The sequence below is a fragment of the Burkholderia sp. MSMB1459WGS genome (assembly GCF_001534535.1).
Taxonomy (GTDB): Bacteria; Pseudomonadota; Gammaproteobacteria; order Burkholderiales; family Burkholderiaceae; genus Burkholderia.
This window is the reverse complement of the sequence record NZ_LPMU01000034.1, coordinates 1-56,492: the sequence shown is the minus strand read 5'-3', so window position 1 is coordinate 56,492 and position 56,492 is coordinate 1. Positions and strand designations below refer to the sequence as shown.

General features: G+C 68.8%; 51 protein-coding genes and 1 pseudogene. 15 read left to right on the top strand and 37 right to left on the bottom strand.

Features of this window, described 5'->3' with window-relative positions; translation table 11 throughout:
- Positions 1-40: 40 nt before the first annotated feature.
- Together grxC and WT97_RS13555 are read right to left on the bottom strand one after the other, a co-directional pair.
- Positions 41-301: a glutaredoxin 3 gene (gene grxC, locus WT97_RS13560; RefSeq protein WP_006477722.1), complete on the bottom strand. Its 261-nt coding sequence runs from the start codon at positions 299-301 to the stop codon at positions 41-43.
- On the bottom strand, positions 298-720 hold the full coding sequence (locus tag WT97_RS13555) for a rhodanese-like domain-containing protein (protein WP_059506565.1): 423 nt from the start codon (positions 718-720) through the stop codon (positions 298-300). The genes grxC and WT97_RS13555 overlap by 4 nt, the downstream gene beginning before the upstream one ends.
- 134 nt (positions 721-854) lie before the next feature.
- Between WT97_RS13555 and gpmA the strand changes: the two genes are divergently transcribed.
- The 3 genes from gpmA to WT97_RS13540 all read left to right on the top strand — a co-directional run bounded on the left by gpmA (position 855) and on the right by WT97_RS13540 (position 4,316).
- Complete coding sequence (gpmA, locus tag WT97_RS13550; RefSeq protein WP_059506563.1) at positions 855-1,601, top strand: 2,3-diphosphoglycerate-dependent phosphoglycerate mutase; 747 nt, start codon at positions 855-857, stop codon at positions 1,599-1,601.
- Between the two features lie 268 nt (positions 1,602-1,869).
- Positions 1,870-3,459: a S41 family peptidase gene (locus WT97_RS13545; RefSeq protein WP_060353618.1), complete on the top strand. Its 1,590-nt coding sequence runs from the start codon at positions 1,870-1,872 to the stop codon at positions 3,457-3,459.
- Between the two features lie 104 nt (positions 3,460-3,563).
- Complete coding sequence (locus tag WT97_RS13540) at positions 3,564-4,316, top strand: molybdopterin-synthase adenylyltransferase MoeB (RefSeq protein WP_059795482.1); 753 nt, start codon at positions 3,564-3,566, stop codon at positions 4,314-4,316.
- Positions 4,317-4,384: 68 nt separating this feature from the next.
- Here the strand turns inward: WT97_RS13540 and ptsP are convergent, their stop codons facing one another.
- The 7 genes from ptsP to WT97_RS13505 all read right to left on the bottom strand — a co-directional run bounded on the left by ptsP (position 4,385) and on the right by WT97_RS13505 (position 11,813).
- Positions 4,385-6,157, bottom strand: a complete 1,773-nt coding sequence (gene ptsP, locus WT97_RS13535) for a phosphoenolpyruvate--protein phosphotransferase (RefSeq protein WP_059506695.1) — start codon at positions 6,155-6,157, stop codon at positions 4,385-4,387.
- Positions 6,158-6,358: 201 nt separating this feature from the next.
- On the bottom strand, positions 6,359-6,628 hold the full coding sequence (locus WT97_RS13530) for an HPr family phosphocarrier protein (RefSeq protein WP_059506557.1): 270 nt from the start codon (positions 6,626-6,628) through the stop codon (positions 6,359-6,361).
- Positions 6,629-6,701: 73 nt separating this feature from the next.
- On the bottom strand, positions 6,702-7,172 hold the full coding sequence (locus WT97_RS13525; protein WP_034208464.1) for a PTS sugar transporter subunit IIA: 471 nt from the start codon (positions 7,170-7,172) through the stop codon (positions 6,702-6,704).
- Positions 7,173-7,403: 231 nt separating this feature from the next.
- Positions 7,404-8,360 (bottom strand): glutathione synthase, encoded by a 957-nt coding sequence (gene gshB, locus WT97_RS13520; RefSeq protein WP_059795481.1) that lies wholly within the window; start codon positions 8,358-8,360, stop codon positions 7,404-7,406.
- Between the two features lie 27 nt (positions 8,361-8,387).
- Complete coding sequence (gene gshA / locus WT97_RS13515) at positions 8,388-9,677, bottom strand: glutamate--cysteine ligase (RefSeq protein ID WP_034208466.1); 1,290 nt, start codon at positions 9,675-9,677, stop codon at positions 8,388-8,390.
- A 242-nt stretch (positions 9,678-9,919) separates the two neighbouring features.
- The gene (locus WT97_RS13510; protein ID WP_059795479.1) at positions 9,920-11,437 is read right to left on the bottom strand and encodes an ammonium transporter; all 1,518 of its coding nucleotides are present in this window, start codon (positions 11,435-11,437) and stop codon (positions 9,920-9,922) included.
- Between the two features lie 37 nt (positions 11,438-11,474).
- The gene (locus WT97_RS13505) at positions 11,475-11,813 is read right to left on the bottom strand and encodes a P-II family nitrogen regulator (RefSeq protein WP_006398175.1); all 339 of its coding nucleotides are present in this window, start codon (positions 11,811-11,813) and stop codon (positions 11,475-11,477) included.
- A gap of 355 nt (positions 11,814-12,168) precedes the next feature.
- On the opposite strand from WT97_RS13505, the gene WT97_RS13500 reads away from it, so the two are divergent.
- Together WT97_RS13500 and WT97_RS13495 are read left to right on the top strand one after the other, a co-directional pair.
- Positions 12,169-12,420, top strand: coding sequence for an accessory factor UbiK family protein (locus WT97_RS13500; RefSeq protein WP_006489451.1), 252 nt, complete (start codon positions 12,169-12,171; stop codon positions 12,418-12,420).
- A gap of 310 nt (positions 12,421-12,730) precedes the next feature.
- Positions 12,731-14,329 (top strand): YifB family Mg chelatase-like AAA ATPase, encoded by a 1,599-nt coding sequence (locus tag WT97_RS13495; RefSeq protein WP_060353617.1) that lies wholly within the window; start codon positions 12,731-12,733, stop codon positions 14,327-14,329.
- A gap of 333 nt (positions 14,330-14,662) precedes the next feature.
- Here WT97_RS13495 and WT97_RS13490 read toward each other — a convergent pair whose 3' ends face one another.
- Positions 14,663-15,235 carry a hypothetical protein gene (locus WT97_RS13490; protein ID WP_059506550.1) on the bottom strand — a complete coding sequence of 191 codons (573 nt, stop codon included), beginning with the start codon at positions 15,233-15,235 and terminating at the stop codon, positions 14,663-14,665.
- A gap of 157 nt (positions 15,236-15,392) precedes the next feature.
- Between WT97_RS13490 and WT97_RS13485 the strand changes: the two genes are divergently transcribed.
- Positions 15,393-15,929 carry a peroxiredoxin gene (locus WT97_RS13485; protein ID WP_034208469.1) on the top strand — a complete coding sequence of 179 codons (537 nt, stop codon included), beginning with the start codon at positions 15,393-15,395 and terminating at the stop codon, positions 15,927-15,929.
- Between the two features lie 98 nt (positions 15,930-16,027).
- On the opposite strand, the gene WT97_RS13480 is transcribed toward WT97_RS13485, so the two are convergent.
- The 9 genes from WT97_RS13480 to WT97_RS13440 form a co-directional block, all read right to left on the bottom strand.
- Complete coding sequence (locus WT97_RS13480) at positions 16,028-17,380, bottom strand: sigma-54 dependent transcriptional regulator (protein ID WP_059506693.1); 1,353 nt, start codon at positions 17,378-17,380, stop codon at positions 16,028-16,030.
- A 75-nt stretch (positions 17,381-17,455) separates the two neighbouring features.
- Positions 17,456-19,489, bottom strand: coding sequence for an ATP-binding protein (locus WT97_RS13475; RefSeq protein ID WP_060353616.1), 2,034 nt, complete (start codon positions 19,487-19,489; stop codon positions 17,456-17,458).
- Between the two features lie 4 nt (positions 19,490-19,493).
- Entirely contained in the window at positions 19,494-20,783 is a 1,290-nt protein-coding gene (locus WT97_RS13470) for a dicarboxylate/amino acid:cation symporter (RefSeq protein ID WP_059506547.1), read from the bottom strand.
- A gap of 356 nt (positions 20,784-21,139) precedes the next feature.
- Positions 21,140-22,825, bottom strand: coding sequence for a cation acetate symporter (locus tag WT97_RS13465; RefSeq protein ID WP_060353615.1), 1,686 nt, complete (start codon positions 22,823-22,825; stop codon positions 21,140-21,142).
- An 11-nt stretch (positions 22,826-22,836) separates the two neighbouring features.
- The gene (locus WT97_RS13460; protein WP_034208474.1) at positions 22,837-23,142 is read right to left on the bottom strand and encodes a DUF485 domain-containing protein; all 306 of its coding nucleotides are present in this window, start codon (positions 23,140-23,142) and stop codon (positions 22,837-22,839) included.
- A 103-nt stretch (positions 23,143-23,245) separates the two neighbouring features.
- Positions 23,246-24,451 (bottom strand): CaiB/BaiF CoA-transferase family protein, encoded by a 1,206-nt coding sequence (locus WT97_RS13455; RefSeq protein WP_060035711.1) that lies wholly within the window; start codon positions 24,449-24,451, stop codon positions 23,246-23,248.
- Between the two features lie 29 nt (positions 24,452-24,480).
- The gene (locus WT97_RS13450) at positions 24,481-25,617 is read right to left on the bottom strand and encodes an acyl-CoA dehydrogenase family protein (protein WP_059795402.1); all 1,137 of its coding nucleotides are present in this window, start codon (positions 25,615-25,617) and stop codon (positions 24,481-24,483) included.
- A 14-nt stretch (positions 25,618-25,631) separates the two neighbouring features.
- A complete protein-coding gene (locus WT97_RS13445) occupies positions 25,632-26,828 on the bottom strand; it encodes an acyl-CoA dehydrogenase family protein (protein WP_059506540.1) in 1,197 nt (398 codons plus the stop codon).
- A gap of 29 nt (positions 26,829-26,857) precedes the next feature.
- Positions 26,858-28,984: a 3-hydroxyacyl-CoA dehydrogenase NAD-binding domain-containing protein gene (locus WT97_RS13440; RefSeq protein ID WP_060353614.1), complete on the bottom strand. Its 2,127-nt coding sequence runs from the start codon at positions 28,982-28,984 to the stop codon at positions 26,858-26,860.
- Between the two features lie 158 nt (positions 28,985-29,142).
- Here WT97_RS13440 and WT97_RS13435 point away from each other — a divergent pair, with 158 nt between their 5' ends.
- The 3 genes from WT97_RS13435 (at position 29,143) to WT97_RS13425 (ending at position 34,304) form a co-directional block, all read left to right on the top strand.
- Positions 29,143-30,105 (top strand): LysR family transcriptional regulator, encoded by a 963-nt coding sequence (locus tag WT97_RS13435; protein WP_060353613.1) that lies wholly within the window; start codon positions 29,143-29,145, stop codon positions 30,103-30,105.
- An 82-nt stretch (positions 30,106-30,187) separates the two neighbouring features.
- On the top strand, positions 30,188-32,062 hold the full coding sequence (gene ggt, locus WT97_RS13430; protein WP_060353612.1) for a gamma-glutamyltransferase: 1,875 nt from the start codon (positions 30,188-30,190) through the stop codon (positions 32,060-32,062).
- A 394-nt stretch (positions 32,063-32,456) separates the two neighbouring features.
- Positions 32,457-34,304, top strand: coding sequence for a YadA family autotransporter adhesin (locus tag WT97_RS13425; RefSeq protein WP_060353611.1), 1,848 nt, complete (start codon positions 32,457-32,459; stop codon positions 34,302-34,304).
- A 120-nt stretch (positions 34,305-34,424) separates the two neighbouring features.
- Here WT97_RS13425 and WT97_RS13420 read toward each other — a convergent pair whose 3' ends face one another.
- From WT97_RS13420 to WT97_RS13395, 6 genes are all read right to left on the bottom strand, one after another.
- Entirely contained in the window at positions 34,425-35,402 is a 978-nt protein-coding gene (locus WT97_RS13420) for an ABC transporter permease subunit (protein WP_060353610.1), read from the bottom strand.
- Complete coding sequence (locus tag WT97_RS13415) at positions 35,402-36,202, bottom strand: taurine ABC transporter ATP-binding protein (protein ID WP_060353609.1); 801 nt, start codon at positions 36,200-36,202, stop codon at positions 35,402-35,404. Before WT97_RS13415 ends, WT97_RS13420 begins: the two co-directional genes overlap by 1 nt.
- A 40-nt stretch (positions 36,203-36,242) precedes the next feature.
- Complete coding sequence (tauA, locus tag WT97_RS13410; protein WP_060353608.1) at positions 36,243-37,259, bottom strand: taurine ABC transporter substrate-binding protein; 1,017 nt, start codon at positions 37,257-37,259, stop codon at positions 36,243-36,245.
- Between the two features lie 257 nt (positions 37,260-37,516).
- Positions 37,517-38,509 carry a lipoyl synthase gene (gene lipA / locus WT97_RS13405; RefSeq protein ID WP_006499067.1) on the bottom strand — a complete coding sequence of 331 codons (993 nt, stop codon included), beginning with the start codon at positions 38,507-38,509 and terminating at the stop codon, positions 37,517-37,519.
- The gene (gene lipB, locus WT97_RS13400; protein ID WP_059795377.1) at positions 38,502-39,248 is read right to left on the bottom strand and encodes a lipoyl(octanoyl) transferase LipB; all 747 of its coding nucleotides are present in this window, start codon (positions 39,246-39,248) and stop codon (positions 38,502-38,504) included. Before lipB ends, lipA begins: the two co-directional genes overlap by 8 nt.
- 84 nt (positions 39,249-39,332) lie before the next feature.
- A complete protein-coding gene (locus tag WT97_RS13395; RefSeq protein WP_059506690.1) occupies positions 39,333-39,659 on the bottom strand; it encodes a DUF2917 domain-containing protein in 327 nt (108 codons plus the stop codon).
- Between the two features lie 102 nt (positions 39,660-39,761).
- Here WT97_RS13395 and WT97_RS13390 point away from each other — a divergent pair, with 102 nt between their 5' ends.
- Positions 39,762-40,751 carry a transcriptional regulator GcvA gene (locus WT97_RS13390; protein WP_059506522.1) on the top strand — a complete coding sequence of 330 codons (990 nt, stop codon included), beginning with the start codon at positions 39,762-39,764 and terminating at the stop codon, positions 40,749-40,751.
- 21 nt (positions 40,752-40,772) lie between these two features.
- Here WT97_RS13390 and WT97_RS13385 read toward each other — a convergent pair whose 3' ends face one another.
- From WT97_RS13385 to WT97_RS13340, 10 genes are all read right to left on the bottom strand, one after another.
- A complete protein-coding gene (locus tag WT97_RS13385; RefSeq protein ID WP_011546305.1) occupies positions 40,773-41,081 on the bottom strand; it encodes a YbeD family protein in 309 nt (102 codons plus the stop codon).
- Complete coding sequence (locus tag WT97_RS13380) at positions 41,081-42,007, bottom strand: D-amino acid aminotransferase (protein ID WP_059506520.1); 927 nt, start codon at positions 42,005-42,007, stop codon at positions 41,081-41,083. Before WT97_RS13380 ends, WT97_RS13385 begins: the two co-directional genes overlap by 1 nt.
- Before the next feature lie 48 nt (positions 42,008-42,055).
- Positions 42,056-43,366, bottom strand: coding sequence for a D-alanyl-D-alanine carboxypeptidase family protein (locus WT97_RS13375; protein ID WP_059506518.1), 1,311 nt, complete (start codon positions 43,364-43,366; stop codon positions 42,056-42,058).
- Positions 43,367-43,903: 537 nt separating this feature from the next.
- Positions 43,904-44,548, bottom strand: a complete 645-nt coding sequence (locus tag WT97_RS13370; RefSeq protein ID WP_059506516.1) for an alpha/beta hydrolase — start codon at positions 44,546-44,548, stop codon at positions 43,904-43,906.
- A 13-nt stretch (positions 44,549-44,561) separates the two neighbouring features.
- Positions 44,562-44,879: a ferredoxin gene (locus WT97_RS13365; RefSeq protein WP_034208488.1), complete on the bottom strand. Its 318-nt coding sequence runs from the start codon at positions 44,877-44,879 to the stop codon at positions 44,562-44,564.
- 155 nt (positions 44,880-45,034) lie between these two features.
- Positions 45,035-46,186, bottom strand: a complete 1,152-nt coding sequence (locus WT97_RS13360; protein WP_059506513.1) for a VanZ family protein — start codon at positions 46,184-46,186, stop codon at positions 45,035-45,037.
- Between the two features lie 19 nt (positions 46,187-46,205).
- Positions 46,206-46,829, bottom strand: coding sequence for an ABC-type transport auxiliary lipoprotein family protein (locus WT97_RS13355; RefSeq protein WP_060035712.1), 624 nt, complete (start codon positions 46,827-46,829; stop codon positions 46,206-46,208).
- 38 nt (positions 46,830-46,867) lie between these two features.
- Entirely contained in the window at positions 46,868-47,797 is a 930-nt protein-coding gene (locus tag WT97_RS13350) for an MlaD family protein (RefSeq protein ID WP_059506512.1), read from the bottom strand.
- Positions 47,798-47,814: 17 nt separating this feature from the next.
- Positions 47,815-48,729 (bottom strand): ABC transporter ATP-binding protein, encoded by a 915-nt coding sequence (locus tag WT97_RS13345; RefSeq protein WP_060353607.1) that lies wholly within the window; start codon positions 48,727-48,729, stop codon positions 47,815-47,817.
- The gene (locus WT97_RS13340; protein ID WP_059795530.1) at positions 48,726-49,850 is read right to left on the bottom strand and encodes an ABC transporter permease; all 1,125 of its coding nucleotides are present in this window, start codon (positions 49,848-49,850) and stop codon (positions 48,726-48,728) included. The genes WT97_RS13345 and WT97_RS13340 overlap by 4 nt, the downstream gene beginning before the upstream one ends.
- A gap of 298 nt (positions 49,851-50,148) precedes the next feature.
- Here WT97_RS13340 and WT97_RS13335 point away from each other — a divergent pair, with 298 nt between their 5' ends.
- From WT97_RS13335 to WT97_RS13315, 5 genes are all read left to right on the top strand, one after another.
- Positions 50,149-52,218: a bifunctional 2',3'-cyclic-nucleotide 2'-phosphodiesterase/3'-nucleotidase gene (locus tag WT97_RS13335; protein WP_059506508.1), complete on the top strand. Its 2,070-nt coding sequence runs from the start codon at positions 50,149-50,151 to the stop codon at positions 52,216-52,218.
- 8 nt (positions 52,219-52,226) lie between these two features.
- A complete protein-coding gene (locus tag WT97_RS13330; RefSeq protein ID WP_060353606.1) occupies positions 52,227-53,072 on the top strand; it encodes a tetratricopeptide repeat protein in 846 nt (281 codons plus the stop codon).
- 321 nt (positions 53,073-53,393) lie between these two features.
- Positions 53,394-54,314 carry a biotin--[acetyl-CoA-carboxylase] ligase gene (locus WT97_RS13325; protein ID WP_059506503.1) on the top strand — a complete coding sequence of 307 codons (921 nt, stop codon included), beginning with the start codon at positions 53,394-53,396 and terminating at the stop codon, positions 54,312-54,314.
- Entirely contained in the window at positions 54,311-55,111 is an 801-nt protein-coding gene (locus WT97_RS13320) for a type III pantothenate kinase (RefSeq protein WP_060353605.1), read from the top strand. Before WT97_RS13325 ends, WT97_RS13320 begins: the two co-directional genes overlap by 4 nt.
- A 202-nt stretch (positions 55,112-55,313) precedes the next feature.
- The gene (locus tag WT97_RS13315) at positions 55,314-55,556 is read left to right on the top strand and encodes a hypothetical protein (protein ID WP_059506497.1); all 243 of its coding nucleotides are present in this window, start codon (positions 55,314-55,316) and stop codon (positions 55,554-55,556) included.
- Positions 55,557-55,572: 16 nt separating this feature from the next.
- On the opposite strand, the gene rfaE2 is transcribed toward WT97_RS13315, so the two are convergent.
- The gene (rfaE2, locus tag WT97_RS13310) at positions 55,573-56,058 is read right to left on the bottom strand and encodes a D-glycero-beta-D-manno-heptose 1-phosphate adenylyltransferase (protein ID WP_060353604.1); all 486 of its coding nucleotides are present in this window, start codon (positions 56,056-56,058) and stop codon (positions 55,573-55,575) included.
- 161 nt (positions 56,059-56,219) lie between these two features.
- A pseudogene (locus WT97_RS13305) lies at positions 56,220-56,492 on the bottom strand (ferritin-like domain-containing protein); the annotation flags it as partial.

The window sequence follows — 56,492 nt, the reverse complement described above, 5'->3', positions numbered from 1 at the left end:
CGCCCAAGCCGCGGCGCGGCCGGCGGCCATTCTGCCCTAATCAGGCCGCTTGCAGAAGCGGCACGAGGCCGCCTTCGCGGTCGAGCTTCGACAGATCGTCGTAGCCGCCGACGTGCGTGTCGCCGATATAGATCTGCGGCACCGTGCGGCGCCCCGTGCGCGTCATCATTTCCTCGCGGCGGGCCGGATCGCGGTCGATCAGCACCTTTTCGATCTGCTCGACACCGCGCAGCTTCAGCAGGCGCTCGGCCTGCATGCAATACGGACACACCTGCGTGCTGTACATCAAAACCTTGTTCACTTCGCCACTCCTTGTTTGACGACCGGCATCCCGGCCTGCTGCCAGGCGGCCACGCCGCCTTCGAGCACGTGCACCTCGGCGTAACCCGCCGCCTCGACCTCGCGCGCCGCCTTCTGCGACTGCTGGCCGTTCTGGCAGACGAGCAGCACCGGGGTGCTCTTGTTCTTCGCGACCTGCGCAATTTTCGCGCCGATCTCGCCCGCCGCGACCTGACGCGCCGACGGCAGGTGGCCGGCGGCGAAATCGGACGCGGCGCGCAGGTCGATCACGACCGCGTTGCGACGGTTGATGAGCTGCGTCGCCTCCGCGGCGGACAGGCCGCCGCGACCGCGGCGCAGGGCGGGCCATGCGAGCAGGCCACCGGAAACCACCAGGATCGCGATCAGGGCCAGGTTGGTGTAATTGGTAAAGAACGTCACGGAATTCCGCCGAAAGAAGAGAAATCGGATGAGGACAATCCCGCCATTATAAAATAACCGCCTTGCGCGATGGCGGGCCCGGTCCGGGCGCCGCGCGACGCGCCCCGCTTCCCTTCACTACCGACCGCAGATCCATGTACAAACTCGTTCTCATCCGCCACGGCGAATCGACGTGGAACAAGGAAAACCGCTTCACCGGCTGGGTCGACGTCGACCTGACCGAACAGGGTCGCAACGAGGCCTACCAGGCCGGCGAATTGCTCAAGGAGGCCGGCTACACGTTCGACATCGCGTATACGTCGGTGCTCAAGCGCGCGATCCGCACGCTGTGGCACGTGCAGGACAAGATGGATCTGATGTACCTGCCGGTCGTCCACTCGTGGCGCCTGAACGAGCGCCACTACGGCGCGCTGTCGGGCCTGAACAAGGCGGAAACGGCCGCGAAGTTCGGCGACGAGCAGGTGCTCGTGTGGCGCCGCAGCTACGACACGCCGCCGCCCGCGCTCGAGCCGACCGACGAGCGCGCGCCGTTCGACGATCCGCGCTATGCGAAGGTGCCGCGCGAGCAATTGCCGCTCACCGAGTGCCTGAAGGACACGGTCGCGCGCGTGCTGCCGCTGTGGAACGAATCGATCGCGCCGGCGGTGCGCGCCGGCAAGCAGGTGCTGATCGCCGCGCACGGCAATTCGCTGCGCGCGCTGATCAAGTATCTCGACGGCATCTCGGACAGCGACATCGTCGGCCTGAACATCCCGAACGGCGTGCCGCTCGTCTACGAACTCGACGAGAACCTGAAGCCGATCACGCACTATTACCTCGGCGACCAGGAAGCGATCGCGCAGGCGCAGGCCGCCGTCGCGAAGCAGGGCAAGGCGGGCTGACGCCCGGCGCGGCGGGCAAGCCGCGTTCCGCCGCGGCGTGCCGGGCCCGGCCTCGAACCCCTGGGCCGCACGCCGCGCGAACCTTCGCGGCCCTGCCGCGGTCGAATCCGCTTTCGAACCCCGCAGCGCGCCCGGCGGTGCCTCGCCGGGCCCTCTGCGGCCTTTTCGACGCTTTTCGCGCCGTTCCACTGAGTTATCGGACGAACAGTTATACTTGTCCGCTACATCCCCGCTACCGCCACGCGCTTCCCGACCGCACCAGATCTCTATGCGAATGAATTTGAAGAACATCGGCCTGATTGCCGCGGGCCTCGCCACGGGCGTGTTCGCCACGCTGCAGGTTTCCGCATCGGCCGAGCAGACCGCCACGGCGCCGCTTCCCCTCGACCAGCTCCGCCTGTTCGCGGAAGTATTCGGGCAGATCAAGCGCGAGTACGTCGAACCGGTCGACGACAAGAAGCTGCTGACGGCCGCGATCAAGGGCATGGTGTCGAGCCTCGATCCGCACTCGTCGTTCCTCGACAAGACCGACTATGACGAGCTCCAGGAACAGACGAAGGGCCGCTTCGCCGGCCTCGGCATCGAGATCTCGCAGGAAGACGGCCTCGTCAAGGTGATCTCGCCGATCGAGGATACCCCCGCGTTCCGCGCCGGCATCCGTCCGGGCGACCTGATCACCCGCATCAACGACAAGCCGGTGCGCGGCATGACGCTCGACAAGGCCGTGAAGCAGATGCGCGGCGAGCCGGGTACCAAGGTCACGCTGACGATCTTCCGCAAGAGCGACGACCGCACGTTCCCGGTCACGGTCACGCGCGCGATCATCAAGGTCCAGAGCGTGAAGATGAAGATGCTCGATCCGGGCTACGCGTATGTCCGCATCACGAGCTTCCAGGAGCGCACGACGCCGGATCTCGCGCAGAAGCTGCAGGACATCGCGCGCCAGCAACCGAATCTGAAGGGCCTCATCCTCGACCTGCGCAACAACGGCGGCGGCCTGCTGCAGAGCGCGGTCGGCGTGGCCGGCGCGTTCCTGCCGCCCGACTCGGTCGTCGTGTCGACCAACGGCCAGATCCCCGATTCGAAGCAGGTCTACCGCGATACGTACGACAACTATCGCCTGCCGTCCTTCGACGGCGATCCGCTGAAGAACCTGCCGCCGATCTTCAAGACCGTGCCGATGATCGTGCTGACGAACGCGTATTCGGCGTCCGCGTCGGAAATCGTCGCCGGTGCGCTGCAGGATTCGAAGCGCGCGCAGATCATGGGCAAGACGACGTTCGGCAAGGGCTCGGTGCAGACGGTCCGCCCGATGACGGCCGACACCGCGCTGCGCCTGACCACCGCGTACTACTACACGCCGAGCGGCCGTTCGATCCAGAACAAGGGCATCACGCCGGACGTGCCGGTCGATCAGTACGCGGACGGCGATCCGGACGACGTGCTCGTCACGCGCGAGGTCGACTATTCGAACCACCTCGCGAACACGCAGGACCCGAACGAGAAGAAGGAGCAGGAAGAGCGCGATCAGCGCCGGATGGATCAGCTACGCGTCCTCGAAGAGCAGAACGACAAGAAGACGCCGGAGCAGCGCCAGAAGGATCGCGATCGCAAGCCGATCGAGTTCGGCAGCGCCGACGACTTCATGATGCAGCAGGCGCTCAACAAGCTCGAAGGCAAGCCGGTCCAGGAATCGAAATCGCTGCTCGCCGAGAGCGTGACGAAGAGCCCGGCCGGCAAGGCCGCCGCGGCCGCGAAGGCATCGGGCGCGAGCGCCGCGAAGCCGGCATCCGCACCGAAGCCGGCATCCGCACCGAAGCCGGCATCCGCACCGAAGCCGGCATCCGCGCCGAAGTAAGCGCCGGCCGGCATCCGACGGGCCATCGCGGGAAGACCGCGATGGCCCGTTTTTCATGCGCGCCTAAAATAACGAACGTCCGCCCGCCTCGCTCACGAGCCCCCATGAACGACGATCAACTCCTTCGCTACTCCCGCCACATCCTCGTCGACGAAATCGGCATCGACGCGCAACAGCGCTTTCTCGACGCGCATGCGATCGTCGTCGGCGCGGGCGGCCTCGGCTCGCCGGCCGCGATGTATCTCGCGGCATCGGGGGTCGGCACACTCACGCTCGTCGACGCCGATACGGTCGATCTCACGAACCTGCAGCGGCAGATCCTGCACGTGACGGCATCGGTCGGTCGCAGCAAGGTCGAATCGGGGCGCGACGCGCTCGTGCAACTGAACCCCGAGGTGACGGTGAACGCGGTCGCGGCGCGCGTCGACGATGCGTGGCTCGATGCCCACGTGCCGCATGCGAGCGTCGTGCTCGACTGCACCGACAATTTCGCGACGCGGCACGCGATCAACCGCGCGTGCGTCGCGCACGGCGTGCCGCTCGTGTCGGGCGCCGCGCTGCGCTTCGACGGCCAGATCAGCACGTTCGACTTCCGCGACGCGGCCGCGCCCTGCTATGCGTGCGTGTTCCCGGAAGACCAGCCGTTCGAGGAAGTCGCGTGCGCGACGATGGGCGTGTTCGCGCCGACCGTCGGGATCATCGGCGCGATGCAGGCGGCCGAGGCGCTGCGCGTGATCGGCGGCATCGGCAAGACGCTGAACGGGCGGTTGATGATGCTCGATTCGCTGCGGATGGAATGGACGACGATGAAAATCGCGCGCCAGGCCGATTGCCCGGTATGCAGGGGCCGGCACTGACGCGCGACGGGCATGCGCCAGGCCGCGCATGCGTGACGTTTCGCCATGGTTAGCGGCGGCAAGAACGCCTAGGCAGCCGCATCCGCCCGCGGCTCGGCGACCGACAGCCGCTGCAGCGCCGCCTGCACTTCTTCCGGCTCGAACGCAGCCAGCACGTCGGCCGTCGGCTTCTCGAGCGCCTTCAGGTGTGCGCGCAGGATCTCCTGCTTCACGACGAGCAACTGGCTCGGGTGCATCGAGAATTCGGTGAGCCCCATCCCGAGCAACAGGCGCGTGAGCGCCGGGTCGCCCGCCATCTCCCCGCACACCGACACCGACACGCCCGCGCGCTTCGCTTCGCGCAACGTGTACGCGATCAGGTGCAGCACGGCCGGATGCAGCGGGTCGTACAGGTGCGCGACCGCGTTGTCGGCGCGATCGATCGCGAGCGTGTACTGGATCAGGTCGTTCGTGCCGATCGACAGGAAATCGAAGCGCTTCAGGAACAGCGGCAGCGCGATCGCCGCGGCCGGGATCTCGATCATCGCGCCGAGGCGCACGTTCGGATCGTACGCGAGCCCCGCGTCGTCGAGCTGGCGCTTCGCCTCGCGAATCAGGTCGAGCGTCTGGTCGATCTCCTGCGCGTGCGCGAGCATCGGGATCAGGATCTTCACCTGGCCGAACGCGGACGCGCGCAGGATCGCGCGCAACTGCGTGAGGAACATCTGCGGCTCGGACAGGCTCCAGCGGATCGCGCGCAGGCCGAGCGCCGGGTTCGGCGCCGTTTCGTAGCCTTCGTCGAGCGCCTCGAGCGGCTTGTCCGCGCCGACGTCGATCGTGCGGATCGTCACCGGCATGCCCTTCATCCACTCGACGGCGCGCTTGTACGCGGCGAACTGCTCTTCCTCTTCCGGCATCTCCTTCTGATGCATGAACAGGAACTCGGAGCGGAACAGGCCAACGCCGACCGCGCCGGCCTCGACGGCCGCCTTCGCGTCGTCGGGCAGCTCGATGTTCGCGTACAGGTCGATCTTCGTGCCGCACAGCGTTTGCGTCGGCGAGAACTTCAGGCGCTGCAGCTTGCGTTGCTCCAGCACCTTCTCGGACTGGCGGTACGAATATTCCTCGAGGACGATCGGCGCGGGATCGACGATCACGATGCCCTGGTCGCCGTCGACGATGATCAGGTCGTCCTGGCGGATCAGCGAACTCGCATGCTGCACGCCGACCGCGGCCGGAATGCCGAGGCTGCGAGCGACGATCGCCGTGTGCGACGTGCGGCCGCCGAGATCGGTGACGAACGCCTGGAACGACTGCGTCTTGAACTGCATCATGTCGGCCGGCGCGATGTCGTGCGCGACGACGATCATCTCGTTCGTGCCGTTCCTGGCCGCGCCGTCGAGCGCCTGCGACGCGGACGGCGCACCGGCGAGCGCCTTCAGCACGCGCTCGACCACCTGCTCGATGTCGGCCTTGCGCTCGCGCAGGTATTCGTCCTCGATGTCGTCGAAATGGCGCGTCAGCAGTTCGAGTTGCTCGGTCAGCGCCCATTCGACGTTGTAGCGGCGCGTGCGGATCAGGTCGATGGTTTCCTGCACGAGCATCTCGTCGCTCAGGATCATCGTGTGGACGTCGATGAATGCGCCGACTTCGCTCGGCGTGTCGTCGGTCAGGTCGGCGCGCAGCGCTTCGAGCTCGCGACGCACGACGTCGCGCGCCGTGCGGAATCGCTCCACTTCGGCGTCGGTCTGGTTGGCCTCGATCAGGTAATGGGCGACGTCGAGCGCCGCCGGCGCGATCAGATAGGCTCGCCCGATCGCGATACCTCGTGAGACGGGAATGCCATGCAGCGTGAAGGACACGCGCACCTCCTCTGTACAAGTAAAGCCGCGGCACACTGCTGCGATGCGCTTATGACCCCGGTTAGCGATTATAAATTCCGCGACTCCCCGCTGACTGCATGCAGCGCAGCATTGCGCATTCCGCATCAATGCTTCCGACGAAAAAAATGCCGCGGTATCCGCGGCATTCTGACTGGAAACGGCAATGATTCCGCGTCGCGCTCACTGGCCTTCGCCGAACTTGTCGGCGATCAGCTTCAGCAGCGCGTCCATCGCTTCCCGCTCGTCGGGCCCGTCGGTCTCGATCGTCACGGTGCTGCCGATGCCGGCCGCCAACATCATCACACCCATGATGCTCTTCGCGTTGATCTTGCGCCCGTTGCGTGTCATCCAGACTTCCGACTGGAAGTTGCCGGCCAGTTGCGTAAGCTTGGCCGATGCGCGCGCATGGAGCCCCAATTTATTGACGATGGTGGTTTCTTGTTGAAGCATGATTCTCGGTCGGGTCGGTCGGGACCGCCGGCGGCGCGCGCCGGCGGGTCGGTCTAAAACGGAAAACGGAGGCTCAGTGCGATTCGGTGCGGGGCTGCGGTTCGGGCGGAATCGGCGCGCACTGGCCGCAACCGGTTTCCGACGGCGGCGGCGGCGTGCCGGCCGACACCTCGTGGACGCCCTTCGCGCCGCCGGACAGCGCCTTGTCGACCAGCTTGTCGAGCGGCACGGTGCGGTAGCAGACGGCCCGCACGAGCATCGGCAGGTTCACACCCGCGAGCACGCGCACGTTGTCGAGCTTCGCGAGCTGGCCCGCGATGTTCGCGGGCGTCGCGCCGTACATGTCGGTCAGCACGACCACGCCGTTGTCTTCCCGGAGCCGCGCGAGTTCCGCGTGCGCGAACGCCATCACCTGGGCCGGATCGCTGTCCGCCATCACGTCGATGCAGCCGATGCGGGCGGGCACGCCGCCGTAGATGTGCGCGATGCAGTCCCGCAGCGCGGTGGCGAGCGGCGCGTGCGCGATGATCAGAATCCCGGCCATGTCAGATCGCTCCCGGCCGCCCCTGGCGGGCCGATACCCCGCGGCGGGGCAATGAGCGTAGCGAGTGTGGGGAACGTTTCATGTTCAGCCTTGCAACAGTGTCGGCCCGACCGCCGGGCCTTCGGTGCGCCGATCGCGGCACCGGGCAAGCGGGCATTGTAGCAGGCCGGTCAGGCGGCTCCGGCGACGGGGGGCCTGCGCGGCCGCCGCCGGGGTTGCGCGGAAGGCGGCCTACGCGGCCGCACGCTCCAGCGCGTCGATGAACATCGCGGCGACGTCGAAGCCCGTCTGCTCCATGATCTCGCGGAAGCACGTCGGGCTCGTGACGTTCACCTCGGTCAGCCAGTCGCCGATCGCGTCGAGGCCGACCAGCAGCAGCCCGCGCGACGCAAGCACGGGCCCGAGCGTTGCGGCGATCTCGCGGTCGCGGGCCGTCAACGGCTGCGCGACGCCGAGCCCGCCTGCGGCGAGATTGCCACGCACCTCGCTGCCCTGCGGAATCCGCGCGAGCGAATACGGCACCGGCTCGCCGCCGATCAGCAGGATGCGCTTGTCGCCGGCCTTGATCTCGGGGATGAACTTCTGCGCCATCACCGAGCGCGTGCCGTCGTGGCTCAGCATCTCGACGATCGAGCCGAGATTCATGCCGTCGGGCTTCACGCGGAACACGCCCATCCCGCCCATTCCGTCGAGCGGCTTCAGGATCACGTCGCCGTGCTCGGCATGGAACGCGCGCAGCCGCTTCGCGTCGCGCGTGACGAGCGTCGGCGCGACGAACTGCGGAAATTCGCCGATCGCGAGCTTCTCCGAATGGTCGCGGATCGACTGCGCCCGGTTGAACACGCGCGCGCCGGCGCGCTCGGCCAGCTCGAGCAGCCACGTCGACGTCACGTACTCCATGTCGAACGGCGGATCCTTGCGCATCAGCACCGCGCCGAACGATTCGAGACGGCGCGCATCGACCGGACCCGCGTCGAACCAGGTATCGCGATGCAGGTCGTCCAGTTCGCCGACGAACGTGATGCGCCGCACGTCGGCCTCGACGGCCGAGCCCGTCCACGCGAGGTGGCGCGGTTCGCACGCGTACACCGCATGCCCGCGCCGAGCGGCCTCCGCCATCATCGCGTAGGTCGAATCCTTGTAGATCTTGAAATGCTCGAGCGGGTCGGCGATAAAAAGAATGTCCATGCGGGTCCTGTACGTAGCGAAGGTCCGTTACACCTGGATGGCTTCGGGGTCGGTCTTTTCCAGTTCGATCGACGACGCGATCAGCGACAGCCGCGCGACGACGCCGTACATGTAGAAACGGTTCGGCGGCGCGGCGCCCGGCTTCGCGCCGGCATCCGGCAGCGCGGTGTGCTCGAAGCCGAGCGGCACGTAGTGCATGCCGGGCGCGTTCAGGTTCTGGTCGCGCTCGCGGCCGCCGTGCGTGCGGTAGAAGCCGCCGACCACGTAGCGGTCGATCATGTACACGACCGGCTCGGCCACCTCGTCGCCGACGCGCTCGAACGTGTAGACGCCTTCCTGCACGATCACGTCGCGCACCGCGAGGCCGGCCTTCGATTCGGCCATCTGCGCGCGCTCGGCCTTCGTCATGCGGCCGATCTCGGCCGCGTCGTGCACGGTCATCACGCCGCGGCCCGCGGTGCCCGCGTCGGCCTTCACGACGACGTACGGTTTCTCGCTGATCCCGTATTCGCGATACTTGCGCGCGATTTTCTTCAGCACGCCGTCGATCGCGTCGGCGAGCGCCTGCTCGCCTTCATGCGCCTGCCAGTCGACGCCTTCCACGTGCGCGAAATACGGATTCACCATCCACGGATCGACGCCGACCATCTTCGCGAACTTCTTCGCGACGTCGTCGTAGCACGCGAAGTGCGTCGACTTGCGGCGCACGGCCCAGCCCGCGTGCAGCGGCGGCAGCAGGTACTGTTCGTGCAGGTTTTCCAGCACGGCCGGGATGCCGGCCGACAGGTCGTTGTTCAGCAGGATCGAGCACGGATCGAAATTCTTCAGGCCGAGGCGGCGCTGCGAACGCTCGAGCGGTTCGAGCACGATCTTCTGGCCGTCGGCCAGCGTGATCGGCGTCATGTCGGTGATGCTGGGGTCGAGCGAGCCGAAACGCACGTTCAGGCCGGCCTGGCGCATGATCGTCGCGAGGCGCGCGACGTTTTCCAGGTAGAACGCGTTGCGGGTCGGCAGCTCGGGAATCACGAGCAGATTCTTCGCGTCCGGGCAGATCTTCTCGATCGCGGCCATCGCGGCCTGCACGGCAAGCGGCAGCACTTCGGACGGCAAATTGTTGAAAGCGCCGGGAAACAGGTTCGCGTCGACGGGCGCCAGTTTGAAGCCGGCATTGCGCAGGTCCACCGAACAATAGAACGGCGGGGTGTGTTCCTGCCATTCGAGCCTGAACCAGCGTTCGATCGCAGGCGTCGCGTCGAGGATCTTCTGCTCGAGTTCGAGCAGCGGACCGTTCAACGCGGTAACGAGGTGGGGAACCATGAATCACTCGCGAGCGGGAGAATGAAGATTGTAGAGCAATTGCCTTGCCCATTTGGGGATTGTTCCCGGCTTCACAAGGATATGGAGGAAGTTTTCGGCTATTGACCCGATAGAGTGAAGGGTTATCCGCTACGGCAGCACGCGTCAGGAGAAAAAAAGCCCGCCGGGTAGGCGGGCCGAAGTCGCTGCGCTCATTCGGGGCGGGCGCCGTCGTCGCGGCGGCCCGCCGTGGTTCGTGTGACTTATTCCACGTGCTCGCCGTGCAGCACCACGTCGAGGCCTTCGCGCTCTTCCTCTTCGGACACGCGCAAGCCGATCGTCAGATCGATCAGCTTCAGCAGCACGAAGCTCAGCACGCCGCTGTACACGAGCGTGATCAGCACGCCCTTCGCCTGCAGCAGCAGGCTGCCGTCCATGCCGCCGATGTCCTTGACCGCGAATACGCCGGTCAGCAGTGCGCCGAGAATCCCGCCCACGCCGTGCACGCCGAACGCGTCGAGCGAATCGTCGTAGCCGAGCTTCGACTTGAGCCACGTCGCCGACCAGAAGCACACGACGCCCGCCGCGATACCGATCACGAGCGCGCCCGCCACGCCGACGAAGCCGGCCGCCGGCGTGATCGCCACCAGACCCGCGACCGCGCCCGACACGATGCCGAGCACCGACGGCTTGCCCTTCGCGATCCATTCGGCAAACATCCAGCCGAGCGCCGCGCAGGCCGTCGCGACCTGCGTCGTCAGCATCGCGAAGCCGGCACGGCCGTCGGCCGCGACCGCGGAACCCGCGTTGAAGCCGAACCAGCCGACCCACAGCATCGACGCGCCGATCATCGTCAGCACGAGGTTGTGCGGCGCCATCGATTCACGCCCGTAGCCGACGCGCTTGCCGAGCACCAGGCACGACATCAGGCCCGCGATACCGGCGTTGATGTGCACCACGGTGCCGCCCGCGAAGTCGAGCACGCCGTCCGCCGACAGCCAGCCGGTCGGCTCCCACACCATGTGCGCGATCGGCACGTAGACGATCAGCGACCAGAGCGTCATGAACACGAGCATCGCCGAGAACTTCATGCGATCGGCGAATGCACCGCAGATCAGCGCCGGCGTGATGATCGCGAACGTCATCTGGTAGACGAAGTACACCGATTCCGGAATCGTCGACGCGAGATGGCTGACCGTCAGCGTCGTCGCCTTGTCGCCCTTGATGTAGCTCATGCCGTGCAGGAACACGCGCGACAGGCCGCCGATGAAGCCGTTGCCCGGCGTGAACGCGAGGCTGTAGCCGACCACCGTCCACAGCACCGTGATCAGCGCGGTGATCGCGAAGCTTTGCATCACGGTCGCGAGCACGTTCTTCTTGCGGACCATACCCGCGTAGAACAGCGCGAGGCCGGGGATCGTCATGAACAGCACGAGCGCGGTGGACGTGAGCATCCACGCGGTGTCGCCCGCGCTGATCTTCGACGAATCGACCGAGAACGGCGCGGTGGGCGCCGCCGGTGCGGCGGCGGCAGAAGCCGCGGCCGATGCGTCGGCCGCGCCCGAAGCGGGTGCGGCAGCGGCGGCGGCGGATGCGTCGGCGGCCGGCGCCGAAGCGGCCGGTGCGGCGGCAGCCGATGCGTCGGAAGCGGCGGCAGCGGGCGCGGAAGCAGCCGCAGTGGAACCAGCCGCGGCGGACGCCGCGTCGTCGGCGAGCGCGGAGCCGACGCCAGCCGCGATCAGCGAGCCGGCCATCAGCAGGGACATCAGAAGTTTGCGCATCTTGGGTTTCCTCTTGTCGCTTGTCTTGTCTGTTCTGTTACAGCGCGTCCGCGCCTGTCTCCCCGGTGCGAATCCGGATCACTTGTTCGATCGGCGTGACGAAGATCTTGCCGTCGCCGATCTTGCCCGTGCGCGCGGCCCGCTCGATCGCTTCCACCGCCTGGTCGACGAGATCGTCGGACACGGCCGCCTCGATCTTCATCTTCGGCAGGAAATCGACCACGTACTCGGCGCCGCGGTACAGCTCGGTGTGCCCCTTCTGGCGCCCGAACCCTTTGACCTCCGTCACCGTGATGCCCGAGACGCCGAGCGCCGACAGCGCTTCGCGCGTCTCATCGAGCTTGAACGGCTTGATGATTGCGGTAATGAGTTTCATGAAGTCCTCTCGCTGGGTTGTCCCGTCGGATGAGTTGGAATGTTGTGACGGACTCTTCTCAGCAACTCGCATGCCATGTTGGTCCGAGCACCGTCTCGAAGGGCTCCGGAACGGGGTCGCATCCCGCCACGTAAGGCGCGAAAGCCCGGCCGAATGGCCAACATGGCCCGGTTTGCTGGCGCGGCGAAAGGATCGTTGCTAGAGTGCACGCACGTCCCGGATCGCCGGGCCATTCACCCATGCGGGCGCCATGCCCGGAATTCGCGCCCCGCGCGCACCATTTCCGGTCATGCGTGCATCATGGGCACGTATGCAACTGAAGATGCACATTTTTTGTGCAAGGAAGGGGAATCACATGAAGCAACCCAGCGACGTTTTCAACGATCTGCAGTCGCGCGTCAGCGATTTGCTGAAAAACTCGCCGGCCAAGGACGTCGAGCGCAACGTGAAGGCCATGCTGTCGCAAGGCTTCTCGAAGCTCGATCTCGTCACGCGCGAGGAATTCGATACGCAGGCACAGGTGCTCGCCCGCACCCGCGTGCGCCTCGAGGAGCTCGAAAAGCGCGTCGCGGAACTCGAGCAGAAGCTCGCCGCCCCGCAGGCCTGACGCCCCACCCGGCCGCAAGGTCCGGGCGCGGGCCGCCTCGTGCGGCTCGCGCCCGCCACCCCGAAGCCGCTCCGCCGCACTTCATCGTCGGTCGTTCTTCGCAGCCCCTCTTCGTCGTCCATCGCTCTTCGTAGTTCATCGCTCTTCGTAGTTCGTCGCTCTTCGCAGTCCGTCGCTCTTCGCAGTTAGTCGTTCCGCAGCACCTCGTTCTTTCTCCGCGCCACGCCGGCAAGCGCGCATCCGATTCCTCCGCGTCCCGCGGCATGCGGCCCCGAACGGCCGTCGTCCGCCTGTTTACAGGAGCCTCGCCATGTCGCTCGCCGTGGTGCGCAGTCGCGCGCCCGCCTCCGGCCGCGCGCCGGACGTCACCGTCGAAGTCCATCTCGCCAACGGGTTGCCGTCGTTCTCGATCGTCGGGCTGCCCGATCTCGAAGTCCGCGAAAGCCGCGAGCGCGTGCGCGCCGCGCTGCAGAACTGCGGGTTCGAATTCCCGGTGCGCCGCATCACCGTCAATCTCGCGCCGGCCGACCTTCCGAAGGAATCGGGCCGCTTCGATCTGCCGATCGCGCTCGGCATTCTCGCCGCGAACGGCCAGATCCCGGCCGACGCGCTGGCCGGCCGCGAATTCGCGGGCGAGCTGTCGCTGACGGGCGCGCTGCGGCCGATGCGCGGCGCGTTCGCGATGGCGTGCGGCGCCGCGCGGGACCGGCGTGCGGAGGAATCCGGCGCGGGCCTGGCCGGCAGCGTGGATCCCGGCGCCCCGCGCGATTCGAGCGCGACATCGCGCCCGCCCGAGCTGTACCTGCCGCTCGACAGCGCCGCCGAGGCCGCGCTCGTACCGGGCGTGACCGTATTCGGTGCGCGCGACCTGCCGGCGCTGTGCGCGCACCTCGCCGATGCGCCGGACGGGCGGCTCGCGCCGGTCGCCGCGCCCTGTCTCGACGGCCTGCCGGCACCCGCCGCGCCCGATCTCGCGGACGTCATCGGCCAGCGCGGCGCGCGACGCGCGCTGGAAGTCGCCGCCGCGGGCGGCCATCACATGCTGATGGTCGGCCCGCCGGGGGCCGGCAAGTCGATGCTGGCGGCACGGCTGGCCGGCTTGCTGCCGCCGCTGACCGACGACGAGGCGCTGACCTCGGCCGCGCTGCTGTCCGCGAGCCGGCTCGGCTTCTCGCCCGCGCAGTGGCGCCGCCGGCCGTTCCGCGCGCCGCATCACTCGTCGAGCGCCGCCGCGCTGGTCGGCGGCCGCAATCCGCCGCAGCCGGGGGAAATCACGCTCGCGCACCTCGGCGTGCTGTTTCTCGACGAACTGCCGGAATTCGACCGGCACGTACTGGAAATGCTGCGCGAGCCGCTCGAAGCCGGCCGCATCACGATCTCGCGCGCGGCCCAGCAGGCCGACTTCCCCGCCGCGTGCCAGCTGATCGCCGCGATGAACCCGTGCCCGTGCGGCTGGCACGGCGATCCGTCCGGACGCTGCCGCTGCTCGCCGGACGTGGCCGCCCGCTATCTGCGCAAGCTGTCGGGGCCGCTGCTCGACCGCATCGACATCCAGATCGACCTGCCCGCGCTATCGCCGGCCGAACTCGCGACCCGAGCGACGGCGCCCGGCGAACCGAGCGCGGCGGTGGCCGCCCGGGTCGCGCAGGCGCGTGCGCTGCAGCTCGATCGGCAGGGCAAGACGAATCACATGCTGAGCGGCCGCGAAACCGACGACCTGTGCCGGCCGACCGACGAAGGCGAGCGGCTGCTGCGCGAGGCCGGCGAGCGCTTCGGCTGGTCGGCGCGTGCGTATTTCCGCGTGCTGAAAGTCGCGCGGACGATCGCCGATCTGGCCGGCGACCCGCTGCCGACGGCCGCGCAGATCGCCGAGGCGATCCGCTACCGGCGCGCGTTGACGGGGCTGTGAGCGGCCCAGGAGGACAAAATCATGCTGTCAAGACTTGACTTATGCACAATTCCGCGAATCCGGCCCCGGATCGCGGCTCGCCGCGGCCTTTGCCGGACGGAATTCGTATCCCTTTGTTTCGATTGATTTTTCTCAAAAGGAGAACGGGCGGCCAAACAGGCCGGAAGGCCGTCCCGCGCGGCTTCGCGAGAAATACCGGCCACTTTTCAACAAAGTTATCCACATGCGCTGTGGATAGCCGAAAAACCCTCGCAAAATCCGGCGATTAGCGTCGAAAGCTGCGAATGAACTTTCAGTTGTCACGGCGTGTCCGAGCGCCCTCGCCGGCCGTCGTCAATCCAGCTTGAACGAACCAAAAAACTGGTCGAGCTGCTCCTGCGCGAGCGGCCCATCGGCGATCACGACAGCCTGGTACGCGTGCCGGCCGCGCGCGGCGAGCCGCGCGACGATCGTCTTGCGCGCGCGATCGCCGCCGGCGGCGGCACCCGCGATGCGCAGTTCGAGCCCGTTCACGGCGCCGCCGGCCGCGAGGGGCACGGGCACCGTCGCCGTCTGCGGCGCGCCTTCGAGGTTGCGCGACAGCCCTGCGCGCAGGAATTCGAGCGCCGCGCGGCGTGTGTCGTCGCGGTCGTCGGGCAACGTCAGCGTGCCGACCGCGAATACCGCGCCGTCGACGTGCGCGGCCTGCATCCGCATCGGCATCGACCTACCGCCGAGCGCCACCGGCTGCTCCTCGACGGTCGGCTTCGCCGGCAGGTCGATCGTGTAGCCGGCGTCGTTGTGCAACGTGCGCCAGTCGTACGACGGCGAGCACGCGGCCAGCGCGGCGCTCAGGCAGGCCAGCGCGGCGAAGTGTCGCAGCGGGCGAAAAAGGGGGCGCAACGAATCGGTGACTTCCTTCGGCATGGCGTGGATCGCGGCAGGCAAAACCACCATTATCCGTCGAACCGGAAAACCGGAATGCGCGGCCGCCGCCGGTGCGCGCACCGCATTCGCGCTAAAATGAGCGCCGAATTTCGACGTCCTTTGCGTCGATCAGCGTCATCGACTCCGAGAGCACCAGATGAACACCACGCCTTCCGCCCGCCGCAGTGCCGGCCCCGTCCGCTACCTCGCCGCGGCCGCCGTCGTCGCGGCGATCGCCGTCGCCGGCTTCTTCGCGTTCAACGGCAAGTCCAGCGTGCCGGACGCGACCTTCACGCTGCTGTCGGGCCAGAAAGTCTCGACCGCCGGCGACCTGAAGGGCAAGGTCTATCTCGTGAACTTCTGGGCGACGAGCTGCGCGACCTGCATGCAGGAAATGCCGCAGATGGTCGACACCTACAATCGCTTCAAGGGTCAGGGGCTGGAGTTCGTCGCGGTCGCGATGAACTACGATCCGCCGATGTACGTCGCGAATTACGCGCAGACGCGCCAGTTGCCGTTCAAGGTCGCGCTCGACGACGGCAGCGTCGCGAAGCAGTTCGGCAACGTGCAACTCACGCCGACGACCTTCGTCGTCGACAAGGACGGCAAGATCCTGAAGCGCTACGTCGGCGCGCCGCAATTCGCGGAACTCGACGCGCTGCTCAAGAAGGCGCTCGACGGCAACGCGGCCTGAGCACCGCCGGATCCGGCCGGAAAGCGCGCGCACCGCGCCCCGCCGGCAAGAAACGGACCGCATGACCGGGCAACCCGGTTTCGCGGTCCGTTTGCTTTTCAGCGCTCGGTTTCGCCTTTCGCCGACAGCCCGTAGCGCTTCATCTTCTCGTACAGCGTCGCCTTGCCGACATGCAGCCGGTCGGCCGTTGCCGCGACCGCGCCGCCCGTCTGGTTCAGCGCCTGGGCGATCACTGCGCGCTCGAATTGCTCGACGCGCTCCTTCAGCGTCTGGTCGTTGTCGGCGTCGTCGCCCGCACCTGTTTGCTGCGGCACGTCGGCCACGCCGAGCACGAAGCGGTCGGCGGCGTTGCGCAGCTCGCGCACGTTGCCCGGCCAGTCGCGCTGCATCAGGCTCGCGCGCTGCCGGTCGGTCAGCACCGGCGCGGGCCGGCCGTAGCGCACGGCCGCATCGAGCATGAAGTGCTCGAACAGCGGCACGATGTCCTCGCGGCGCTCGGCGAGCGGCGGCAACGCGATCGTCACGACGTTGAGCCGGTACAGCAGGTCGCGCCGGAACGTGCCGGCCGCGACGAGCTCGCTCATGTCGCCCTTCGCGGCCGCGACCACGCGGCAGTTCACGCGGATCGGCTGGTTCGAGCCGAGCCGCTCCAGCACGCCGTCCTGCAGCACGCGCAGCAGCTTCACCTGCAACGCGAGCGGCATGCTTTCGATTTCGTCGAGGAACAGCGTGCCGCCGGACGCGTATTCGAGCTTGCCGACGCGCCGCTTCGCGGCGCCGGTGAACGCACCGGGCTCGTAGCCGAACATCTCCGACTCGAACATCGGCTCGGGCAGCGCGCCGCAGTTCACGGCGATGAACGGCTTGTCGCGGCGCGGCGACAACTCGTGCAGGCTGCGTGCGATCAGCTCCTTGCCGGCGCCCGTGTCGCCGTTGATCAGTACCGACGCGTCGGTCGGCGCGACGTTCGCGATCAGCTTGCGCACCTGCTCGATCGCGGGGCTGCGGCCGATGATGCGCGGCGCGACGACGTTCTGCCCGGCCAGCTCGCGCCGCAGCGCGTGATTCTCGAGCACGAGTTCGCGGCGCTCGAGCGCGCGGCGCACCGTCTCGATCAGGCGCTCGGCCGCGAACGGCTTTTCGATGAAGTCGTAGGCGCCGTCGCGCATCGCCTGCACGGCCATCGAGATGTCGCCGTGCCCGGTGACGAGGATCACCGGCACGTCGGGCACGCGCTCGCGGCACTGCGCGAGCACGTCGAGCCCGCTCGCGCCGGGCAGCCGGATGTCGCTGACGATCACGCCGGCGGTATCCGCGACGATCGCCTTCTCGGCCGCTTCGGCCGACTCGAAGCCGGCGACGTCGAAGCCCGCCAGTTGAAGGCTCTGCACGCTCGCCCGGCGCACGAGCGCATCGTCTTCGATATAGATCACTTGCAGCCGGTTGGCCATCGTACTCACTTGCTCCTGACGAGCCGCGCGCGGCTCTCGTTGATGCCGGTCGTTCGCCGACCGGGCCTGCTCACGCTAATGCGAGCCCGCCGGCTCGGACACGGAGTCCGGATGATGCGTGCGGGCGCGCCGCAGCGTCAAGACGAACAGCGCGCCGCCCGACGGTGCGTTGCGTGCGGTCAGCGCGCCGCCTGCGTCGCTCGCGATCGACGACGAGATCGCGAGGCCGAGCCCGAGCCCGCGCCCCATTTCCTTGGTCGTGAAGAACGGCTCGAACAGGCGCGGCAGCAAATCGGGCGCAATGCCGGAGCCGTTGTCGCGCACCTCGACCGCGAGCGTCGCGGCCGACACCGCGATCGTCACCTCGATGGCCGGCGCCGCGACGCCGGCCACCGCGTCGAGCGCGTTGCCGAGCAGGTTGATCAGCACCTGTTCGAGGCGCAGGTCCTCGCAGCGCGCGACGAGTTCGGGATAGTCGCGCGCCAGATCGAGGGGCGCGTCGCGCGCCAGATCGAGGGGCGCGTCGCGCGCGGGCGAGACGGTCGCATCCTGCAGCGTCAGCGTGAGCGCGACGCCGCGCAGGCGCTCGTCGAGCAGCGACAGCACGCTGCGCAGCGCGCGCACGACGAGCGCCTGCTCGTTGCGCGGCTTCGCGCGGCCGACGAACAGCTTCAGCTGGTTGGTGATCTTGCCCATCCGCTCGGTGAGCGCGGCGATCGCCTCGAGATTCTCGCGCGCGGCGGCCTGCTCGCCGCGATCGAGCAGCACGCGCGTGTTGTCCGAGAAGCTGCGCAGCGCCGCGAGCGGCTGGTTCAGTTCATGCGTGATGCCGGCCGCCATCTGGCCGAGCGCGGCGAGCTTGCTCGCCTGGATCAGTTCGTCGTGCGCGGCGCGCAGTTCCTGCTCCGCGCGGATCCGGTCGCCGACTTCCTTCTGCAATTGCTCGTTCGCCTCCGACAGGTCGGCCGTCCGCTCCTCGACGCGCCGGTTCAGCTCCGCGTACGCCTGCTGCAGCAGCGCGCGGCCGCGGATCATCTCGCGCACGCGGGCGCGGCGCATCCGCCAGTAGAACGCGAGCAGCGCGACCGACACGAAGCCGAAGCCGGTGACGATCGTGGCATTGCGCGCATCGGCATCGATCGGCGCGATCGGCGCGAGCGTGACGAGCAGCCAGTCGGGCTCGCCGATCCGGCGCTTGCTGGCGAGAAAGCGCGGCGCGCGCCGGCCGGCACCGAGGCGCACGATCTCCGCATCGGCGCCGAGCGTCTGCTCGACACGCAGCGGCAGCGGCGTGACCGGCTGCTGCGCGTACTGGCGCGTTTCGTAGATCGACGCGGCGACGGGCCCCGTGAGCGGGCGCAGCGTGTGGTACTTCCAGGCGGGCACGGACGACAGGAACACGACGCCGTGATCGTCCACGACGACGAGCGGCTCGGACGCGTCGGCGCCCTGGAACCATTCGAGATTGAGCTTCACGACGACGACGCCCGCGATCTTGCCGTCGCGCCACACGGGCTGCGAGATGTAGTAGCCGGGATCGCGCGAGATCGTGCCGATCCCGAAGAAGCGGCCGACCCGGCCGTTCATCGCATCGAGGAAATACGGGCGGAAACGGTATTCGATCCCGACGAAGCTGTCGGGTGCGCGCCAGTTGCTGGCGGCGACGCACAGGCCGTCCGCGCCGATCACGTAGGTGACGGTCGCGTGCGCGTGTTCGTTGAGATCTTCGAGATAACGATTGACGCGGGCGGTGTAATCGCCGCGCTTGGGCTCGGCCAGGAGATCCTGCACGTACGGATGGCTGCCGAGCAGATAAGGCAACGATTCGTAGCGGTCGAGCGTGCTCTTGAGCGCGTTGGTGGTGCGCTCGACGCGCACCGCGGCATTGCGCTGCAGCTCGGCGACGCCCCGCTGCCACGTGATCGTCCACGTGAGCGCGCACGCCGCGACGAGCGCGGCGGCGAGCACGACGAGGATGAGCAGGCGGCGCGTCACGGTCGAGGCTTCCTGGCGATGCGGATCGCCTATTGTGTCATAGGCCTCCGCCCCGATGCCCCGACCGCCGCGGGCCGCACGGCCGGCGGGCCGTGCCGCCGCCTGCTCGTTCATCGCGTCAGACGCCGGCCGTCTCGGTCGGCGCGACTTCGGCGCCGCCCTTCAGCGCCTGGCGCAACTTGTTGCGGTCGAGCTCCTTCTCCCACGCCGACACGACGACGGTCGCGACACCGTTGCCGACGATGTTGGTCAGCGCGCGGCATTCGCTCATGAAGCGGTCGATGCCGAGGATCAGCACCATGCCCGACAGCGGGATCGTCGGCACGACGGCCAGCGTCGCGGCGAGCGTGATGAAGCCCGCGCCGGTCACGCCGCTCGCGCCCTTGGACGTCAGCATCGCGACGGCCAGCAGCGTGAGTTGCTGCATCCACGTCAGCTCGATGTTGGTCGCCTGCGCGATGAACAGCACGGCCATCGTCATGTAGATGTTGGTGCCGTCGAGGTTGAACGAATAGCCGGTCGGCACGACGAGGCCGACGACCGAACGCGAGCAGCCCGCCTTCTCGAGCTTTTCCATCAGCTGCGGCAGCGCGGCTTCCGACGAGCTCGTGCCGAGCACGATCAGCAGCTCTTCCTTGATGTACGACACGAAGCGGATGATCGAGAAGCCGGTGAAGCGCGCGATCGCGCCGAGCACGACGAGCACGAACACGACCGACGTCAGGTAGAACGTGCCGATCAGCTTGAGCAGCGGCACCAGCGAGCCGACGCCGTACTTGCCGATCGTGAACGCCATCGCGCCGAACGCGCCGATCGGGGCCAGCTTCGTGACGATGTGCACGATGCCGAACAGCACGCGCGTCAGGCCGTCGATGAAATCGGTGACCACGCGGCCGCGCTCGCCGAGGTGCGCGAGCACGCTGCCGAACAGCAGCGCGATCAGCAGGATCTGCAGGATTTCACCCTGCGCGAACGCGTCGACCATCGTGTTCGGGATGATGTGCATCAGGAAATCGACCGTCGATTGCCCGTGCGCCTTCGCCGCGTACGACGCGACGGCCTTGCCGTCGAGCGTCGCCGGATCGATGTTGAAGCCGACGCCCGGTCGCAGCAGGTGCGTGGCCGCGAGGCCGAGCACCAGCGCGAAGGTCGACACGATCTCGAAGTACAGCAGCGCCTTGCCGCCGACGCGGCCGACCTTCTTCATGTCCTCCATGCCGGCGATGCCGGTGACGACCGTACAGAAGATGATCGGGCCGATCACCATCTTGATCAGCTTGATGAACCCGTCGCCGAGCGGCTTCATGTCGGTGGCGAGCGCCGGGTAGTAGTGGCCGAGGATCACGCCGACGATGATGGCGAAGATCACCTGCACATAGAGCACTTTGTAGAAGGGTTTCTTCTTCACGATGGTTCCTGCTGAAGTAGATGATGAGCCGGTGGAAACGGCGTCACGCGCGCGGGCGAATGTCTCGGGAGAAAGCCAATCGCCCGCGCGGCTGCCGTGCCGCAACAAGCGATGCCTCAGAACATCCGACAGGGGAGGAAGGCGCTGGTCATCGATTGTCTCCTTGATGTAATAGTCAGGCCGAGGGGCGGCCATGCGCTTTATATTGCAAGGTCGATGCCAGGTTTCCGGAAACCCTCAAGCCGTTGTTTTCATTGTATTTCCCACAATGCGGCAGGCAAGGAAATCCGGGATTCCGGATTTCCGGAAAAGATCCGTCCGGCGATCCGGACGGATGGGCACATTGATCCGACGAATCAGTGCTGCACGGCCCGGCTCGCGAGCACGCCGGTCTGCGCGTAGAACTCCTGCCGCGCGAACGCGTCGCGCTCGCGGCGCGCGCGCTCGCCGCGATCCGCGAGCGAGCCGACGACGATCCCGACGAACGCGAGCGGCACCGACACGAGCGCCGGGTTGTCGAGGAACACCGGCGCGTGCGCATGATGCAGCACGTCGACCCACACCGACTTCGACAGCACCGTGAGCGCGACCGCCGACACGAGGCCGAGGCCGCCGCCGAGCACCGCGCCGCGCGTCGTCATCCCGCGCCAGAAGATCGACATCGCGAGCACGGGGAAATTCGCGCTCGCGGCCACCGCCGCGACGAGCCCGACCATGAACGCGACGTTCACGTGCTCGAACAGGATCGACAGCGCGATCGCGACGGCCGACAGCGCGATCGTCGCCGCGCGCGAGATGCGCATTTCCAGCCGCTCGTCGGGCTTGCCGCGCGCCCACATCTGCGCGTACAGGTCGTGCGAGATCGTCGTCGCGCCCGCGAGCGTCAGGCCGGCGACCACCGCGAGGATCGTCGCGAACGTGACGGCCGCGATGAACCCGTAGAACCAGTTGCCGCCGACCGCCTGCGCGAGCTTCACCGCGACCATGTTGGAGCCGCCGAGCAGGTCGTGCGTCAGGTTGAACGTGCCGTTCGCGCCGAGCCGGAAGAATTCCGGATGCTGCGCGAGCAGCACGATCGCCGAGAAGCCGATCACGAAGGTCAGCAGGTAGAAATAGCCGATGAAGCCCGTCGCGTAGAGCACCGACTTGCGCGCCTCCTTCGCGTTCGGCACCGTGAAGAAGCGCATCAGGATGTGCGGGAAGCCGGCCGTGCCGAACATCAGCGCGATGCCGAGCGACAGCGCATTGGCCGGATCGCGGATCAGCTTGCCCGGCCCCATGATCGACAGCGCGCCCGGATGCACGGCCACCGCGCGGCGGAACATCGCGTCGATGTCGAAGCCGAATTCGCCAAGCGCCAGCAACGCGAGCAGCGTCGCGCCGAGCAGCAGCAACACGGCCTTGATCACCTGCACCCAGGTGGTCGCGGTCATCCCGCCGAAGAACACGTAGACCACCATCAACACGCCGACGATCAGCTCGGCCGTGCCGTACGACAGCCCGAACAGCAACTGGATCAGCTTGCCCGCACCGACCATCTGCACGACGAGGTACAGCACGACGATCGTCAGCGCGTTCGCGGACGTCAGCAGCCGGATCGGCCGCTGCGCGAAGCGGTACGCGACGACGTCGACGAACGTGAACTTGCCGAGGTTGCGCAACGGTTCGGCGATCAGGAACATCACGAACGGCCAGCCCACCAGGAAGCCGATCGAATAGATCAGGCCGTCGAAGCCGAACATGAACACCATGCCGGACAGCCCGAGGAACGACGCGGCCGACATGTAGTCGCCCGCGATCGCGAGCCCGTTCTGCAGGCCGGTGATGCCGCCGCCGGCCGTGTAGAAGTCGCGTGTCGAGCGCGTGCGGCGCGCGGCCCAGCGCGTGAGCGCGAGCGTCGCGAACACGAACGCGAAGAACATCCCGATCGCGACCGGGTTCAGCTCGACCTTGTCGGGCATCGGGCCGGCGACGCCGGTCGCATGGGCGGCGGAGGAAACGAGAACGGCCAGCGCGCCGAGCGCGCTCGAAAGGAATCGCATGTCGGCCTCCGTTACGAACGCTGCAGGATCGCGTCGACGCGGCGATCGAACGCGCGGTTCGCGCGCAGCACGTAGCACGCGGTCAGGCCGATCGCGACGAGGATGATCGCGACGCCCGCGGCGATCCCGACCGTCGTCGTCGCGCCGCGGTACAGCGGCGCGGCGAGCACGTGCGGCGCGAGCGCGACGAGCAGGATGAAGCCGTAGTACGTGGCGATCATCAGCGCCGTCAGCATGAAACTGAAGCGGCGCCGTGCCCGCACGAGCTGCTGGTAGTCAGGGCGCGCCGTGACCGATTCGATGACGGAAAGCTCCATGTTGTCTCCAATATCGTCTCGTCGTATCGCGAGAGCTGTCTCGTGGATGGTCGGCGCGTGTCGACTGCTCCGCCCGCGCCGCGGCGGCAATCCCTGCAACGCGTTACACGACGCGATCCGCACGCAGCCGCGCAACCGCGTCGGCCGACATCCCGAGCCAGTCGCCGAGCACCGCGTCGGTATCCGCGCCGAGCACCGGCGGCGCACCGCGCACCGGCAGCCGCGCGCCGTCGAAGCGGTACGGCGGCGCGAGCACGTCGACACCGCCCGCGACCGGATGCGGCTGCCGCGTGACGAGCCCGGCGCGGGTGGCGCGTTCCGACGTCAACGCTTCGTGCAGCCCGAGCACTTCGCCGCACGGAATGCCCGCGGCGGCGAGCGCCGCCAGCAGCGTCGCACGCGAGCGGCGCGCGAGTTCGCGGCGGATCTCGGGCAGCAGGTCGGCGCGATTCTCCGAACGGCCGAGGTTGGTCCTGTAGCGTTCGTCGGCCGCGAGATCGGGCCGCTCGATCGCGTCGCAGAAGCGCGCGAACTGCGTGTTGTTGCCGACCGTGATCACGAGCGGGCCGTCGGCCGCATCGAATACGCCGTACGGCACGATCGACGGATGCGCGTTGCCGTAGCGCGGCGGGTCCTCGCCCATCAGCAGCGCATCGAGCCCGTAGTACGCGGTGATCATCAGCCCGCAGTCGAACAGCGCCATCTCGATGCGGCGACCGCGCCCCGTCGCATGGCGTTCGTACAGCGCGGCGAGGATCGCCTGCGCCGAATACATGCCGGTGAACAGGTCGACCGCCGCGACGCCGAACTTCAGCGGCGGCTGGCCGGCCTCGCCGTTCAGCGCCATCAACCCGGCCTCGCCCTGGACGACGAGGTCGTAGCCGGGCCGCGCGGCCTCGGCGCCCGATCGGTCGTAGCCCGAGATCGCGCAGTGCACGAGCCGCGGATTCAGCTCGGCCAGCGCGTCGTAGCCGAGCCCGAGCTTCTCCGCGCCGCCGAACTTGAAGTTGTGGAGCACCACGTCGGCCCGCGCGGCCAGCTCGCGCGCGATGCGCTGGCCGGCTTCCGTCTGCAGGTCGACGCAGATCGAGCGCTTGCTGCGGTTCACGCTGTTGAAATAGGTGGTTTCGGTGTCGCCGATCCGCAGCCCCCAGTCGCGCGTATCGTCGCCGCGCGCCGGATGCTCGACCTTGATCACTTCCGCGCCGAAATCGGCAAGCACCATCGCGCACCACGGGCCCGCGAGCACGCGCGAGAAATCGAGCACCTTCACGCCGGCCAGCGGCAGCGCGCGCGCTTCGTTCGTCATCGTCGTCTCCTCCATTCGCGTTTGCGCCGTTATCGTTTGGACAGCGCGATGTAGCGCGCGAGATGGTGATCCTCATCGCCGAGCTGGTGATCGATCATCACGAGCCGCTTCGCGTAGTGCGCCAGCGGCAACTCCCACGTCATCCCGATTCCGCCGTGCAGCTGGATGCTTTCCTCGGCGACGAGCGTGCCGATCCGGCCGATGCTGTATTTCGCCGCCGCGAGCGCGCGCTCGCGCACCGCGCGCGGCGCATCGAGCTGCGCGGCCGCGTTGATCACGGCCGAGCGCGCCTGCTCGACTTCGAGCAGCAGATCGGCCATCCGGTGCTGCAGCGCCTGGAAGCTGCCGATCGGCAACCCGAACTGCTTGCGCGTGCGCAGATACTCGAGCGTCGCTTCCTTCGCGACGTCCATCGCGCCGAGCGCTTCCGCCGACAGCGCGAGCAGCCCGTAGCCGAGCACGCGTTCGAGCAGCTCGGCGCCCGCTTCGCCGTCGTGCGCGCCGAGCGCCGCATCGGCCGGCAGCGCGACGCGCTCGAAGCGCACTTCGGCCGCGCGGCCGCCGTCGATCTTCCGGTAGTCGCGCAGCGACACGCCCGGCGCCTCGGCCGGCACGACGAACAGGCCGATGCCGGCCGCGTCGTCGTCGCGCCCCGACACGCGCGCGCTGACGACGAAGAACGCCGCCTGCGCGGCCTGGTCGACGACGCCCTTCGCGCCCGTCAGCACCCAGCCGTCGCCCGCACGTTCGGCGCGCGTGCGCACGGTCGTCAGCTCGTAGTGCGAACCCGGCTCGTCGTGCGCGAACGCGGCGCTCGCGCTGCCGTCGATCAACGCGGCGAGCTTGTCGCGATGCGCATCGCCGCCCGCGAGCGACAGCGCACGGCCGGCCAGCAGCGCGCCGAGGAACGGCTCGACGACGAGCCCGCGCCCGAGGCATTCGAACACCACGGCGATGTCGAAGCCGGCGCCGCCGAAGCCGCCGTCGGCTTCCGGAAACAGCGCGCCGACCGTGCCGAGTTCGGCGAAGCGCCGCCACATCGCGCGGTCGAAGCCTTCGGCCGACTGCGCGATGCGGTCGCGCACCGGGAACGCGTACTGTTCGGCGATGAAGCGGTTCAACGTGTCCGCCAGCATCCGGCGATCTTCTGTGTGCTGAAAATCCATCGTCGCGTCCCTCGTTACAGCCCGAGCATCATCTTCGCGATGATGTTCTTCTGGATCTCGTTCGAGCCGCCGAAGATCGACAGCTTCCGGTTGTTGAAATACTGCTGCGCGGCGCTCGCGGCTTCGTCGGGGCCGACCGGTTCGCCAGCGTAGTCGGCGTCGAGCGCATCTTCGACGAACGGCTGCGCATACGGCCCCATCGCGCGCCGCATCAGCGCGGTGATCTCCTGGCGAATCTGCGTGCCGCGAATCTTCAGCATCGAGCTTTCCGCGCCCGGCACGCCGCCGCCCGCGACCGCGGCCAGCACGCGCAGGTTGGTCGTGCGCATGTTTTCCAGTTCGATCTCGACGCGCGCGACGCGTGCCGCGAAGAACGGATCGTCCGCGAGCGGCCGGCCGTTCTTCGTGACCTTCGCGGCCACCGCGCGCAGCCGGTCGAGGGCAGCGGTCGAGAAGCCGATGCCGGCGATGTTGGTGCGCTCGTACGTGAGCAGGTATTTCGCGCAGGTCCAGCCGCGGTTCTCTTCGCCGACCAGGTTTTCCACGGGCACGCGCACGTCGGTGAAGAACACCTCGTTCACCTCGTGCTCGCCGTCGAGCGTGATGATCGGGCGCACCTCGACGCCCGGCGTGTTCATGTCGATCAGCAGGAAGCTGATGCCTTCCTGCTTGCGCACGTCGGTCGCGGTGCGCACGAGGCAGAAGATCATGTTCGCGTAGTGGCCGAGCGTGGTCCACGTCTTCTGGCCGTTCACGACGTAGTGATCGCCATCGCGCACCGCGCTCGTCTTCACCGCCGCGAGATCGGAGCCGGCGCCCGGTTCCGAATAGCCCTGGCACCACCAGTCGGTGCCGTCGAGAATGCGCGGCAGCCAATGGCGCTTCTGCGCGTCGCTGCCGTACTTGATCAGCACGGGGCCGAGCATGTTCACGCCGAACGGCACGATGCGCGGCGCGCCGGCGAGCGCACATTCGTTGTCGAACAGGAACTTCTGCGCGACGCTCCAGCCGGGGCCGCCGTATTCGCGCGGCCAGTGGCTCGCGAGCCAGCCGCGCGCGTTCAGGATCGCGTGCCATTCGCGCATGTCGTCGCGCGTCAGATGCAGCCCGCCCTTCACCTTGCGCGCGATGCGCTCGGGCAGTTCGGCTTGCAGGAAGCGCTGCACTTCCGCGCGGAAGGCTTCTTCTTCGGGCGTGAAATCGAGGTCCATCTTCGTTCCGTTGCAAATGCGGTTGGCGTTCAGTCGATGCGGTTCAGGCTCGCGAAATCCGCGCCGCGCGCGACGAGATCGACGAGCAGCGGCGACGGCTTCCAGAACAGCGGATCTTCCTTCGCGAACGCGCGGATATCGGCGAGCACGTTCGCGAGGCCGACCGTGTCCGCGTAGTGCATCGGGCCGCCGCGATAGCGCGGGAAGCCGTAGCCGTACAGGAACACCGCGTCGACGTCGAGCGGGCGCAGCGCGATCTTTTCGTGCACGACGTTCGCGCCTTCGTTGATCATCGCGGCGAGGTAGCGGCGCAGGATCTCGCCGTCGGTGAACGTGCGCGGCGTGACGCCCTTCTTCGCGCGTTCCTGCGCGACGATCGCTTCCACTTCCGGGTCGGGCGTGCCGACGCGCGCGCCGTCCGGATACAGGTAGTAGCCGCGGCCGGTCTTCTGCCCGAACCAGCCGCGCTCGCACAGCCGGTCGGAAATCTCCACGTAGCGCGCGTTCGGGTCGCGCGTCGCCGCGCGGCGCTTGCGGGTCGCCCAGCCGATGTCGCCGCCCGCGAGGTCGACCACCTGGAACGGACCCATCGGGAAGCCGAACTCGCGCACCGCGCGATCGATCTGGTACGGCGACGCACCGTCTTCCATCAGGTAGTCGGCCGCCGTCCGGTAGACGGCGAGGATCCGGTTGCCGATGAAGCCATCACATACGCCCGCGCGCACCGGCGTCTTCTTCAATTGCTTCGCGAGCGCGAACGCGGTCGCGACGACGTCCGGGCTCACGCGCGCCGGCACGACGATCTCGAGCAGCTTCATCACGTTGGCCGGCGAGAAGAAATGCAGGCCGATCACGTCGGCCGGCCGGTCGATGCTTGCGGCGAGCGCGTCGATGTCGAGATACGACGTGTTGGTCGCGAGCACCGCGCCCGGCTTGCACACGCGGGCGAGCTCGGCGAACACGGCCTGCTTCACAGCCATGTCCTCGAATACGGCCTCGATCACGACGTCGGCCTGCGCAAGCGCGTCGTACGACGTGCTGCCCTTGAAGCGCGCGAGCCGCGCCGCGTGCGCGGCCGGCGTCATCCGCCCTTTCGCGACGAGGCCGTCGTACACCTTCTCGACGTGCGCGCGGCCGCGCGCGAGCGACGCTTCGTCGCGCTCGATCATCGTCACCGGCAGCCCCGCGTCGAGCGCCGCGACCGCGATGCCCGCACCCATCGTGCCGCCGCCGACCACGCCGATCCGCTCGACCGGCCGTGCGCTCGCGCGCCGCGCCTCGGGTGCCTTCGCCGCCTCGCGCTCCGCGAAGAACGCATGCACGAGGCCCGCACGCTGCGGGCTGTCGAGGCACTGCAGGAACAGGCTCCGTTCGAGCTTCATCCCCGCATCGAACGACTGCGTGAGCGCGGCCTCGACCGCGTCGACGATCTTCGCCGGCGAGAAAAGGCCGCGCGACTTCTTCGGCAGTTCCGCGCGCGCCGCGTCAAGCGCGGCCTGCGCGGCCGCGCGGTCTGCCAGGCCCTGCGCGTCGCGCGTGCGGCGCACGGGCGCGCCGAGCGACACGAGCTCCTGCGCGTACGCGAGCCCTTCGGCGAGCGTATCGTCGCTGTGCGCGATGCGATCGACGAGGCCGAGCGTGAGCGCCTCCTCGGCGCTCGCATGGCGGCCCGTCAGCATCAGGTCGAGGGCGGCTTTCGCGCCGATCAGGCGCGGCGTGCGCTGCGTGCCGCCCGCACCGGGCAGCAGGCCGAGCGTCACTTCGGGCAGCCCGAGCTTCGCGCCCGGCACCGCGAGCCGGTAATGCGCGGCCAGCGCGACCTCGAGGCCGCCGCCGAGCGTCGCACCGTGCAGCGCGACCACGACCGGCTTCGTGCTCGACTCGATGCGTTCGCACACGTCGGGCAGCGACGGCGGCACGGGCGGCTTGCCGAATTCGCGGATGTCGGCGCCCGCGATGAAGTTGCGGCCGGCGCCGACGATCAGCACCGCGTGGATCGTGTCGTCGGCCTGCGCGGCGTCGATCGCGTCGGCGAGGCCGCGCCGTACGTCGGCGGACAGCGCGTTGACGGGCGGATGGTCGATCGTGACGACGAGGATCTTGTCGCGCCGCTCGCGCGTGACGGTGCCGGTTGGAGGGGTAGCGGGGGAATTCATGGCGTCTCCTGTCGAAGCTGTCGATGCAGCAGGCATGACCCGATTCTCGATTGATCGAGATTCGTTGACAATTCCCGCACGCTTTTACAAGCTGTCAAGTCCGACTTGACACCGAATCTTTCCGACCGTTAAACGGGCCGGATCAGGAGACACCCCGCATGGACCTGAACGCGCTGACGCTGCTCGTCGAGATCCTCGATGCCGGCAATCTCAGCAAGGCCGCGCAGCGGCTCAAGATGAGCCGGGCGAACGTCAGCTACCGGCTGAACCAGCTCGAGCGCTCGATCGGCCAGCAGCTCGTGCGGCGCACGACGCGGCGCATGGAGCCGACCGAGATCGGACTGAAGCTGTACGAGCACGGCCGGCGCATCCGCAACGAACTGCTCGCCGCGCAGGAATCGGTGACCACGCTCGGGCAGGATCTGCAGGGCCGCGTGCGGCTGTCGGTGCCGAGCGGCTACGGGCAGATGGTGATGTCCGACTGGCTGCTCGCGTTCAAGCGGCGGCATCCGGGCATCGTGCTCGACGTGGTGTTCGAGAATCGCGTGGAAGACCTGATGCGCGACGAAGTCGACATCGCGATCCGCGTGATGTCCGAGCCGCCGCAGAACCTCGTCGCGCGCGACATGGGCGCGGTGCGCTACGTCGCGTGCGCGTCGCCCGCGTTCGCGGCCGCGCACGGGATGCCGGCGAGCCTCGGCGCGCTGGCCGCCGCGCCGGTCGTCACCGCGACGGTGATGGGCCGGCAACTCCGGATCGCCGCGTATCTCGGCGACGAACGCCACGAGGTGCTGCTCGAACCCACGCTGATTTCGGAGAACTTCCTGTTCCTGCGCCAGGCGATCCTCGCGGGGATCGGCGTCGGCATCGTGCCCGACTACGTGATGCAGGACGACCTGCGCCGCGGCGCCGTCGTCACGTCGCTCGACGCGTACCGGCTCAGCATCTTCGGCACCCACATGTACATGCTCTACATGCCGAACCGCCACCATACGCGCGCGACGTCGACGTTCATAGAGTTCATCCTCGAACAGGCCGGAAAGACCGGCCGCGGCGGGCCCGGCGGGATGCGTCAGGGTTTCCTGTCGGATGACAAGCCGCCGGCCACGCGGCGACAATAGCGCGCCGGGGCGGGCAGCGCCGTTGCGCCAGCGCCAACGTGACGCCGCCGTCTCCTTCGAATTCACTGCTGCCGAGGGTTCAATGTTCGACCGGATTCGTCCGCATTCGCGTCCCTGGACGCTGCTCGCTGCCGTCGCGCTCGTCGCGCTCGACGCCGGCTGCACGTCCCCGTCCGCGCCGTCGGGCGCCGTCGTCCCGGTTGCCGCCGCGTCGGGCGCGGCCGTCCCGCTGCCCGGCGTTCACGCGCCCGAACCGTCGTCCGGCTGGACCGACAAGCCGGGGTGGACCTCGCAGCACTTCATGATCGCGGCCGCGAACCCGCTCGCCACGCAGGCCGGCTACGACATGCTGAAAGCCGGCGGCACCGCGATCGACGCGGCCATCGCGACGCAGATGGTGCTCGCGCTGGTCGAGCCGCAATCGTCGGGCATCGGCGGCGGCGCGTTCATGCTGTACTTCGACGGCAAGACGACGCAGGCGTACGACGGCCGCGAAACCGCGCCGGCCGCCGCGACCGAGCGCCTCTTCTACGGGCCGACCGGCCAGCCGATGGGCTTCTACGAAGGTGTCGTCGGCGGGCGCTCGGTCGGCACGCCGGGCGTGCTGCGCATGCTCGACGCCGCGCACCGCGCGCACGGCAAGCTGCCGTGGCGTCGGCTGTTCCAGCCGGCCATCCGGCTCGCCGAGCGCGGCTTCACGATCAGCCCGCGGCTCGCGATGCTGATCGCGAACGACAAGTACCTGCACGACGACCCGGCCGCCCGCGCGTATTTCTACAATGCGGACGGCACGCCGAAGGCTGCCGGCACGGTGCTGAAGAATCCCGCGCTCGCGACCGTGCTGCGCCAGGTCGCCGACCGCGGCGCGAACGCGTTCTACAGCGGCGCGATCGCGCGCGACATCGTCACGAAAGTGCGCAAGCACCCGACCAACCCGGGGCTGCTGTCGCTGCAGGATCTCGCGCGCTACAAGGCGAAGGTGCGCGCGCCGCTGTGCGCCGACTATCGGCGCTCGGTGGTCTGCGGGATGCCGCCGCCCTCGTCGGGCGGCCTCGCGATCGCGCAGATGCTCGGCATTCTCGAGGCGATGCCCGACTGGCAGCAGATCGGCGCGCAGAAGCCGGTGCGCAACGAGCTCGGCTACGAGCCGACGCCGTTCGCCGCCCATCTGTTCAGCGAAGCCGGGCGTCTCGCGTACGCGGACCGCGCGCGCTACGTGGCCGATCCCGATTTCGTGCCGCTGCCGGGCGGCAACTGGGCGAGCCTCACCGACAAGTCCTATCTCGCGCAGCGCGCGCGGCTGATCGGCGACAACAGCATGGGTGTCGCACAGGCCGGCACGCCCCAGGGCGCGACGCTCGCGACGGCCGACGACCGCAGCGCCGAATTGCCGTCGACGTCCGACATCGCGATCGTCGACCGCTACGGCCAGGCGCTGTCGATGACGACCAGCATCGAGGACGCGTTCGGCTCGCGGCTGATGGTGCGCGGCTTCATGCTGAACAACCAGCTCACCGACTTCTCGTTCGCGTCGACCGACAACGGCCGGCCGATCGCGAACCGCGTGCAGCCCGGCAAGCGGCCGCGCTCGGCGATGTCGCCGGAACTCGTGTTCGACAAGAAGACGAAGCAGGTGACGATGATCGTCGGCTCGGCCGGCGGCCCCGCGATCATCAATCACGTCGCGAAGACGCTGGTCGGCGTGCTCGACTGGGGGATGACGATGCAGCAGGCGATCGCGCTGCCGAACTTCGGGTCGATGAACGGGCCGACGCAACTCGAACGCGGCCGCGTGTCGGACGCGCTCGTCGACGGGCTGAAGGGCCGCGGGCACGACGTGCAGATCGTCGAGATGAACTCGGGGCTGCAGGGAATCCAGCGGCTGAACGTGCAGGGGCAGACGGTGTGGTTCGGCGGGGCGGATCCGCGCAGGGAAGGAGTGGCGATGGGGGAATGAGGCCGGTAACGCGTGCGCGATCGTTGCGCATCGAACTGACGGCCCTCCCCTCCTCCACCGACGCATTGCGCCATGAATGCGACGACGCGCCTTCCGGACGTCGTCGCCGTTTCCCGGCTACGTGCCCCCCAACCCGCGCTCCCCTCATCGCATCGCGACATCGAACCGCCGCGCGATCGCGCACCCATAGCGTGTCCTATCCGCGCTAAATCACTTTCGTAACTGTCTGATCGACGACGCCTGCGTCCGTCCGTATAGTCGCTCGCTCAGTCCGGGCCCACGCGATAGCGGTCCGCCACCCGCGGCAACGACGCTGCGCCCCGCGCCTTTCGACGAAGCCGCACATGGATCCCGGGCTGCATCGAACATCTCATCGATCAGGATTACGAATAATATGTCACGCACATCCGCTGCAGATTCCCGTACCGCTCGGATCCGCTCGCATGCTTGCCCCGAACGGCAACGCGCGCCCTCCGCCCGCCTGCCGGCACTCGCCGTCGCCGTCGCCGTCGCCATCGCCGCGCTCGCACCGTACTACGTCCATGCGACCGAAAACGATCTGGTTCAGCACTACCTGACGATCAAGGACGGTGCCGGCGGCGAGCCAACCGCGTCCGGAGCCGGGTCGATCGCGATCGGACCTGGCGCAAAGGCGAATGGCGAGACGGGCGAGGACTACTCGGCGCTCGCGATCGGCGCACATGCCACCGCCGATGGGCGCGCCACCGTGGCCGTCGGCGAAGCCGCCCATATCCAGGGCGACCGCTCGAGCGCGGTCGGCGTGTCGTCGTACGTCACGGGCGATCGTTCGAGCGCGTTCGGTTCGTCATCGCGAGTCGAAGCCGTGCGCGGCGTGGCGCTCGGCGCGGACTCCAAGGTCACCGCCAACGGTGCGGTCGCGCTCGGCCAAGGTAGTGTCGCCGACCGCACGAATACCGTGTCGATCGGCACGGCGAGCACCCAGCGCCAGCTCGTCAACCTCGGCGCCGGCACCCGCGACACCGACGCTACCAACCTGTCGCAGTTGAAACCCGTCGTCGCCGCGCTCGGCGGCGATGCGACCGTCGACGCGAACGGAACCGTGCGCGGCCCGACCTACACGGTCGACGGACAATCGTTCGACAACGTCGGCGGTGCACTGACCCAGCTCGACGGACGCGTCACGACGATCGACGGACGTGTCGCCACCGTCGAAAACAACGTGACGTCGATCCGCAACGACGTCACCGATCTCGGCACGCGGCTCGACAACGGCACGGCCGGCCTCGTCCGGCAGGATCCGGCGAGTCTCGCGATCTCGATCGGCGCCGGCAAGGGCGGCACGTCGGTGAGCGTCGCCGGCACGGACGGCACACGCACGCTGACCGGCCTGTCGAACGGCATCGGCGACACCGATGCCGTGACGGTCGCGCAGCTCAAGGCGACCGGGCTGATCGATCCGAACGGCAAGGCGCTCGGCGCGATCGTGTACGACGACCTGAAGCTGGATCGCGCCACGCTCGGCGGCGTCGGCGGCACCTTGCTCGACAACGTCAAGGCAGGCGCCATCGCGGCGAACAGCATGCAGGCCGTGAACGGCGGGCAGCTCTTCTCGATGCAGCAGCAATTCGAAACTCGCCTGGAATCGCTCGACACGCGCATCAACAACATCGAGCAGGTCGGCCCCGGCACCAGGCCGCCGATCGGCGAGCAGGGCGGCCAGTTGGCGCAGCTGGGCGACGGCTCCGGCGCGACCGGCTCGAACTCGATGGCGCTCGGCCAGAATTCGAGCGCATCCGGCAACGGCAGTCTCGCGCTCGGCAACAACGCGACCGCATCGGGCCAGAATTCGGTTGCACTCGGCAACGGCTCCGTCGCCGATCGCGACAACACGGTGTCCGTCGGCGCGCCGGGGCAGGAGCGGCAGATCACCCACGTGGCGCCCGGCACTGCCCCGACCGATGCCGTGAACGTCCAGCAACTGAACGACCACATCGGCAGCGTTCGATCCGACATGGATCACTATCGACGTGACGCAAGCGGCGGCATCGCGTCCGCCGTCGCGATCGCGAACCTGCCGCAGGCGTCGCTGGCGGGCGAAAGCATGGTCTCGGTCGCCGGCGGCACCTACAGCGGGCAATCGGCCGTCGCGTTCGGCGTGTCGACCGCCACCCGCAACGGGCGCTGGGTGGTCAAGGCGTCCGGGTCGACCAATACCCGCGGCACGGTCGCGGTCGGCGCCGGCGCCGGCTATCGCTGGTAACGCGCGCCACGGCGGCACCGTCCGCTTCAAACGGCAGGGGGCCGGGTTCGATCGACACGCACCCCGGCCCCTCGTCTTCTCGACGCGGGCGCCAACGGGCGTCCGTGCAGCCTGTACGGCCTACCCTCGCCCCTTCCACGGCACCACCCGCCGCTCGACCCACCGCATCGCCAGATCGAACAGCCACGCGATCGCGCCGATGATCAGAATCCCCATCACGACGATGTCGGTGCGCAGAAAGCTCGATGCGTTGAGCACCATCTGCCCGAGCCCGGCCGTCGCGGCGACCATCTCGGCCGCGACGAGCGTCGTCCACCCGAACCCGATCGCGATCCGCAGCCCGGTGAGAATTTCCGGCAGCGCAGCCGGCAACACGACGTGCCGCACGATCTGCGCGAAGCTGCCGCCGAGCGAGTACGCGGCGTTGATCTGCTCGACCGTCGCCGCGCGCACGCCGGCGCGTGCGGCCATCGCGATCGGCGCGAAGCATGCGAGGAAGATCACGACGAGCTTCGCCGTCTCGTCGATGCCGAACCAGATCACGACGAGAGGCAGATACGCAAGCGGCGGCAGCGGCCGGTAGAACTCCAGCAGCGGATCCAGCACGCCGCGTGCGATGCGGCTCACGCCCATCAGGATGCCGGCCGGCACACCGATCGCGGCGGCAAGCGCGAACGCACCGAACACGCGGGCAGCGCTCCACAGCAGATGGTCGGACAACGGCAGGCCGCCCTGGATACGGCCGTGCCATGCGTCGACGAACGCCGCCCACACCGCTTCCGGCGCGGGCAGGAACAGCGGCGGCAGCCACTGCAGATGCGTCGCGACCCACCACAGCACGGCCAGCGCCGCGATCGTCGCCGCGCTCAGCGCGGCCGTCTTCCCCTGCCCGGGCAAGCGATAGCGGCCCGACGAACGACGCGCACGCACAGCACGCGCCGCAGCCTCGGCCCGCGTCGTGCGACCGTCGTCCGGCTCGAAATCCGCGGCCGTTCGGTCGGCCGCCCACGAATCCTGCGTGCTCATGGTGTCCTGCCTGTGCAATGTACTGATCCGGCCACGCCCGACGGACGCACCCTGCCTCGCGAACTCGTGCATCACGCGGTCCCGGCGACTACCGGCTCGTCGCGATGCAGATACGCGATCAGCCGCTCGCGCCATCCGATGAATTCCGGCGACGACTTCACCGCACGTGCATCGCGCGTTTCGACGTAGCGGCGCGCGAACGGCAATTCGAAGGTTTCCGCGATCCGGCCGGGGCCCGGCGTCATCACGACGAGACGCGTCGCGAGAAAGAGCGCCTCCTCGACGTCGTGCGTGATGAAGAACACCGTCTTGCCGGTCCGCGCCCACACGTCGAGCACGAGCGCCTGCATCGTGCCGCGCGTCATCGCATCGAGCGCGCCCATCGGCTCGTCCATCAGCAGCACGCGCGGATCGCTCGCGAGCGCGCGCGCGATGCCGACGCGCTGTTGCATCCCGCCCGACAGTTCGTACACGCGCGCGTGCGCATGGCGCTCGAGGCCGACGAGCGCGAGCATCTCCGCCGCGCGCGCTTCGCGTTCGGCCTTCGGCACGTGTGCGAAGCGCAGTCCGAGCGCGACGTTGTCGAGCACGTCGAGCCACGGCAACAACGCGTATTTCTGGAACACGACGCCGCGATCGGCGCCGGGGCCCGTGATCGGCACGCCGTCGACGGATACGTCGCCCGTCGTCGGTGCGACGAAGCCGGCCATGCAGTTCAGCAGCGTCGTCTTTCCACAGCCGGACGCACCGAGCGCGACGACGAATTCACCGGCATCGATGCGCAGGTCGACGCGCGCGAGCGCCTGCGTCGTCGGCCTGCCGCGCTCGCCCGGATAGGCGACCGATACCTGGCGGACTTCCAGCGTACTCATGACCGAAGGGCTCCGCGATGAATGGGCCGAACGACCGCGCTCAGCGCGCGGCCTTCTGCACGAACTGCGGATCGACGCCCGCCGAATAGTCGGCGAGCACCGTCTGGATCGTGCCTTGCGATTTGAGGAACGCGGCCGTGGCCGCGAGCGACTTCGCGGCGCCCGATTGCGCGCCGCCGCCGAGCCACGTCGGCGAAGCCTGCTCGGCCGCCGTCGGGAATGCGTAGAGCGCGAGGCTCGCGGGCACATCTGCCGCGTTCGCGCCCGACACCTTCGCCACCGCCGCGACCTGCGGCGAGCCGACCTTCCACGCCGCGGCATGCGCGCGGTAGTCGGCATCGGCGGCCGCGAGCACCTTCACGAAGCGCGTGACGAATTCGGGATTCTCGCGCGCGAACTTGCGGCTCACGACGAAGCCGTCGAAGGTCGACTTGCCGCTTTCCTTCGCAACTTGGCCCGACGTCGTCAGCACCGTGCCCGACTGCTTGACCTTCGCGAGCACCGGATCCCAGATATAGGTCGCGTCGATGTCGCCGCGCGTCCACGCGGCCGCGACTTCGGGCGGACGCAGGTTGACGATCTTCACGTCGTTCGGATTCACGCCCGCGGCCTGTAGCGCGACGAGCGTATGGAAGTGCGACGTCGACACGAACGGCACGCCGATCTTCTTGCCCTTGAGTGCGGCGACGCTGGTCACGCCCGAGCCGTTGCGCGCGACGAGCGCCTCGGCGTCGTTGATGTTGTCGAGCACCCAGAACAGCGAGATGTCGAGCCCCTGCGACAGGCCGGCCGCGATCGGGCTCGAACCGGCTTCGCCGAGCTGCACGGAGCCCGACGCGAGCGCGCGGATCACGTCGGCGCCGCTGTCGAGCTTGCGGAACGTGACCTTGTAGCCGGTCGCCTTTTCGACTTCACCGCTCGCCTGCGCGTAGCGCCACGGCACGACCATGTCCTGGTACGCGATCACGACTTCGCGCGATTCGGCATGCGCCGGGCCGAGCGCGGCAAAGGCGGTCAGCGCGACGGCGGCGCGGCGGATGAAGCTGAAACGGGACATGCGGCTCTCCTTCGGAATGCGGGTGTTGCAAGCGGAGAGCCGACTTTACGAGCTTTGCGCGCGGCGGGAGCGAACTTATCGTGCGAAGCTATCGATGCCGTTTCAGCTTTGCTTTTCATGCTGGATCGGATCGCGCGTCCGGTCGGGTGACGATTGCCGTGCACATGCGCGGATCACCGCCGCGCCAACGAAAAAGCCCGCATCGCTGCGGGCTTTCGGGACTGCGGGTCTTGCGCGGATGGAGGCAAACGCGGTGCTCAGACCACCCCCGCCCCATGCGCCTGCAGATCGGCGTGATAGCTCGACCGCACCATCGCGCCGACGGCCGCGTGCGTGAAGCCCATCTTGTACGCCTCTTCCTCGTACATCTTGAACGTGTCCGGATGCACGTACGCGCGCACCGGCAGGTGGTGCTCGGACGGCTGCAGGTACTGGCCGATCGTCAGCATGTCGACGTCGTGCGCGCGCAGGTCGCGCATCACCTGCAGGATTTCCTCTTCCGTTTCGCCGAGGCCGACCATCAGCCCCGACTTCGTCGCGACGTCCGGATGCAGCGCCTTGAAGTCCTTCAACAGCTTCAGCGAGTGCGCGTAGTCCGAGCCCGGGCGCGCTTCCTTGTACAGGCGCGGCACCGTTTCGAGGTTGTGGTTCATCACGTCGGGCGGCGCCGCGTTCAGGATCGAAATCGCACGGTCGAGACGGCCGCGGAAGTCCGGCGTCAGGATCTCGATGCGCGTGTCGGGCGACTGCTCGCGCACCTCGCGGATGCACTCGACGAAGTGGGCGGCGCCGCCGTCGCGCAGGTCGTCGCGGTCGACGCTCGTGATCACCACGTACTTGAGCTTGAGCGCGGCGATCGTGCGTGCGAGGTTCTTCGGCTCATCCGCGTCGAGCGGATCGGGGCGGCCGTGGCCGACGTCGCAGAACGGGCAGCGGCGCGTGCACTTGTCGCCCATGATCATGAACGTCGCGGTGCCCTTGCCGAAGCATTCGCCGATGTTCGGGCAGCTCGCTTCCTCGCACACGGTGTGCAGGTTGTGCTCGCGCAGGATCGTCTTGATCTCGTTGAAACGCGAGCTGCCGGTGGCCGCCTTCACGCGGATCCATTCGGGCTTCTTCAGCTTTTCGATCGGAATGACCTTGATCGGGATGCGCGCCGTCTTCGCCTGCGCCTTCTGCTTGGCGGTCGGATCGTAGGCCGGGGTCGCGGCCGTATCGGCCGGTGCGGGAGAAGCGGTAACGTCAGTCATTCGATTGTTCCAGTGCGTGCGGCTTGTCGGCGGCTGCGGATGCGCCGTCGAGGTTGGCGATCAGACGGCCCACCAGCGTATGGGCGACGTCGTTCCAGTCGGCGGCAACCTCGAGGCTCGCCATGTCGACGGTTTCCAGTCCGGCATAGCCGCACGGATTGATCGCAAGAAACGGGCGCAGATCCATCTTCACGTTCAGGCTCAGCCCGTGATAGCTGCAGCCGTTGCGGATCTTCAGGCCGAGGGCCGCGATCTTCGCGCCTTCGTGCACGCCGGATGCCACGTAGATGCCCGGCGCGCCCGCCTTGCGGACCGAAGCGAGATTATACGCCGCGAGGGTGTCGATCACGGCCTGCTCGATCTTCGTCACGAGCGTGCGCACCATCAGCTTGCGCCGGCGCAGATCCAGCAGCAGGTAGACGACGATCTGGCCGGGGCCGTGGTAGGTGATTTGCCCGCCGCGGTCGACCTTCACGAGCGGCACGCCGCTGTCGGCCACCAGCAGGTGCGCCGGGTCGCCGGCCTGGCCGAGCGTGTAGACGGGCGGATGCTCGACCACCCAGATCTCGTCGCCGGTGTCGGCCGTGCGCGTGTCGGTGAACGCGCGCATCGCGTCGAAGCTCGTCTCGTAGGCCTCGCGGCCCCGCCACCGCACGGTGACCGGCTGAGCCGGGGCGCCGGCGGGCGATGCGGAAACGGCGACAGGCGTGGACACGATGGAAACCGGCGAAACGGACATGGGCGGTAGTTTACCGAAAACCCGTGGGTCTCGCCGGCCTTGGGTGGGGGACGGATCGCCGGTATCCGTCGGACGAAACGACGGTCAGACGGTGCGCCAGCCGTCGTGGACCCATGCAGCGACGCGTTCGCGCAACCGGGCCAGCCCGCCGAGCGCGACTTCCCGCGGCGGCCGCGACACCGAGAACGCGACGCGCGCGCCTTCCCGGCTTTCCGCGCTGAGCCACAGCCGCTCGCCGCGGCGCAGCTTGAGCGTCTCGCCATCGACCAGGAAGTAATCGTCGACGTCGTTGCTGCGCGTCGCCCAGACCGGCCCGCACTGGACGATCAGTCGCGTGCTGCGTTGCACCTTCATCGGCACGGTCTCGCCCACGGGAATTTCAAACGTGATGCTTGAAGAGATTTCTTGCATGATCGACTCCGCCAATAAGTGCTTCGATGGCTACAATCGTAGTCACTCGAAGGCGCCCGACCAAACGACCAATTTTCACGTCGATGTGAGGAAAATTAGCAAATGGACCTCCGCCAGCTCCCGGCGCTGAACGCGATTCGCGCGTTCGAAGCCGCCGCCCGCCACGAGAACTTCTCGCGCGCCGCCGACGAGCTGTTCGTCACGCACGGCGCGGTCAGCCATCAGGTTCGCGCGCTCGAGGAAGAGCTCGGCGTGCAGCTGTTCACGCGCAACGGCAAGCGGCTGTGCCTGACCGACGCCGGCATGCGCTACGCGCAGCAGATCCGCACCGCGCTGATGGTGATCGCCGATGCGACGCGCGACGTGCGCGCGAGCGACCGCGACCGGCGGCTGGTGGTGTCGATGCTGTCGTCGTTCGCCGCGCGCTTCATCACGCCGCGCATCGGCACGTTCATCGAGCGGCATCCGGAAATCGACGTCGAGCTGCAGTCGACCAACTCGCTCACCGATTTCGCGCGCGACGACGTCGATCTCGCGATCCGCTTCGGCTTCGGCAGCTATCCGGGGCTTCACGTGGAGCCGCTGTTCGAGGAGGTGTTCTTTCCCGCGTGCGCGCCGACACTGAACGGCGGCAAGCTGCCGCAGACGCCCGCCGATCTCGTGAACTACCCGCTGCTGCGCTCGGACGACGAGCTGTGGCGGCCATGGTTCGACGCGGCCGGGCTCGACACGCTTACCGAGCCGAAACGGGGCATTCTGTACCAGGATTCGTCGAACCTGCTGCTCGCGGCGATCGAGGGCCAGGGGATCGCGCTGGTGCGCCGCTCGCTCGCGGTGCACGACCTGCTCGACGGGCGCATCGTGCGCCTGTTCGACATCGACGGGCCGAGCCCGTGGCACTATTTTTTCGTGTGTCCGCCGCCGCTCTTGAACACGCCGCGCGTGCAGGCGTTCCGGACCTGGCTGTTCGAGGAAGTCGCCGAATACAAGCGGCTGTGCGACGAGCTGGACGCGCGGCGCGCGGCGGGGAAATGCCCCGCCGAGTGCGCGCTGGAGGGCGGATGGAAAGGGATCAGCGGCCGTTTGCGCTGATCCCCGGCCGCAGAACGGGCCTTAAAGTACGACCTTGACCATCGGATGGCCGGTCAGCGCGCGGTAGATGTTGTCGAGCTGCTCCTGGCTCGTCGCGCGCACGGTGATCGTGAGGCCCGTGTAATTGCCGCCGCTCGACGCGCGCTCCTCGATCTTCTCGACGTCGATCTCGTTGTCGTGAACGGCCACGACCTTGAAGATCGTGTCCTTGAATTCGGGGTGCGCCTTGCCCATGATCTTGATCGGGAAATCGCACGGAAACTCCAGCAGCGACTCCTTCCGGGTTTCGATCGCGCCGGTGACCTCGACGGTTTTGGTCGGTTCGCTCATCATTTTCTCCGGGTTAGGTCAAACTGTTCAAACTCGCGCGCCTTCGCACGCTGGTACGCGTCATACAGCGCCGCGAACACGGGGCCCGGCTTGCCGCCCTGCACGGGCAGATCGTCGAGCGACGTGACGGGCAGGATTTCCTTGGTGGCCGACGTGATCATGATTTCGTCGGCCGAACGCAGCTCGACCTCGCTGATCTCGCGCGCGACGAACCGGATCCCGCATTCGTCGGCCAGTTGCTCGACCAGCGCGTAGCGGATCCCTTCGAGGATCTTGTTGCTGCGCGGCGGCGCGAACAGTTCGCCGTTCTTCACGATCCACACGTTCGACGACGAGCCTTCGGTCACGTTTTCGTCGCGCAGCTGGATCGTCTCGAACGCGTCGCGTTCGGCCGCATGCTGCGCCATCAATACGTTGCCGAGCAGCGAGATCGACTTGATGTCGCAATGCAGCCAGCGGCGATCCTCGGCCGTCACGCAGCGCACACCCTTCGCACGCTCTTCTTCCGACGGCAGGCGCAGCGGGCTCGTCATCGCGAACACCGTCGGCACCGCGTTCGCCGGGAATGCATGACCGCGCTTCGCGACGCCGCGCGTCACCTGCAGGTAGACGAGCGCGTTGCCGTCGCCGAGGCCTTCGGCGTTCGCCGCGACCACCCGCTCGATCAGCGCGCGCCAACCGGCCGCATCGTGCGGGTTGTCGATGCCGATCTTCTTCAGGCTGCGCGCGAGCCGGTCCAGATGCTGTTCGATCCGGAACGGCACGTGCGCGCCGTCGTGCGCATACACGGGGACGACTTCATACACGCCGTCGCCGAAGATGAACCCGCGGTCGAGCACCGGCACACGGGCTTCGGACAGCGGCACCAGTTCCTCCTGCGACGAGACGCTGAGGTAGACGATCGGTTCGAATTCGGCTTGGCTCATGGCTATGACAGATGGGGATGAAGTCGTGAAAACAAAGGCCCGTCGCGCTTACTTCTTCTTGCTGAACATCAGCAGGATCGAGTCCCAGATACGTCCGAAGATACCCGCTTCCGGCACGGCCTGCAGCGCGACGACCGGGAATTCGGACAGCGTCTTGCCGTCGGCGACGATCTTCACGGTGCCGACCTGCTGGCCTTGCGCGAGCGGCGCGATCAGCGGCGCGTTGACGTCGACTTCGGTCTTGACCTTGTCGCCGAGGCCGCGCGGCACGGTCGCCCACTGGTCGGCGCTCACGCCGACCTGCACGGTGTTCTCCTTGCCCTTGTAGAGGCGCGGCGTCGCGATCGCCTGGCCGCCCTTGAACAGGCGCACCGAATCGAACGCGCTGTAGCCGTAGTTCAGCATCTTCATGCTGTCCTGCGTACGGTCGCTTTCCTTCTGCTCGCCCATCATCACCGACACGAGGCGGCGCTGGCCGTCGACACCCGGGATCGCGCGCTTGGCCGACGCGATCAGGCAGAAGCCGGCCGCCTGCGTATGGCCCGTCTTCAGGCCGTCGACCGTCGGGTCGAGCCACAGCAGCCGGTTGCGGTTGCCCTGGCGGATGTTGTTGTACTTGAATTCCTTCTCCGAGAAGATGCCGTAGTACTGCGGAAAATCGCGGATCAGGTGCGCGGACAGCTTCGCGAGGTCGCCGGCCGTCGTGTAGTGGTTCGGGTCGGGCATGCCGTTCACGTCGGCGAAGTGCGTGCCCTTCATGCCGAGGCGCGCGGCCTCGTCGTTCATCATCGTGACGAACTGGCCTTCGCTGCCGCCGACGAGTTCGGCCAGCGCGATCGCGGCATCGTTGCCCGACTGGATGATCATCCCGTACACGAGGTCATGCACGGACACCGGCTTGTTCGCCTCGATGAACATGCGCGACTCGTCGCGGCCGACGCGGCGCACCGCGTCGCTCGGCGTGACGATCTGCTCCATCGAGATCTTCTTCTTGTCGAGCGCCTCGAACACGAGGTACGCCGTCATCAGCTTCGTCAGCGACGCCGGCTCGACGCGTTCGTCCGCATTGCCCGATGCGAGCACCGTGTTGCTCGTCGCGTCGACGAGCACCCACGAGCGCGCGTTCACGCCCGGCGGCGGCACCGCGCCCGGCATGTAGGTCGCGGGCGCGCCGGTGGACTGCTCGGCGGCCGGCGCCGCATGCGCGGCCTTGGCCTTGGCGGCCGGCTTCGCCTCGGCGACGACGATGGTCGATGCGAGCGCGACGGGCAGCATCACGCCGAGCGCAACGTTGCGCGCGGCGGTGGCGAAGGCGATGGAGGAAGCGAGGGACTTGAGGCCTTGGGAAGACAGACGCATGATCGATTCAGGCTGATGGCAGAAAGTGCGGTGCGAAACGCGCAGGGTTGAACGGCAAGGCGGCGGGCGTTTCGGGCACTCGCCCGACACCGTCGGGCGACGCGAAACGCGCCGGTTGGACTCGTGCGGACGCGTTCGGTTCGCGGCCGTCGCGAGCGGGCGGACAGGCGGCGAAACGAGCGCCGCATGGGCCCAGCCGGGCCGCGGGCAACGCGGAATGCGGCCATTATACGTGGCCGCGAACGGCGTTTTCGCGAACCTGCCGCCGAACGCCCGCATACCGGCTGCGCGCGCATCGCGCGGCGGCGCATCGGGCACGCTTGCTCGACGCCGCACGAGAGACGGGCGCGGGCGGCGTGCAACGCGCGTTGCGCCGGCGTGCGGCAGCCGGGTTGCGGCGCGGCGTCGCGTGAAGTGTCGGGAAGGGTCGCGCATCATCCGGCCGGGCGCCGGTGCGCGGCACGGGCCCCGGCGCTTACGCCGGCGCCCGCATGCAGGCTGGCGCCTGTTCACGCTGATAACGGGCTTGCGCTGGCCCTAGCGCCACGCGTCGACGATGATGCGCTTCAGCACGTGCAGCTTGCGATGGAGGAAATGCTCGGCGCCGGGGATCACGACGACCGGCAGCTCCTGCGGCCGCGCCCAGTCGTACACCGACGCGATCGGCACCGTGTCGTCGGTTTCGCCGTGGATCACGAGCGTGTTCTCGGGCACGTCGGCCACCTGCCAGCGGCTCGCGGCCGTGCCGACGAACACCATCCGCTCGATCGTCTCGCCCGCGTCGCGCAGCCGCTTCGCGACGTGCGACAGCACGAAGGTGCCGAACGAGAAGCCCGCGAGCACGAGCGGCAGGTCCGCATACGCGGGCTGCGCGCGCATGTGCGCGAGCACCGCGAGCAGGTCGTCGGCCTCGCCGGCGCCGTTGTCGTGCACGCCTTCGGTCGCGCCGACGCCACGGAAGTTCGACCGATAGACGACGTAGTTCAGTTGCACGAGCGTGCGCGCGAGCGTCTGCGCGACCTTGTTGTCCATCGTGCCGCCGAACAACGGATGCGGATGCGCGACGAGCGCGATGCCGCGCGGCGCGGCGCCGCCTTCGCGCACGGCGTCGGGCAGGTCGACCGCGATTTCGATCTGGCCGATCGGGCCCGCGATCAACGATTTCTGCGTATGAACGTTCATTCGGCCGGCCCGCTCAGATCTTCAGGCGCTCGACGACCTTGCCGTCGCGCAGGTGCGACTCGACGATCTCGTCGATGTCGGCCCGATCGACGTACGTGTACCACGTGCCTTCCGGATACACGACCATCACCGGCCCTTCCTCGCAGCGGTCGAGGCAGCCGGCCTTGTTGATGCGGACCTTGCCGGGCCCCGCGAGACCGAGTTCCTTCACGCGCTTTTTCGCGTATTCCTGCATGGTCTGCGCGTCGCATTGCGCGCAGCTCGGGCGTTCGGCGCCCGGTTCGCGCTGGTTCAGGCAGAAGAAGACGTGGTGCTGATAGTAGGAATCCATGATGGTGACGAGCGGCCCGGCGCAAGGCCGTGCGGAAAGAAGGGCGATGAATTGCCGTTACGCGAAGCGGCAACGGAGGATGCGGACGATTATAGCGACCGGCGCACGCGGCTGCCCGCGGCGCGACCGCCGCCGCACGGGCCCGGGCTGCCGCGTCAGCGGCGCAGCGCGGCCGGCAGCCACGCGTGCTCGACGCGCTGGCCGAGCCAGATCAGCGCCGCGTAGGGCCAGATCCATGCGAGCCAGCGCGCGATGCTGTTGAAGTGCACGTAGCGGCCCTGCCGCCACCCCGACAGCGTGAAGTCGAAGAACGGATTGACCGGCAGCAGGTTCACGAGCGCGACGCCGGCCAGCAGCGCGAGCGCCGCGAGCATCGCGCGCCACGTCGCCGGCACGCGCAATGCGACGAGCGCCGCCGCGAAACCCAGCTCGATGCCGAGCCGCGCGCCGGGCGTCGCCCACACGACGACGAGGCCGGTGGCCGACTGCATGAACGTCGCGGCCGCCTTCAGCACGAGCGTGGCGACCACCAGCGCGACCAGCAGCCGGATGCGCGGCGCGCGCGGGCGCATCGCGAGCGACGCGATCGCCAGCGCGGGGAACAGCATCAGCCCGCCGAGCACGGCTTCCCACGCGGAATCCGACAACCAGCCGTCGACCCGCTCGGGCCATTCGCTGACGTGCCACGCGGCCGGCAGCCATGCGAGCAGCGCGTCCTGCATCGACGCGTCGGCGCGCTCCCACAGCGCGGCCGGCCAGTCGCCGATGCCGAACAGGAACGGCGACGGAAACACGATCGCGAACGGCCACAGCGCGGCGAGCAGCAGCGGCGTCGACCCGTCGGCCTCCAGCCACGCGAGGCGCAGCCGGCGCAGCACGCCGCGGTCGAGCAGCGCGCCGGCGACCGGCGCGGCAAGCGCCGCGCCCAGCAGCGCGCCGAGCGCGTTGGCGCCGAGATCGAGATTCGACGCGACGCGCGTCGGCAGGTAGGTCTGCAGTGCTTCCATCGTCCCCGACAGCAGCACGCCGAGCACGCTCGCGATCAGCGTCGCGGCCACGCCGCGCCAGCGCGGGTGCAGCGCGAGCACGCCGAGTGCGCCGAACGGCAGATAACCGAGCACGTTCGTGACCACGTCGAACGCCGTCACGTAGCGCTGCATCGGCGCGAACAGGTAATCGAACGGGCCGATGCCGAGCGACGCCCAGCCTTCGAACGGATACAGCGACGCATAGACGATCAGCGCCGCGTAGGCGGCAAACGCCTGCCGCGCGAGCGGCGACGCGCGATGCGTGCCGGGCGCGCTCATCGCGGCTGCCCGCCGGGCGTCACGGCGTGCCCGCGTACGCCTGCACGCCGACCCACGCGGCGATCTGCGACACGAGTTCGTCGCTGGCCGCCGCGAGCGCACGCGCGCCGCCGGCCGCGTCGGGCGTGCTCGACGGCGCGCGCGCGACGAACGTGCGCTGGCCGAGCACCTTGCCGTCGAGCATCAGCGTCGCGCGCGCGGTCACCGCACCGTGGCTTTGCGACTGCCCGTCGAAGACCTGTTCGAATTCGCTCAGGTCGACCTTGAGGGTCGGCGCGCGCACGCCGTCGGCCCCTTCGAGCACCGTGCCGCGCGACGACAGCGCGCCGCGCAGCCGTTGCGTGAGCAACTGCGCGGGCGGCGCGGTCCAGCGGCTGTCGCGATAGACGGCCACGTGCTGCGCATCGGCGTACGCGAGGCGGTACGCGAACTTGTCCGTATCGAGCGCGTCGGGCGCGGCGACGTCGAGCACCTTCAGCGCGGGGCCCGACCCGGCGGTCGCCACCGACGACACGGGCCCGAGGTCGTAGCGGATGTTCGACAGCACCGCGTCGTTGCCGGCGCAGCCGGCCGCCAGCGCGAGCGTCAGCACGGCAAGCGCGGCCGCGGCCGGACGCAGCGCGCGGTCAAGGATTCGTGGCATGGCGTATTCCTGCATGATGTTTCCGGTTTCGATGAACGTCATTGCCCGGCCGTCGCGCCAGGCCAGACGAAGCCCGCTTCGCCGGGCCCCGGCGCCGCGCCGGGCGACCCGAACAACAGACTGCGCGGGTTGCGGCCGAGTTCGCCGGCGACGTCCTTCAATTGCCGCGACGCGTCGCCGACGCTGTCGGCCAGCGCATTGAAGCGCGGCAGCGTGTCGTACTGCACGCGCGCGTTGAGCCCGTTCAGCGCGACGCCGACCTGCTCGGCGGCCGTGCCGGCCTTGTTCAGGTTCGACACGAGCGGCCCGTTCGGCTGCAGCAGCGTGTTCGCCGACGCCATCGCGCGGTTCACCTCGTGCATCGTCTCCGGCAGCGCGGTGACCGCCGGGCCGAGTTGCTTCGTCAGCGTCGCGGCGCCGTCGGCCGCGTGCTGCAGGCTTTCGGCGGTCGCGCGCAACTGCTCGCGCATCTCGGGCGACATCAGCGCGTTCGCGCTCTTCGCGGCCAGTTCGAGTTGCCTCAGCAGCACGTCGCCGCGCTCCTGGATCTGGTCGAACAGGCTCGGCCGCATCGGGATCTGCGCGATCGACTTCGGCGACGACGGCAGCGGCGACAGATCGCGCCCCGTATCCTCGAGCTGCACGAACGCGATGCCCGTCACGCCCTGGAAGCCGAGGCTGCCGTAGGTCGACTGCGTGATCGGCGCGTCGTGATCGACGAGGATGCGGATCCGGATCTGACCCGGATGCGTGCGATCGAAGCCGATCGACTGCACCTTGCCGACGTCGAGGCCGCGAAAGCGCACGGCCGCGTCCGGGAACAGCCCCGTCACGTTGGTGCGCGCGAGCAGGTCGTACGGCACGCGCACGGTGCGGTCGACGTTGAACCAGAACACGGTGCCCGCGATCGCGAGCGTCAGCGCGATCGTGAACAGGCCGGCCCAGAACGCATGTGATTTGTTTTCCATTCGCGGGTTCCTTGCTTCTACAGCTCGACGCTCGACAGCGCCGGTTCGAGGGCCGCCTTCGGCAGCTTCGCGCGCCGCTCGGGCGGCAGCGCCTGCAACGCGCGGCGCCCGCGCAGCCCCAGGAAATATTCGTGGATGAACGGATGGTCGACGTTCGCGGCCTCCTCGACGGGCGCGGCGACCAGCACCTTGCGGTCGGCCAGCACCGCGACGCGTGTCGACAGCGCGACCATCGTATCGAGGTCGTGCGTCACCATCACGACGGTCAGCCCGAGCGTGCGGTGCAGCGTCGCGATCAGCTCGACGAATTCGTCGGAGGCCTGCGGATCGAGGCCGGCCGTCGGCTCGTCGAGGAACAGCAGCTCGGGCTCCAGCGCGATCGCGCGCGCGATGCCGACCCGCTTCACCATCCCGCCCGACAGCGCGGCCGGCATCTTCGACGCGTGCTTGCACGGCAGCCCGACCATCTCGAGCTTCAGCATCACGATGTCGTGCAGCAGGTCCGGCGGCACGCGGCCGAGCTCGCGCAGCGGCTGCGCGACGTTGTCGAACACCGTCATCGACGAGAACAGCGCGCCCTGCTGGAACAGCATCCCCGAACGCGTGCGCATCATCCGCGCGCTCGCGTCGTCGATCGTCGCCGTATCCTCGCCGAACACCTTGATCGTGCCCGACGTCGGCCGTTCGAGGCCGAGGATCTGGCGCACGAGCGTCGTCTTGCCGGAGCCCGAGCCGCCGACGATCGACACGATCTCGCCGCGCCGCACGTCGAAGTCGAGCTTCTGGTGAACGATGTTGCGCCCGTAGCGCTTGGTCAGGTTGCGCACCTCGATCACGAAGTCGGCGGCATCGGCGGCCGCGTCCGGCCGGGGGCCGACCGACCCGGCGCCGATCGCCGCGGCATGCGCGGTCGTTTCGTTCGATGCGTTCATCCGAGCCCCACGTTCTGGAACAGGATCGCGAACACCGCGTCGGCGAGGATCACGACCGTGATCGACGACACCACCGACGTGGTCGTGCCTTCGCCGAGGCTCTGCGAATTCGCCTTGATCCGGAAGCCGAAATGGCACGCGACCAGCGCGATCAGCATGCCGAACACGACGCCCTTGCCGACGCCGATGTACAGGTTCGCGATCGGCACGACGCCCGGCAGCGAGCGCACGAAATAGTTGATGTCGATGCCGAGCACCAGCTTCGCGGCGAGCGCGCCGCCCGTCAGCGCGATGATGTTGGTCCACATCACGAGCAGCGGCATCGCGACGCCGAGCGCGAGCACGCGCGGCAGGATCAGCCGCAGCCCGTGCGGGATGCCCATCACGCGCATCGCGTCGAGCTCCTCGGTCACGCGCATCACGCCGATCTGCGCGGTGATCGCCGAGCCCGAGCGGCCCGCGACGAGAATCGCCGACAGCACGGGGCCGAGCTCGCGGATCACCGACAGCCCGAGAATGTTCACGATGTAGCGGTTCGCCCCGAACATCTGCAACTGCTGCGCGGACAGGTAGCTGAGCACGATGCCGATCAGGAAAGCGACGAGCGCGGTGATCGGCAGCGCCTGTGCGCCGGCGCTGTAGATGTTCGCGGAGGTTTCCCGCCACGGCATCGTCCGCGGGCGGCGCAGCACCGACAGCGCATCGAGGATCACGAGGCCGAACATCGCGATGCCGCCCTGCAGGTGTTCGCCGAACGAGAAGATCGCCTGGCCGAGCCGCGTGACGGGATCGAACCGCACGATGCGCTCGGGCGCCTCGCGCTGGCTGTCGAGCCGCTCGATGCGTTCGAAGATCGTGCGCTGCGTGGCACTCAGCGCGACGCCGGCCGGCAGCTTGCGGCCCCACACGCGCCACAGCGCCTGGCCGCCGACGTGATCGAGCCGCTCGATGCCGGACAGATCCCATTCGCTCACGCGCCCGGCGGCGATGCTCGCGATGCGGCGCGCCACGGCGCCGCGGTTGCGCGCGAGCGACAGCGCGGTCCACTGGCCGGTCAGGCGCACCGTCTGGCCCTGGCCGCCGGCGTCGACCGACAGGCCGGGAGGAGTCTCGAAGTCCAAGGGCAGGTTGTTTGCAAAAGGATGACAGCGGCCATTGTAGCGAACCGTCCGACGCCGCGACGTGAGGATTTCCGGCGCGGCGTCGGCGGCGCGGTGCGCAGCCGGGAGCATGGCGCCGGCCGGGACCGGCCCGAAGCCGCCGCCGGCCGCGGCCCGCTGCCGGCATCGCAACCTTTCATTGTTCCGTCACGTTTCCTTTCGATACTCTCACGCGCCGCACCTCAGGCCGTCGGCGCACCGCGCCGCCATTCGTGCGTACCTCGCGCTTCATAAAACAGAACACCGAACAGGACAACCGATGCGTCTCCCCCCGCTTTCCCGCCGCCACGTACCGGCCGCCGCCGCGCTCGCCAGCCTCGCCTTCGCCCTCGCCGGCTGCGGCGGCGACGACGTCACCGCCACGCCGCCGTCGCAGCCCGAGGCCCAGGCGCCCGTCGGCACGACGGCCACGCTCGCGCTGCTCGAGACGACCGACCTGCACACCAACGTGCTGTCGTACGACTATTTCAAGCTCGCCGCCGACAATTCGCTCGGCTTCGAGCGCGTGTCGACGCTGATCGCGCAGGCGCGCAAGCAGTACCCGAACACGCTGCTGCTCGACAACGGCGACACGATCCAGGGCACCGCGCTGTCGGACTACCAGGCGCTCGTGAAGCCGGTGGGCTGCGACCAGACGCTCGCGATCTACAAGGTGATGAACGCCGCGAAATTCGACGGCGGCGGGATCGGCAACCACGAGTTCAACTACGGGCTGCCGTACCTGTCGCAGGTGACCGGCAACACGTTCGAGGTCGACGGCCTGCCGGCGCCGGCCCAGCAGAAGAAGTGCGCGGGCCCGAACTTCCCGCAGGTGCTCGCGAACGTGATCAGCGCGAAGACCAACGCGCCGCTGTTCACGCCGTACACGATCCTCACGCGCACGGTGACAGCCACGACGCCGGACGGCAAGACGGTCAGCGCGCCCGTGAAGATCGGCATCATCGGCTTCACGCCGCCCGCGATCATGAACTGGGACAAGCGCTGGCTCGACGGCAAGGTCTATACGACCGGGCTGAAGGAGGCGGCCGAGAAGTACATTCCGGAAATGCGCGCGAAGGGCGCCGATCTCGTCGTCGCGATCTCGCACGGCGGTCTCGACAATGCCGCGTACTCGCCGACGATGGAAAACGGCAGCTGGTGGCTGTCGAAGGTGCCCGGCATCGACGCGATGCTGATCGGCCACTCGCACCAGGTGTTCCCGGACGCGAACAGCACGGTGTCGCAGTTCAACCTGCCGGGCGTCGACAAGGTCAAGGGCACCGTCAACGGCGTGCCGACCGTGATGGCCAACTACTGGGGCAAGCATCTCGGCGTGATCAAGCTCGGCCTGAAGTTCGACGGCAAGACGTGGGCCGTCGACAAGTCGCAGACGACCGTCGAGGCGCGGCCGATCCAGAACGCCGACAAGAGCTACGTCGCCGCCGACCCGTCGGTCTCCGCCGCGATCGCGGCCGAGCACCAGGCGACGATCGACTACGTGAAGACGCCGATCGGCTCGACCGACTACCGGATGAACTCGTACTTCGCGGACGTCGGCGATCCGGGCGCGATCCAGATCGTCAACGAGGCACAGGCCGACTACGTGAAGACCTACGTGCAGGCGAACCTGCCGCAATACGCGTCGCTGCCGGTGCTGTCGGTCAGCGCGCCGTTCAAGAGCGGCTTCGGCGGCGGCACCGACTACACCGACGTCGCGCCGGGCGCGCTCGCGATCAACAACGCCGCCGACCTGTACCTGTATCCGAACACCGTGTACGCGGTGAAGGTGAGCGGCGCCGACGTGAAGAACTGGCTCGAGACCGCCGCGAAGCGCTTCAACACGATCGACCCGACGAAGGCGACCGTGCAGCCGCTCGTCAGCACCTTCCCCGGCTACAACTTCGACATGTTCACGTCGGCCGATCTCGCCTATGAAATCGACGTCACGCAGCCGGTCGGCAGCCGCATCCGGAATCTGACGTACAAGGGCGCGCCGATCGACCCGAACGCGCAGTTCATCGTCGCGACCAACAACTACCGTGCGAGCGGCGGCGGCAACTTCCCGGGCCTCGACGGCAGCAAGACGATCTTCGCGTCGCCCGACGCGAACCGCGACGTGCTGATCGCGTTCATCAAGAAGCGCGGCGCGATCACGCGTGCGGCCGACGGCGCGCAGCGCAGCTGGCGCTTCACGAAGCTCGCGAGCTCGGTCGCGCACGTGCGGTTCGCGTCCGCGCCGAACCGCCTCGGCGACGCGACGGCGGCCGGCCTGACCGGCATCACGCAGGTCGCGGCCGACGACGGCTCGGGCAAGAACCTCGCGACCTACGAGATCGACCTCACGCAATGAGACACGCGATGCAACCGATCCGGACGATGCGGCCTGCCGAAACCGGCTTCGCCGCTGCCGCGCGGCGCGCGCTGCGCGCGAAGCTCCCGCCCGCCGCGCTGCTCGCGGCGGCGGCCGTGACCGTCGCGGCCGTCGTCGCGGCGACCGGCCTGCGCGGCGCCGGCCCCGCGCCGAGCGCCGCGCAACTCGACGAATGGCAGGCGATGGTCGCGCAGGCGACCGAGCCGCATGCGCTGGCCCAGTTGCGCACGCTCGCACGGCGCGGCTCGGCCGACGCGCAGACGGCGCTCGGCATCGCGCTCGTCGATGCGCACGAACCGGGGCTGCGCGACGAGGGGCGCGGCTGGCTGGAAACGGCCGCAGCGGCGCACGACACGGCTGACGCGCCGGCTGCACGGCGCGCGCAGCTCGCGCTCGGCAAGGCGTTGCTGCTCGGCAGCGGCGACCTGCCGAAAGACTATGTACGCGCACGCGCGCTGCTCGGCGCCGCGGCCGAACAGGGCGACCCGGCCGCCGCGTATTACCTCGGGCTGATCTACCGCAGCGGCTACGGCATCGCCGCCGACCCGGTGCAGGCCGCGCACTGGTTCGACATCGCATCGCGCGCGGACATCCCGGCCGCCGACTTCATGCTCGCGAACGCGTACCGCGACGGCAGCGGCGTGCCGCGCGACGATGCGCGCGCGCTCGCGCTGTATCGCCGGGCCGCCGAACACGAGCTGCCGGAAGCCGTGCAGACGCTCGCGATGGCCTATCGCAACGGCGAACTCGGGCTTCGGCCCGACGCGGACGAATTCCACGCGCAGTGGATCGAGACCGCGCATGCGCTGAAACACCCGGTCGTCGCGCCGTGACGGCCGTTCGGCCAGGGGGCGTGCGAGCGCGACCCGGCCGAACGGTAGTGACGTCGCATGCTTGACGTGCGCGCCGCGTATCGATATCGGTCCCGCAACCGAGTCGGCCGCGCGGCGCCGGTGGCGCACCGGCTCTCATGTCGACCGGCCAGGGCCCGGCGCCGACGGGCAAGACGCCGCTCGCCCGCGAGATGACCTCCGAATACGACATCGAGATACCGGTGCGGACGAAGCAGCCGCACGGAGCCGTGCCATGCCGCCCCGCGGGTTGCGCTCGCGCTCCGGCGCGCGCCAACGTCCCCTGTCGCTACAATAGGCGCCATGAACGCCCCCACCTCCTCCGACACGCCCGAATCCGGCGACGCACACATCGCGCGCAACCGGCTCGAGGCGCACCTGGACGCCGCGCCGCGCGCGTGGCCGCTCGACATCGTCGCCGCCACCGGCTCGACCAACGCCGACGTCGCAACGCGGCTCAAGGCGCTGCCGCGCAGCGCGAACGCGCTGCCCGCGCCGCTCGTGCGCGTCGCGTTCGAGCAGACGGCCGGGCGCGGACGGCAAGGCCGCCCGTGGTTCGCGCAGCCCGGCAATGCGCTGCTGTGCTCGGTCGGCTGCATCGTGCCGCGCGCCGTCGATGCGCTCGGCGGCCTCAGTATCGCGATCGGCGTCGCGCTCGCGGAAGGGCTGGCCACGCTGCCGCTCGACGCCCGCATGCGCGTTGCGCTCAAATGGCCGAACGACCTGCTGCTGACGACCGACGACAACGGCACGCCGCGCATCGTCGGCAAGCTCGCCGGGATCCTGATCGAAACCGTCTGGACCACCGCCGACGCCACCGCCGTCGTGATCGGCTTCGGCATCAACGTGCGCGGCGCGGAAGCCGTCGCCGCACAGGTCGACGCGCTGCGCGCGCGCGAAGCGACGCTCGCGAGCGGGCTGCCGCCTGCCGCGCTGTCGATCGCGTGCCCGTCGGCGAACCTCACCGATACGCTCGCCGCGTCGCTGAACGCGCTCACGCCCGCGCTCGCGCAATTCGGCGCCGACGGCCTCGCGCCGTTCCTGCCGCGCTGGCACGCGCTGCACGCGTACGCGGGCCGCGAAGTCGTGCTGCTCGAGCAAGGCGTCGAACGCGTGCGCGGCATCGCGACGGGCATCGATGCGACCGGCCAGTTGCTGCTCGACACGCCGAGCGGCGTGCAGACGATCGCGGCCGGCGACGTGTCGCTGCGCGAAGCGCAATGAGCGAACCGCATCTGCTGATCGACGCCGGCAACAGCCGGATCAAGTGGGCGCTCGCCGACGCGCGGCGCACGCTCGTCGACACGGGCGCGTTCGGCCACACGCGCGACGGCGGCGCCGATCCCGACTGGTCGCGCCTGCCGCGTCCGCGCGGCGCATGGATCTCGAACGTCGCGGGCGCCGACGTGGCCGCGCGGATCGACGCGCTGCTCGACGCACGCTGGCCGGGCCTGCCGCGCACGACGATCCGCTCGCGGCCCGCGCAATGCGGCGTGACGAACGGCTATACGACGCCCGAACAGCTCGGCAGCGACCGGTGGGCCGGCCTGATCGGCGCGCACGCGGCGTTTCCGGACGAGCATCTGCTGATCGCGACGTTCGGCACGGCGACGACGCTGGAAGCCCTGCGCGCGGACGGCCGCTTCACGGGCGGCCTGATCGCGCCGGGCTGGGCGCTGATGATGCGCGCGCTCGGCACGCACACCGCGCAGTTGCCGACGCTGACCACCGATATCGCCAGCGGCCTGCTCGCGTTCGCGCAGGCCGAACCGTTCCAGATCGATACGCCGCGCTCGCTGTCGGCCGGCTGCCTGTACGCGCAGGCCGGCCTGATCGAACGCGCGTGGCGCGATCTCGTCGACGCGTGGCAGGCGCCGGTACGGCTCGTGCTGGCAGGCGGCGCGGCGGACGACGTCGCGCGTGCGCTGACGGTCCCGCATACGCGGCACGACGCGCTGATCCTGTCCGGGCTCGCACTGATCGCCGCGGACACGGCCGGCCGGGCAACGGCGCGGGATTGACGCAACGGCGCCGGCATCGCAGCGGGCGCGTGGCGATGCCGGCCGAACCGAAGCGGGCCTGCGCCCCGCCGACGACGCAGTACGCGCGGCGCCGCGCCAGCGGCCCGCACGAACGGTCGACGGTAGCTACGAAAAAGCCGGCCATGCGGCCGGCTCGACTGAACGACGTGAATCACGTCGATGACGACAAGGAGTTTCGACGATGCTGCGCTGGCTGATCGCTGTCCTCTTTCTCGCCAACATGCTCGCGTTCGTGGCGGCGCGCGGCGTGTTCGGGCCGCTGCCGGCGGCCGGCCCGCGCGAACCCGGCGTGCTGGCGCGGCAGGTGCGGCCGGACGCGCTGCGCGTGACGCCGCTCATGCGGGCGACCGACCAGCCCGTCGTCGGCGACCCGATCGCGGCGCCGGCCGTCACGACCGCACCGCTCCCGGCGTCCGCCCCGTGACGACGCCGCGTCGCGCTCAGGGCCGTTGCGCGCGCACCTTTTTCAGCAACGCAGTGGTCGAGCGATCGTGCTCGAACGGAATCGCCAGCGCCCGGCCGCCCCAGCCGCGCACGAGCGCGGATTCCGGCAGCGCGTCCATGTTGTAATCGCCGCCCTTCACGAGGATGTCCGGACGGACGGCCTCGATCAGCGATACGGGCGTCTTTTCCCCGAACGTCACGACCCAGTCGACGCTTTCCAGCGCCGCCAGCAGTGCCGCGCGATCCTCTTCGCGGTTGATCGGCCGGTCGTCGCCCTTGCCGAGCATGCGCACCGACGCATCGCTGTTCACGCCGACGATCAGGCAGGCGCCAAGCGCTTTCGCATCGGCGAGATACGTGACGTGACCGCGATGCAGGATGTCGAACACGCCGTTGGTGAACACGACGGGCGACGGCAGCGACGCGCGCAGCGCGACGAGGGCATCACGGGTGATCAGCTTGCGTTCGAAGGTGGCGGACATGATGGAGATCGGACGGAATGAACGACGGCGCGCGCGACGGCGGCGCCAGATAAAAAGCCCGCCGGACCGGCCGGGCGGGCTTCATGCAACGAACGCGACACGGTGCCGCGAGCCGGGCGCGAGCCAGACGCGACTCGCGCCGCCGCCGGCACCCGCCGGCCTCAGGCCGGCTGCGCGGCCGACGACGGGCCGCTTTCGGCCTGCAGGCGGCTGGTGACTTCCTTGCGGTAGCGGTTCAGCTCCTGCGCGGTCGCGAACGTGCGCTCGAACAGGATCGACAGGTTGTGCAGGATTCGCTCGACGACCTTCTTCTCCCACTCGCCGTCGAAACGGATCTGCTCGTCGAGCCAGCGCTCCAGCCATTCCGGATCCGGCAGGCGCGACTGCACCGTGTCGCGCGGGAACAGCGCCTGGTTCACGTGCAGGTTGGTCGG

Excerpts from the sequence above, each read along its gene's own strand:
- ggt (WP_060353612.1), top strand. The coding sequence starts at position 30,188 with ATGTTCGACCGGATTCGTCCGCATTCGCGTCCCTGGACGCTGCTCGCT.
- WT97_RS13460 (WP_034208474.1), bottom strand. The coding sequence starts at position 23,142 with ATGGAGCTTTCCGTCATCGAATCGGTCACGGCGCGCCCTGACTACCAG.
- tauA (WP_060353608.1), bottom strand. The coding sequence starts at position 37,259 with ATGTCCCGTTTCAGCTTCATCCGCCGCGCCGCCGTCGCGCTGACCGCC.
- WT97_RS13370 (WP_059506516.1), bottom strand. The coding sequence starts at position 44,548 with ATGAACGTTCATACGCAGAAATCGTTGATCGCGGGCCCGATCGGCCAG.
- WT97_RS13505 (WP_006398175.1), bottom strand. The coding sequence starts at position 11,813 with ATGAAACTCATTACCGCAATCATCAAGCCGTTCAAGCTCGATGAGACG.
- WT97_RS13485 (WP_034208469.1), top strand. The coding sequence starts at position 15,393 with ATGAACACCACGCCTTCCGCCCGCCGCAGTGCCGGCCCCGTCCGCTAC.
- WT97_RS13355 (WP_060035712.1), bottom strand. The coding sequence starts at position 46,829 with ATGCCACGAATCCTTGACCGCGCGCTGCGTCCGGCCGCGGCCGCGCTT.
- WT97_RS13530 (WP_059506557.1), bottom strand. The coding sequence starts at position 6,628 with ATGCTTCAACAAGAAACCACCATCGTCAATAAATTGGGGCTCCATGCG.
- WT97_RS13450 (WP_059795402.1), bottom strand. The coding sequence starts at position 25,617 with ATGGATTTTCAGCACACAGAAGATCGCCGGATGCTGGCGGACACGTTG.
- WT97_RS13315 (WP_059506497.1), top strand. The coding sequence starts at position 55,314 with ATGCTGCGCTGGCTGATCGCTGTCCTCTTTCTCGCCAACATGCTCGCG.
- WT97_RS13455 (WP_060035711.1), bottom strand. The coding sequence starts at position 24,451 with ATGACGAACGAAGCGCGCGCGCTGCCGCTGGCCGGCGTGAAGGTGCTC.
- WT97_RS13475 (WP_060353616.1), bottom strand. The coding sequence starts at position 19,489 with ATGAACGAGCAGGCGGCGGCACGGCCCGCCGGCCGTGCGGCCCGCGGC.
- WT97_RS13500 (WP_006489451.1), top strand. The coding sequence starts at position 12,169 with ATGAAGCAACCCAGCGACGTTTTCAACGATCTGCAGTCGCGCGTCAGC.
- WT97_RS13480 (WP_059506693.1), bottom strand. The coding sequence starts at position 17,380 with ATGGCCAACCGGCTGCAAGTGATCTATATCGAAGACGATGCGCTCGTG.
- lipB (WP_059795377.1), bottom strand. The coding sequence starts at position 39,248 with ATGTCCGTTTCGCCGGTTTCCATCGTGTCCACGCCTGTCGCCGTTTCC.
- WT97_RS13415 (WP_060353609.1), bottom strand. The coding sequence starts at position 36,202 with ATGAGTACGCTGGAAGTCCGCCAGGTATCGGTCGCCTATCCGGGCGAG.
- WT97_RS13465 (WP_060353615.1), bottom strand. The coding sequence starts at position 22,825 with ATGCGATTCCTTTCGAGCGCGCTCGGCGCGCTGGCCGTTCTCGTTTCC.
- WT97_RS13425 (WP_060353611.1), top strand. The coding sequence starts at position 32,457 with ATGTCACGCACATCCGCTGCAGATTCCCGTACCGCTCGGATCCGCTCG.
- WT97_RS13365 (WP_034208488.1), bottom strand. The coding sequence starts at position 44,879 with ATGGATTCCTACTATCAGCACCACGTCTTCTTCTGCCTGAACCAGCGC.
- WT97_RS13445 (WP_059506540.1), bottom strand. The coding sequence starts at position 26,828 with ATGGACCTCGATTTCACGCCCGAAGAAGAAGCCTTCCGCGCGGAAGTG.
- gshB (WP_059795481.1), bottom strand. The coding sequence starts at position 8,360 with ATGGACATTCTTTTTATCGCCGACCCGCTCGAGCATTTCAAGATCTAC.
- WT97_RS13350 (WP_059506512.1), bottom strand. The coding sequence starts at position 47,797 with ATGGAAAACAAATCACATGCGTTCTGGGCCGGCCTGTTCACGATCGCG.
- WT97_RS13385 (WP_011546305.1), bottom strand. The coding sequence starts at position 41,081 with ATGAGCGAACCGACCAAAACCGTCGAGGTCACCGGCGCGATCGAAACC.
- gpmA (WP_059506563.1), top strand. The coding sequence starts at position 855 with ATGTACAAACTCGTTCTCATCCGCCACGGCGAATCGACGTGGAACAAG.
- WT97_RS13420 (WP_060353610.1), bottom strand. The coding sequence starts at position 35,402 with ATGCACGAGTTCGCGAGGCAGGGTGCGTCCGTCGGGCGTGGCCGGATC.
- WT97_RS13360 (WP_059506513.1), bottom strand. The coding sequence starts at position 46,186 with ATGAGCGCGCCCGGCACGCATCGCGCGTCGCCGCTCGCGCGGCAGGCG.
- WT97_RS13335 (WP_059506508.1), top strand. The coding sequence starts at position 50,149 with ATGCGTCTCCCCCCGCTTTCCCGCCGCCACGTACCGGCCGCCGCCGCG.
- WT97_RS13320 (WP_060353605.1), top strand. The coding sequence starts at position 54,311 with ATGAGCGAACCGCATCTGCTGATCGACGCCGGCAACAGCCGGATCAAG.
- WT97_RS13325 (WP_059506503.1), top strand. The coding sequence starts at position 53,394 with ATGAACGCCCCCACCTCCTCCGACACGCCCGAATCCGGCGACGCACAC.
- lipA (WP_006499067.1), bottom strand. The coding sequence starts at position 38,509 with ATGACTGACGTTACCGCTTCTCCCGCACCGGCCGATACGGCCGCGACC.
- WT97_RS13435 (WP_060353613.1), top strand. The coding sequence starts at position 29,143 with ATGGACCTGAACGCGCTGACGCTGCTCGTCGAGATCCTCGATGCCGGC.
- WT97_RS13345 (WP_060353607.1), bottom strand. The coding sequence starts at position 48,729 with ATGAACGCATCGAACGAAACGACCGCGCATGCCGCGGCGATCGGCGCC.
- WT97_RS13495 (WP_060353617.1), top strand. The coding sequence starts at position 12,731 with ATGTCGCTCGCCGTGGTGCGCAGTCGCGCGCCCGCCTCCGGCCGCGCG.
- WT97_RS13380 (WP_059506520.1), bottom strand. The coding sequence starts at position 42,007 with ATGAGCCAAGCCGAATTCGAACCGATCGTCTACCTCAGCGTCTCGTCG.
- WT97_RS13330 (WP_060353606.1), top strand. The coding sequence starts at position 52,227 with ATGCAACCGATCCGGACGATGCGGCCTGCCGAAACCGGCTTCGCCGCT.
- WT97_RS13510 (WP_059795479.1), bottom strand. The coding sequence starts at position 11,437 with ATGCGCAAACTTCTGATGTCCCTGCTGATGGCCGGCTCGCTGATCGCG.
- WT97_RS13395 (WP_059506690.1), bottom strand. The coding sequence starts at position 39,659 with ATGCAAGAAATCTCTTCAAGCATCACGTTTGAAATTCCCGTGGGCGAG.
- WT97_RS13525 (WP_034208464.1), bottom strand. The coding sequence starts at position 7,172 with ATGGCCGGGATTCTGATCATCGCGCACGCGCCGCTCGCCACCGCGCTG.
- WT97_RS13440 (WP_060353614.1), bottom strand. The coding sequence starts at position 28,984 with ATGAATTCCCCCGCTACCCCTCCAACCGGCACCGTCACGCGCGAGCGG.
- WT97_RS13390 (WP_059506522.1), top strand. The coding sequence starts at position 39,762 with ATGGACCTCCGCCAGCTCCCGGCGCTGAACGCGATTCGCGCGTTCGAA.
- gshA (WP_034208466.1), bottom strand. The coding sequence starts at position 9,677 with ATGGTTCCCCACCTCGTTACCGCGTTGAACGGTCCGCTGCTCGAACTC.
- rfaE2 (WP_060353604.1), bottom strand. The coding sequence starts at position 56,058 with ATGTCCGCCACCTTCGAACGCAAGCTGATCACCCGTGATGCCCTCGTC.
- WT97_RS13375 (WP_059506518.1), bottom strand. The coding sequence starts at position 43,366 with ATGCGTCTGTCTTCCCAAGGCCTCAAGTCCCTCGCTTCCTCCATCGCC.
- WT97_RS13540 (WP_059795482.1), top strand. The coding sequence starts at position 3,564 with ATGAACGACGATCAACTCCTTCGCTACTCCCGCCACATCCTCGTCGAC.
- WT97_RS13545 (WP_060353618.1), top strand. The coding sequence starts at position 1,870 with ATGCGAATGAATTTGAAGAACATCGGCCTGATTGCCGCGGGCCTCGCC.
- WT97_RS13490 (WP_059506550.1), bottom strand. The coding sequence starts at position 15,235 with ATGCCGAAGGAAGTCACCGATTCGTTGCGCCCCCTTTTTCGCCCGCTG.